This window comes from Liquorilactobacillus satsumensis DSM 16230 = JCM 12392 (assembly GCF_001435195.1).
GTDB lineage: Bacteria > Bacillota > Bacilli > Lactobacillales > Lactobacillaceae > Liquorilactobacillus > Liquorilactobacillus satsumensis.
Map to the genome: position 1 here is coordinate 95280 of NZ_AZFQ01000053.1, position 44887 is coordinate 140166.

Annotated in this window: 31 protein-coding genes; 10 read left to right on the forward strand and 21 right to left on the reverse strand. The window is 39.7% G+C overall.

Annotation, left to right across the window (positions count from 1 at the left end; genetic code table 11):
• Positions 1-107: 107 nt before the first annotated feature.
• On the reverse strand, positions 108-1223 hold the full coding sequence (locus FD50_RS10210) for an alpha/beta fold hydrolase (RefSeq protein ID WP_056961477.1): 1116 nt from the start codon (positions 1221-1223) through the stop codon (positions 108-110).
• Between the two features lie 140 nt (positions 1224-1363).
• Between FD50_RS10210 and FD50_RS10215 the strand changes: the two genes are divergently transcribed.
• Positions 1364-1924, forward strand: coding sequence for a TetR/AcrR family transcriptional regulator (locus FD50_RS10215; protein ID WP_054757690.1), 561 nt, complete (start codon positions 1364-1366; stop codon positions 1922-1924).
• A gap of 7 nt (positions 1925-1931) precedes the next feature.
• On the opposite strand, the gene FD50_RS10220 is transcribed toward FD50_RS10215, so the two are convergent.
• The 3 genes from FD50_RS10220 to FD50_RS10230 form a co-directional block, all read right to left on the reverse strand.
• A complete protein-coding gene (locus tag FD50_RS10220) occupies positions 1932-3044 on the reverse strand; it encodes a family 8 glycosyl hydrolase (protein WP_054757689.1) in 1113 nt (370 codons plus the stop codon).
• An 11-nt stretch (positions 3045-3055) separates the two neighbouring features.
• Positions 3056-4366, reverse strand: a complete 1311-nt coding sequence (locus FD50_RS10225) for a glycosyltransferase family 2 protein (RefSeq protein WP_056961479.1) — start codon at positions 4364-4366, stop codon at positions 3056-3058.
• Positions 4367-4512: 146 nt separating this feature from the next.
• A complete protein-coding gene (locus FD50_RS10230) occupies positions 4513-5373 on the reverse strand; it encodes a hypothetical protein (RefSeq protein WP_056961481.1) in 861 nt (286 codons plus the stop codon).
• 629 nt (positions 5374-6002) lie between these two features.
• Between FD50_RS10230 and trpB the strand changes: the two genes are divergently transcribed.
• The gene (gene trpB / locus FD50_RS10235) at positions 6003-7187 is read left to right on the forward strand and encodes a tryptophan synthase subunit beta (protein WP_054757686.1); all 1185 of its coding nucleotides are present in this window, start codon (positions 6003-6005) and stop codon (positions 7185-7187) included.
• 407 nt (positions 7188-7594) lie between these two features.
• Here trpB and FD50_RS10240 read toward each other — a convergent pair whose 3' ends face one another.
• The gene (locus FD50_RS10240) at positions 7595-9313 is read right to left on the reverse strand and encodes an MFS transporter (protein ID WP_156653538.1); all 1719 of its coding nucleotides are present in this window, start codon (positions 9311-9313) and stop codon (positions 7595-7597) included.
• A gap of 161 nt (positions 9314-9474) precedes the next feature.
• On the opposite strand from FD50_RS10240, the gene FD50_RS10245 reads away from it, so the two are divergent.
• The gene (locus FD50_RS10245) at positions 9475-10014 is read left to right on the forward strand and encodes a TetR/AcrR family transcriptional regulator (protein WP_056961483.1); all 540 of its coding nucleotides are present in this window, start codon (positions 9475-9477) and stop codon (positions 10012-10014) included.
• A gap of 414 nt (positions 10015-10428) precedes the next feature.
• On the opposite strand, the gene FD50_RS10250 is transcribed toward FD50_RS10245, so the two are convergent.
• Genes FD50_RS10250 through FD50_RS10260 form a run of 3 tightly spaced genes read right to left on the reverse strand, consistent with a single transcriptional unit; the run spans position 10429 to position 13644 of the window.
• Positions 10429-11223 carry a transporter substrate-binding domain-containing protein gene (locus FD50_RS10250; protein WP_056961486.1) on the reverse strand — a complete coding sequence of 265 codons (795 nt, stop codon included), beginning with the start codon at positions 11221-11223 and terminating at the stop codon, positions 10429-10431.
• Positions 11220-12578, reverse strand: coding sequence for an MmgE/PrpD family protein (locus FD50_RS10255; protein ID WP_056961488.1), 1359 nt, complete (start codon positions 12576-12578; stop codon positions 11220-11222). Before FD50_RS10255 ends, FD50_RS10250 begins: the two co-directional genes overlap by 4 nt.
• Complete coding sequence (locus tag FD50_RS10260) at positions 12556-13644, reverse strand: glutathione S-transferase C-terminal domain-containing protein (protein ID WP_056961490.1); 1089 nt, start codon at positions 13642-13644, stop codon at positions 12556-12558. The genes FD50_RS10255 and FD50_RS10260 overlap by 23 nt, the downstream gene beginning before the upstream one ends.
• A gap of 1028 nt (positions 13645-14672) precedes the next feature.
• On the opposite strand from FD50_RS10260, the gene FD50_RS10265 reads away from it, so the two are divergent.
• Entirely contained in the window at positions 14673-15791 is a 1119-nt protein-coding gene (locus FD50_RS10265; RefSeq protein ID WP_056961492.1) for an iron-containing alcohol dehydrogenase, read from the forward strand.
• Between the two features lie 229 nt (positions 15792-16020).
• Here the strand turns inward: FD50_RS10265 and FD50_RS10270 are convergent, their stop codons facing one another.
• From FD50_RS10270 to FD50_RS10285, 4 genes are all read right to left on the reverse strand, one after another.
• The gene (locus FD50_RS10270) at positions 16021-17577 is read right to left on the reverse strand and encodes an MFS transporter (protein WP_056961494.1); all 1557 of its coding nucleotides are present in this window, start codon (positions 17575-17577) and stop codon (positions 16021-16023) included.
• Positions 17561-18103 carry a PadR family transcriptional regulator gene (locus tag FD50_RS10275; RefSeq protein WP_056961496.1) on the reverse strand — a complete coding sequence of 181 codons (543 nt, stop codon included), beginning with the start codon at positions 18101-18103 and terminating at the stop codon, positions 17561-17563. Before FD50_RS10275 ends, FD50_RS10270 begins: the two co-directional genes overlap by 17 nt.
• Before the next feature lie 220 nt (positions 18104-18323).
• Positions 18324-19994, reverse strand: a complete 1671-nt coding sequence (locus FD50_RS10280) for a glycoside hydrolase family 13 protein (protein ID WP_056961498.1) — start codon at positions 19992-19994, stop codon at positions 18324-18326.
• Positions 19995-20018: 24 nt separating this feature from the next.
• On the reverse strand, positions 20019-21344 hold the full coding sequence (locus FD50_RS10285) for an SLC45 family MFS transporter (protein ID WP_228890017.1): 1326 nt from the start codon (positions 21342-21344) through the stop codon (positions 20019-20021).
• Positions 21345-21651: 307 nt separating this feature from the next.
• Here FD50_RS10285 and FD50_RS10290 point away from each other — a divergent pair, with 307 nt between their 5' ends.
• Entirely contained in the window at positions 21652-22653 is a 1002-nt protein-coding gene (locus FD50_RS10290; RefSeq protein WP_056961502.1) for a LacI family DNA-binding transcriptional regulator, read from the forward strand.
• A 261-nt stretch (positions 22654-22914) separates the two neighbouring features.
• Here the strand turns inward: FD50_RS10290 and FD50_RS10295 are convergent, their stop codons facing one another.
• From FD50_RS10295 to FD50_RS10305, 3 genes are all read right to left on the reverse strand, one after another.
• A complete protein-coding gene (locus FD50_RS10295) occupies positions 22915-24465 on the reverse strand; it encodes a hypothetical protein (protein WP_156653539.1) in 1551 nt (516 codons plus the stop codon).
• Between the two features lie 125 nt (positions 24466-24590).
• Complete coding sequence (locus FD50_RS10300; RefSeq protein WP_056961506.1) at positions 24591-26345, reverse strand: hypothetical protein; 1755 nt, start codon at positions 26343-26345, stop codon at positions 24591-24593.
• A 36-nt stretch (positions 26346-26381) separates the two neighbouring features.
• Positions 26382-28052 (reverse strand): glycosyltransferase family protein, encoded by a 1671-nt coding sequence (locus tag FD50_RS10305; protein ID WP_056961508.1) that lies wholly within the window; start codon positions 28050-28052, stop codon positions 26382-26384.
• 446 nt (positions 28053-28498) lie between these two features.
• Between FD50_RS10305 and yidA the strand changes: the two genes are divergently transcribed.
• On the forward strand, positions 28499-29305 hold the full coding sequence (yidA, locus tag FD50_RS10310) for a sugar-phosphatase (RefSeq protein WP_056961511.1): 807 nt from the start codon (positions 28499-28501) through the stop codon (positions 29303-29305).
• A 479-nt stretch (positions 29306-29784) separates the two neighbouring features.
• Here yidA and FD50_RS10315 read toward each other — a convergent pair whose 3' ends face one another.
• The 3 genes from FD50_RS10315 to FD50_RS10325 form a co-directional block, all read right to left on the reverse strand.
• A complete protein-coding gene (locus FD50_RS10315; RefSeq protein WP_056961678.1) occupies positions 29785-30483 on the reverse strand; it encodes a fructose-6-phosphate aldolase in 699 nt (232 codons plus the stop codon).
• A gap of 22 nt (positions 30484-30505) precedes the next feature.
• Positions 30506-32962 (reverse strand): glycyl radical protein, encoded by a 2457-nt coding sequence (locus tag FD50_RS10320; RefSeq protein ID WP_082610520.1) that lies wholly within the window; start codon positions 32960-32962, stop codon positions 30506-30508.
• 133 nt (positions 32963-33095) lie between these two features.
• A complete protein-coding gene (locus tag FD50_RS10325) occupies positions 33096-33845 on the reverse strand; it encodes a DeoR/GlpR family DNA-binding transcription regulator (RefSeq protein ID WP_056961513.1) in 750 nt (249 codons plus the stop codon).
• 157 nt (positions 33846-34002) lie between these two features.
• On the opposite strand from FD50_RS10325, the gene FD50_RS10330 reads away from it, so the two are divergent.
• A complete protein-coding gene (locus FD50_RS10330) occupies positions 34003-34827 on the forward strand; it encodes a glycyl-radical enzyme activating protein (RefSeq protein ID WP_054757597.1) in 825 nt (274 codons plus the stop codon).
• A gap of 158 nt (positions 34828-34985) precedes the next feature.
• Here the strand turns inward: FD50_RS10330 and FD50_RS10335 are convergent, their stop codons facing one another.
• From FD50_RS10335 to FD50_RS10345, 3 genes are all read right to left on the reverse strand, one after another.
• Entirely contained in the window at positions 34986-37415 is a 2430-nt protein-coding gene (locus FD50_RS10335) for an NAD(P)H-dependent oxidoreductase (protein ID WP_056961515.1), read from the reverse strand.
• 106 nt (positions 37416-37521) lie between these two features.
• A complete protein-coding gene (locus tag FD50_RS10340) occupies positions 37522-38448 on the reverse strand; it encodes an FAD:protein FMN transferase (RefSeq protein WP_056961517.1) in 927 nt (308 codons plus the stop codon).
• A gap of 477 nt (positions 38449-38925) precedes the next feature.
• Positions 38926-40890 (reverse strand): sucrose-specific PTS transporter subunit IIBC, encoded by a 1965-nt coding sequence (locus FD50_RS10345; RefSeq protein WP_056961519.1) that lies wholly within the window; start codon positions 40888-40890, stop codon positions 38926-38928.
• Between the two features lie 217 nt (positions 40891-41107).
• Between FD50_RS10345 and FD50_RS10350 the strand changes: the two genes are divergently transcribed.
• From FD50_RS10350 to FD50_RS10360, 3 genes are all read left to right on the forward strand, one after another.
• Positions 41108-42598 (forward strand): sucrose-6-phosphate hydrolase, encoded by a 1491-nt coding sequence (locus FD50_RS10350; RefSeq protein ID WP_056961521.1) that lies wholly within the window; start codon positions 41108-41110, stop codon positions 42596-42598.
• Positions 42599-42611: 13 nt separating this feature from the next.
• A complete protein-coding gene (locus FD50_RS10355; protein WP_056961523.1) occupies positions 42612-43610 on the forward strand; it encodes a LacI family DNA-binding transcriptional regulator in 999 nt (332 codons plus the stop codon).
• Positions 43611-43685: 75 nt separating this feature from the next.
• Positions 43686-44588, forward strand: a complete 903-nt coding sequence (locus tag FD50_RS10360; protein WP_056961525.1) for an ROK family protein — start codon at positions 43686-43688, stop codon at positions 44586-44588.
• Positions 44589-44887: the final 299 nt, after the last annotated feature.

Consider the following 44887-nt stretch of genomic DNA (forward strand, 5'->3'; position numbering starts at 1 on the left):
CGACTTATGCCACACTCTCACTCTATTCATTACAATTAAACACAGCATTCTTGCCCTTTGGCGAAATTTGTAATTTCAAAGAGCTTCAATCCATAGCCTTTTTCTGCTTATGCCAAGAATTCTTTGATTGCATTGAACCCTAATTCGCGGTGACCAGCTTGACAGTGCTGCTCTCCTCCAGTTTCCTTTGTAAAAATTACCGTTTTGACTTTACCTGCATTGATAAGACCTTCCTCGATTTCAGGCAAGCGTGTACTTGGTACATATTGATCATCTTCCCCAACCAACAGCAAGACATCTTGATTAATAAACGGCAAAATCGACTTCACATTATATTTTTGAAATTCTTTTAAGAGCGTAAAAGGATCACGGACTCCTGTATTTTCAATTCCCTTATTAATTTTCCAATTTAAATCCAAGTTCACTGACATCATTTTCTGAAATAGTGCATTTAACTTCTCACGTTCATTTTTTTTAAGCATTTGTTCAATTTTAGTCATTGTCTGATAAGGCAATCGTAGCCGCAACGCATCCATAAAACTATAAAAAATATCAAAAGCTGCAATTTTGGTAATTCGTTTATCAAAAGCTGCGGCTCTCATGACTAAGTAGCCCCCTAATGACATTCCAATTACACTAACATTTTTCATCTCAAAATAATCAATTATAGTCGAAATCGGTTTTTCCCAATTATGAATCAACTTGAGTCCGTTTCTAAGCGCCGTTCCTTGGCCAGGGCCATCTAAAACATAAATATTATAATCAATTCCTTTTAGATATTTGGACATTTTGACCATTTCTTCCATATAGGAATCATAACCGGCAAAAAGCAGCAGATCTTTTTTGGCCCCCGGATTAATTAACTTAGTCACTGGAAGATAACTCTGTTCGTATGGCACTTTGAATTGTTCATACTTAAAATCATGATAACCTTTATAAAAAGTCTCACGATACTTGTCATAGATAGTTTTAGATCGTGGATCATCCAATCCCAGATAAAATTCGGCAGCTTGATAATAAGTGGATGCAATCTCCCAGTCACCTTTTTCCTCGCGTTCCTGGGCCTTTTCAAGCCAAGCCTGATACCAGGTTTCAGTATCTTTCAGTTGACCGACAATCTCTGCCACATCGTCTTGGACACTCTGTTCATCTTCATATTCATCATTAATGAAACGATTGATCTGCAAATTAAATTGTTCATTATCACTATAATGTTTAAACATTTAGCTCATCCTCCTTCATCTAACTACATTTAATTTTAATGAAGAAAACAAACGTTACAATAAACAATCTGCAGCAAAGTAAAGGATATGCTACCCTTTAAAGTAAAGTGTCCGTTAAGCTACCTTAAGGAGGAATTCAAATGCCCGAAGATAAACGTATTCTCAAAACCCGTAAAGTGATTATCAGTGCTTTTTTTACCCTACTGCAGAAAAAGGACTTTAGTAAAATCACAATCAAAGAAATTAGCACAGTTGCACTAATTAGTAAGTCAACTTTTTACGATCATTACCTCGATAAATATGACTTAGTTGAAAAAATAGTTGCGAGATACTCAGAAAATTTTACCCGCTTAATTGAGCAGCGCTTTGCATCAATTGCAGCACACACTACTCCAAAAATCATGGAGCAAATTATTGCAACTATCAGTCATGATCAAGACAGAATTAATGCACTTTTTAAGGTCCATCTTTCCAATGCAGACTTGGCAGCGAATTATTCTGCAATTTTATATCAGGCAGCGCTGAACTATTTTAAGACCTCACCTAAAAAGTATCGTTTTACTAACGAATTCATGGCACAACTATATGCAGAATTCGCATTAGCATCTATGCGTTTTTCTCTGCACAGCCCAGATTCATCGCGCGCCCAGCAAGTCGAAATAATTTCCCTATTGCAAAAGCAATTATTACAAGTACTGTAATCAGATGCTATAACCCGGCAATGGCAGTTAGCGTCACTATCGTCGCCTGATAATAATTAGTAGGATCAACTTTTTGCATAAAAATATACTTCTCTTGCTGCACCAACTTGTAAAACTGTGAATTCTGCATTGCAGCATACAAAATTGGGGCTGCAAAACTAGCAGATTGATAGTCGTTTAATTTCTTACCATTTAACTGATATCCACCTGTAATGTATTCTTGTTTCATAAAAAATTTCATCATCTTTCGAAGAACAAGCTGTGCGTGCTTATCTTTGCTTTGTGCAAGATTATAGGGCAAGCGACAGGCATTATAGGAATAATAACCATCATCCCGATACTTAACTGACACACTCTGTGCCTTTGCAGCCACAACCTTGCCATCATGTTTAATCCAAGCAAAATCTGGGAGCAGTCCGGTTGCATGTTGTGCACTTAAGCGCTGAAGTTGCTGCAGCATCGACTTTTTAATCGTTAACCAAGTAGGATCATCTGTGAAACGATAGAATTCATCAAATTGTGCAGGCAAAGTATCTGAAGTCCTTAATAAATTGCTATACTTATCACTTCCAGTTGCCCAATTACCGACTGTCAAGCAGCCGGTAGCAGTATTATAATCATATTTCAAGATATCACTAAGTAATTTGTTAGCTTGTTTGCGGTAAAGAGCCGCACTTTGCGGCCAAATTTTAGCTGCCTGCAATAAAGAATATGCAATGTATAAATCACCATCGGTAGCATTATTTTTAAATTTGACTGTCCTCTTTTTTGAAATTACCTGTTTCCATGACATTAGCTGTGTTCCTTCATCTCTATTTTTAAGATAGTAGTTAAAGAGACGGTTAAAGTCTGGTTGCGAAGCATATCCATTCTTTGCTGCTTTTACGGTTAACAAAAGGCCATAGCCCTGTCCTTCTGAAAGAACCGTTACTTTATGTTGACTGTTATTGGTCTGTATATAAGCTTGGTTCTTATTCGTCACCAAGAAAGCTGTCCGCCATTGTTCATAAATATTTTTTTTAAGATATTTTGCACTATTTGTTCTCACAAAAACGACAGTCCAGATAAAAGCTATCAAAATAGAAATAAATGAAAAATAGATTATCAGCGTTTTTTTCACAAGATCTCCTCTTAGTCGTCAAACCGTTTTGTTTTAACCCATACATTCCCATCACGCCGTAACAGACGATCTAGTGTGACAGAAACGACTGCAGAAATTGAAACAATAATAAAAAGCTGCGAATAACTGAAATAAGAAGCTAAGCCCAGCCAGATTTGTTCAGAAGTTGCCTGCCCAAATTGTGTGACCAAGGCAATACTGATTTGCAGCAAGTACAGCAAAATCATCAATGCCCAATTAAAGAACAAAATTTGCGTAATATAAATATTACTTGCCGAAAACATAAAGGGCAACTGTAGATTTGGTATGAAGATCCCAGCTGCTAGAATTGCGGCGTTGGAAAAGAAAATAATGTCTGACAAAATAATTGCACAATTGAACCACAGAAAAGTACAAACATAATAAAATGTTTCCAACTTAACTCTCCAATTACTGCTGTCAAAAAGATGTTTAAAATTTGAAAGGACGACTTCGTAATTTCCTTTCGCCCAGCGTTTGCGCTGCAGGTAATAAGTTTTAAGTGTCTCTGGTTCCTGTTGAAATGCTTCAGAGTTGTATGCCAAAGCAATCAATTTCCCACTTTGCATAATTTTGAAAGAAATATCTGTATCTTCTGTCAGAGCCCCGTTACGCCAACCGCCAATTTTTTTGACAAATTCAGTTTTAATGATAAAATTTGTCCCCGGAATACGTCCAATTTTGAACAAGTGCCAGAGTCCGATATGCTGGATTCTTTGGGTAACAACAATTTCTTGATTAATACAACGTGTTAAAAAATTCTGAGTGGCATTTCGTGTTTTGTTGCGTCCAAAAGCTGCAACATACCGTTCAGGATCTTCGAGTGCCTTAGCCACCAAAAAATACAATGCATTTTTCTCAGGCATTGCATCTGCATCATAAACCGCAATGTATTCACCATGTGCAATTTTCAAGGCATCATTTAAAACTCCTGCTTTCCCCCCACTTCCGCTACGTTTGATAATTTTAATATTTCTTTTTCGATACTGTGCAAGCTGTGCAGTCGCCTGCATTACTTGATAGGTCTGATCTTCACAGTTATCCGCAAACAATAGCAGTTCCACTGCTGCTTGCGGATAATTCATATTAAGAATTGCTTGCACTGTCTGCGAAATCACGACTTCTTCATTATGCGCTGGCACCACAATTGAGATCAGCGGCGCTTGTGGCAGCTGTGTAACCGTAGCTCTCACATGGCTATTTTTTAACCAAAAATGAGTTGCTCCTGTGAGAATTACCAAAGACAGCCCTAGTGACAGCCAAATAGAAATTAACGTAATAATCATTACCATTTGATTAATCATCTTTTTTTACCGCCTTAAAATTTTTGCTGACTCTATGAAAAATTACCAGATGACAGATGAAAAGTGCAATCGTGCATACTCCAAAAAACACACTGATAATTAGCGCCAATATAAAGAAAAAACCTGTTAGATTCATATGAGCTCCTTTATTGATATTCCACCACGATATCCGTTTCAAATTGTCTTTTTAAATTGTTATCCAATTCTTTGAATGTATTAAATTTATCGATATTCTGTGCATTTACACTTTGATAGGCATACTTATATTGCAAATCATGGCTTACACCCTGATCAGCATATTTAATTTTATCCAAATCGCCCTTCATCTTACGATCAAGATGGTTCTTCAGATTTACATGTTGTTGTGTTGAAAAAATTAAAAATGTCCCAGGATCTGTATAATAAAGAACTTCATCTGGTAATCGATCTTTTTTTAAACTGTCAGCGATCTTCTTCAAAACTCGGTTGTATTCACTGGAATTAAGTTGCATATACTGTCTGTTATGTGCCCAGTTAATACAAATCACCTCAATTGTTAATTTCTCATTTTGAGCATCTCTAATAAAAGAAAGATAATGTGCATAAAAACGTGCTGCATTCTTCTTATTTTTTAGTTTAGTAACCGAGTTTACATGATTAGTATACGTAATAATATTATTTTGATCGGACAAGGCTGATCCTCGAATCCCTCCCAACGATTTAACATAAGCTCCCAACATACTGAAAACTGGAATTGTAAAGATCAACACCAACCGTTCAATAAAGGGCAGGTAAACAATGCCCACCATCATAATCACGCTGCCAATAATCGTCACAAAAATAATAAGCCACGTTAATAAAACATTAGGCAGCACAAATGCGCTCACTAAACCCAAAAGGCTCAAAATCGAAACTGGTAAAAGAATGTCTACCAACATGTTCTGTGTTAGATCTAATACTAAAATCAACGTAAATACCAATAAAACTATTGCATATTCCAATTTAAACGAATTCAATAATTTCCGCATATTCTCTCCTCGTATTTTTTCCCTTTCTTTTCAGCAACAAAGCTTAAAAACAAGTTTAAAAATGTAAACACCTTGCAAATTCGCATAGCATTTTCAAAGATTGCGCATTTATTATGTTCATTATTTAATGAAACATATTTAAATAACATATCCATCTTTACTTTAAATCTCTAAAAATTCCGCTAAAAAGTCTTATATATCAATCATTTTTTTAAAGAAACTCATTTTGTAATTAAAAGTATAACCGAAACGTCTCTATGAAAACAAGAATGAAAACCAATTGTGATAAAGCACTTGATTTGTCATGTTTTTCTTTTCTCCACGAATAATCTTGACGCCTTTCATTTTTTGTATGATAATGATAACAATCTTTGGAGAAGGGACGGATCATACTATGAAGTTTACTTTTGGTACCTGGCAATGGCATAGGTAAAAGGTAAGTTTGCTAAAACAGCGTAGACTTACTTTAATTCTTTGGTGTTAAAGAGAGTCTATGCCGGTATGATGATCCCAGTACAACGGATAATTACTCAACCGCGTAGTCTATACACTATGCGGTTTTTTGTTTCTTCATTATTCCCCCTAAACTCTCTTTCAAAAATAATTTAAATTAAAAGGAGCGTACAATTATGAATACAACAAAAAAAGGCTACTTCGGTGAATTTGGTGGGCAATATGTTCCTGATAAAGTTAAGCTGGCTTTGAATGAACTTGAAAAAACCTACTTTACGTACAAAGACGACCCCGCTTTTAGAGAGGAATTAGCTTATTATTTACGTGACTATTCTGGACGTGAGACCCCACTTTATTACGCTGAAAGTCTGACCAAATATCTAGGTGGTGCTAAGGTCTACCTAAAACGAGAAGACTTAAACCATCTAGGAGCTCACAAGTTAAATAACGTCTTGGGTCAGGTTTTACTTGCAAAACGACAAGGTAAGAAAAGAGTTGTCGCTGAAACTGGAGCTGGTCAACATGGAGTTGCAACAGCCGCTGCGGCAGCTAAATTCGGGATGCATTGTGATATCTTTATGGGCGCTGAAGATACTGCTCGTCAAAAATTGAATGTTTTCCGCATGGAACTGATGGGAGCAACCGTTCATCCTGTCACAGCAGGCACTGCAACTTTAAAAAATGCTGTTGACGCTGCCTTAGGCTATTTTGCTGAACATTTAGCAGACACTTTCTATGTTCTCGGCTCTGCAGTCGGACCATACCCTTACCCAATGATTGTCAAAGATTTCCAAAGTATCATCAGTAAGGAAGCTCGTAAACAAATTCTAGCTAAGGAAGGCCGTTTACCTGATGCAGTGATTGCCTGTGTTGGTGGAGGATCAAATGCGATCGGTGCTTTTGCAGAATTTATTGCCGATCAGGATGTACGGCTAATTGGAGCCGAGGCTGCTGGCAAAGGAGTCGACACACCTGAAAATGCAGCTACCATGACTAACGGTACGATTGGAATTTCAGATGGTATGAAGACTTACGTTTTACAAGATGAAAAGGGCAATGTCTTGCCAGCTTATTCTATCTCAGCTGGCCTGGATTACCCGGGGGTCGGTCCGGAACATTCCTTCCTCAAGGACACTAAACGTGCAGAATATGTGCCGATTACTGATCAAGAGGCTGTGGATGCTTTTGAACTGCTGTCTAAAACCGAGGGAATTATTCCAGCACTAGAAAGTTCCCATGCTCTGGCGGAAGCAACCAAGCTGGTGCCCACAATGAACAAAGATCAGATTGTGATTGTTAATGTTTCTGGTCGTGGTGATAAAGATGTTGAACAGGTTGCACGCTTTATGAAGAAAATTTAGCAGAAGTGCTGACACCCAGCGTTCAGCCACCGGGGCCTAAGTCTTAAATACAAGATAAAAACTAAGGGGGCTATGACAAAAGTTAAATTTTGTCATAGCCCCTCTTTTATTCCAGATAAACGTGTTCCATAAGTCAAAATTCTCCGTCTAACTTCGAATTACTCATCGCAAAGTACTCGCTATGTTCGTAATTTCGAGTTAGTACTCAAATTTTCCCGACTTATGTCACACTCTCTCTTTTATTCCGGATAAACGTGTTCCATAAGTCAAAATTCTCCGTCTAACTTCGAATTACTCATCGCAAAGTACTCGCTATGTTCGTAATTTCGAGTTAGTACTCAAATTTTCCCGACTTATGTCACACTCTCTCCTTTTGTATAGTTGATTAGCGGCATACTTCTTTAAAGCTACGCCTGCTTTGCTTTCTTTTTACGATCAAACAATAAGCTTGAAAAACTAGCCAGTACTATCCATGGCAAGGCTTGGCGAAAAGGTTTTATAAATGCATTCTGCAATTTATTCTGAGTGTCTGCTTGGATTTTAGTCGTCGTAGTATTAATAATTCGTTGCTGTCTATTAAGTTCCTGTTTTACCTTAAGTGCAACTGCAGCTCGAATCTGTGTTTGTTTTCCCTGCGGAAGTGCACTTCCATTTGGAATCTTCTGGATGGTCTTTTGATAAGCTGCCGCAACAAGCTGTTGCTCAGTCGTTTTAGAGATTGTATTCTTGCTGGTTTGCTCAGTCGCCGTGGTCTTAGAAGTACCCTCTTTAGCAAACTCTTCTTGCACGCGTGCTTTGAAAGTTTTCTTGCTTTTTTGCGGTAAAGATGTCGCAGCAATCCGTGCATTGGCAGCCGTTAATGCGGCTGTCTTAGCACTCTTTAAATTAGTGGTCAATGCTGAAACAAAAATTGCAACTGCCAAAAGTGTGCCAACTTGTCTAAATAACCCCAAAACACTTTGAGAAGCTGACAGCATTTCACCTGTAAATTCCGCAGCCCCTAAGAAAATCACCGGACCTGCAATAATTCCAAAGCCTCCACCAATCAAAAGCAGACTAATCACAATCTGCGTGTACTGACGCGGGTCAATCAAAGAAAGAACTAGGTAACCACAAACCATCAAGCAAAAACCAGTCGCAATCATCAAACGTGGGCCGATCTTTTCTAAGAATTGTCCTCCAATCGGCGATAAGAAAAAGATCATCAAAGATGTTGGTGTAATCATAAAAGCTGCAGCTAATTCACTTTTACCAAGAATTTTAGTTAAAAATGTGGGCATGATCACCATGATCGCCACTAAAAACACACCTGTTAGAATCACTGCTAAGGCTGCTCCGGTAAATTGACGTTCTCTGAATAAAGCTAATGGAATCATGGGAGATTTACTGAAATGTTCCACAATTACAAACAGTATAAAAGAACTAATAAAGACAGCTCCCAGCAAAAGAACACGTCCACTTTGCCAGCCCCAGTCATTACCCTTTACCAACGCAAGTGTTAACGAAAATAACAAACTCATTGATAATAACATACCCAGAAAGTCAATCTTCGCAGCAAGCGTTCTTTCTTTACGCAGCGGTAACAGACAAAAGCTTAAAATTCCTGCCAGTAGTACTAGCGGAAGATTGCAAAAAAAGATGTACCGCCAACCTAAATACTGCGTCACAATTCCACCAAGCGTGGGTCCAAATGCTGCCGCGAGCCCTTGAGTAATCCCTAAAACCGATAGGGCAATTTTGCGTTGCTTCATACCCACCATGGAAATTCCAATTGTCATACTTGCAGGAAAAACAACCGCAGCTCCTAAACTCTGAACTGCACGACCTGCAATCAGCAACATTGCATTTGAAGCTAAACCAGAAATAAGTGAACCCCCGCCAAATGCAACTAATCCAAATAAATAGACTTTATTCCTGCCTAAAATATCTGCCAATCTGCCAAAAGGAATTGTAAAAACAGCAAAGACGATCGTATAGATATTCAGTGCCCATGAAAGTTGTTCAAGATCAACATTTAAGCCTGTTTGAATAGAAGGTAACGCAATATTCATAATGGTGGTGTCGAGCATACATAAAAAAATCCCAGTTGCCATTGAAAAAATCAGCAATTTTTGTTTTTTGTTCACAATAATTTCCTCCCAAATTAGAAAGAGCTCAGGGAGCGATCAACAAGAACTTTCCGCTCTTCGAAGACCTGTTAAATTGATCCCCTTGCTTGCTTAGTAAGATAGCATGCGGTATTCTCATATTAAATGTTTAGTTTACAAAAAAGGAGTTTTTGTTAACTATGTCACCGCAAGAAACGAAGGATCAAAAATTAACTGCTATTTTTAATGCTTTAATCTCACTTCTAAAAGAAAAGGAATTTACTGCTATCAAAATCACTGAATTAACTCAGCGGGCACATGTTTCACGTACCTATTACTATCATAATTTCTCTTCACTTGCAGAAATTATTGAGAAATATGAATTATTAAGTGTTACTACCTATCTACGCAAATTGCCCCATCAATCGCGTTTTACAATGGAAACTTTAATGGAACACTATTTTCAACTAGCATTCCAATCGCGTGATGCTCAACTGACACTGATTGCAGCTGGGAAAGAACAGGAGATCATCAAATCCTTCATGACTGCCTATTTGTATCTGTTAAAAAACGACCTGATCGTTAAAAAAAATCAAAGCAGCCTGACTACTGACACTTATTGGCAATCCTTTATTGCAGGAGCAATTGTCAACATGTCTATCAGTTGGCTACATCGCGGTGCTCCTGAATCACCACAATATATGGGACAAAAGATTGTTCATTTTTTAAAAATAGACTGAAGTATTTTCCCCGAAAGTTAGTTATATTCGTCATTCAACTTTTTAGGTCAGCGATTTAATTAATTGAATTTCGCAATTTTTACAGATATAACCAAAAAGTTCCGCTTATAAATATCCCTTAATATGTGCATTAAAAAATAAAGGATTGAATCAACATGTGAATTTTGACCCGATCCTTTATTTTTGAAACCGTCTTTTGCGCCTAACCACAAATTGCGCATAGTCACAACCCGACTATCTCGCAATTTGATGTTAGTGCTCAAAGGCTAAACGGTGCTTGTCAGCACTTCTTTATTAACGTGCTCCAAACACCAGCCTTTTGCGCCTAACCACAAATTGCGCATAGTCACAACCCGACTATCTCGCAATTTGATGTTAGTGCTCAAAGGCTAAACGGTGCTTGTCAGCACTTCTTTATTTAAGATTTTGACTGACATCATAACCAAAATATTTTTGCGATAGTTTAGACAACGTTCCATTTTTTTCCAACTTTGTTAACTCAGCATTAAATTGTTTTTGTAATTTCTTTCCAGCTGCATCCTTAGGAAAAGGAAAAGCAATTTCTACACTAGCTGCATTTCCACGCAAAATTTTCCACTTATACCCTTTTGCCTTAATCAAAGCAGCCAAATTATTCCGTGTATTGATCACACCATCGACATGTCCCACTAATAGTGCTTGATAGATGTCATCCCGGCCTTCAAAAGTCTTGACATTTATCTTAGCATCATAGGCCTTCAAATTTGCGGTATTATTAGATCCAACTGCTCCAGCCACAGTCTTTCCTTCCAAATCTTTCAATGTTTTGTACGCTGAATTTTGTGCAACTGCTACGGTAGTCGCTTCCGTATTATACGTCTTAGTAAAAAGATACTTTTTAGCTCTTTCCGGCGTTACAGCAACATCATTTGCAATCGTATTAATCTTCCCATTATCCAACTGCCCAAAAAGCCCATCAAATTCGCTTGTGATCCACTGCGTTTTATATCCTAACCCCTTAGCAACTGCATTTGCCAATTCAACATCAAAACCAACCAACTTGCCGTCTTTCTTGTAGGCTGTCGGGAAACTTGTGCCGGTGGCTGCAAACGTGAGTGTCTTCTGTTTTTCATTGGTTGTGCTTTGAGTTCTTCCAACTTGGGTAGCAGCAAAGAACAGCAATCCAATCAGCACCAATCCGCCTAATCCAAATGTTAAAATTTTCTTCATTTATTTACACCTACTCTGTCTTTTAATAGCTGCAGGATTTGTGCAACTGTACAATTTTTTCTTGTCAGCAATAACTTAAACTGCTGCCAGTTATGATCGGACATCAGGACCTGCTGCCGCAGTTTCCATAACAGTTCAGTCCGCTTAAATGCTTGCTGCGCAGAGCCAAGCGGGAAAGAAACCATTGCCGTTTCAGTTTGCCCGTTTTTAAGCTCAACCGTAATTTTAGTAGGTCGGGCTGTTATCTCCGCTAAAGGCAAATCATTTGTCCGGACTATGCGCTTTTGCCATTTGCTAAACTCAGCTTTCACTTTAGCTACCGCAAAATATTGATCATGTACATCCCCGTCATTAAGCACTTGCCACACGATATACTCCAGTGAAAATTTACCTTCTTTTCCAGTACGTGGTTGCTTGAAGCGTAAGGCATGATCACCACCTGCAGGAAAATGCAGTATTACGCGCGTGCACTCCCTTGCCCGAATTCCTCTTTGATAAAGTTCTTTGGCAGCATCATAACCCGACATTGCTGCTGAACAAAACGGATGCTGCTTAATCCACAATCCGGGATCCTCAATTTCCGCTGGTTTAAGCCAGTTTTCAGCGATTACTGCGCCCTGAAAGTCAATTCCAGCAACCGTCTTAAACCAACCATGCTTAGCACTGAAAGGATCAAGATCGGCTTGTAATCCAGTTTGACAAAATAAATATGCATTCACGGCATCCCGTGCAGCCATCCCTGCATTAAAGGGTTTACCATTGCTGCCTGCTTCTATCTGCAACCCGCTTGCTTGCGTCGCTGCTAACGACAGCAGGCTTTTCAATTGCTGACCCGGCAGCTTTTTATAGATCCCAAGCGCTGCTGCAGCTGCAATGGTCCCAATCATTCCAGTTGTATGCCATCCCTGCAGCGCCATTGCTGGGTTTAGTACCCATCCAAATTTACCTGCCAGTTCTACACCTTGGATAAAGGCCCACAAAAAATCTTCTAATTTATCCTCAGGGGTAGTTACAGCAAACAAAGTTGACATAATGACTGCGCTGGGATGTCCACGAAAATGTGCTTGTGCATCATCCAGATCCAGAAAATGCGCAGTAAATCCATTCAAAAAAGCAGCTCTTTCCGGTGTTAAGTTTTCAGCGCCTTTTAATGGAAATCCAGCTCGCTTTATTCCATAAGAAGACACCAAATCTTGAACTTCAGGCAAGTCTTTAGTTTGCCACACCACCGTGAGGTAATTAAGGAACGCTTTTTCAGCATCTTCTAGGAGTCGCCCTTCAACTTTCCTGTACAGCAAATCCACCAAGATTTCAGTATTAGTTTTTTCACTATTATTCAAAACGTTTACGGTCATTGGGTTCCTCCCAAATACTCAAATCCGGTCCCTTAGGAATAATTCTGGTCAAATCACTGACAGGAGTATGATCAACTTGATAAAATCGTTTTTTGATTGCATCAAAATCGGTATTATTCTTGAACGCCGGCACTGTGTAAAGATCCTTCGCATAATTCCATAAATTTGGATAGTCGACTAAGCGTTTCTTATTCACATAATATTTTTGATAAAAGACTGTGTCAAACCGCACGAGTGTCACAAATAACCGAATATCTGTGTCGGTGATTTGCTTGCCAAACAGATAGCGCTGCTTGGACAAGCGCTGTTCTAGCCAATCAAGTCGGTTAAAAACTCTTTCATAATATTTTTCGTAATCTGCTTGCGAGCGTGCAAGTCCTGCCTCATTAACTGCTGCATTCACGTCCGTATAAATAATTTGATTAAGAGCATCTATGTCAGCACGCAGTTGCACGGGATAAATATCCGGCGCTGTTGCACTTTGATACTTTTTCCAGGCCAATGCCAACTCAGTATTCAAAGTATTGTAATTATTATTGACAACCTTGCCCGTTTCAATTTCGACTAAAGCTGGGACAGTTGTTCTTAACTTATACGTGGGGTCCGCTCGCAAATAGCTCTCGGATAAAGCATGCGTGTGCAAAACCGGATCTTCATTATTTGCATCCAGCGTAAAGAACCAATCACCTACCACCCCAGCGGGACGCAACGGATCGACTACCCCTTTGGAAATCACTGTGTTCAATCCAAGTAAATCAATTGCAATCGCAATTCGAGTGGCCCATGGGCAATGCTTCGACCAAATTAAGCGATATTTTCCGGGTTTAACTGGCAATGTTCCGTCTGTAAATAATTGATTAAATTGTGGTTCTTGGTTTGCCTCATATTTTTTGCGTTCATTGAAATTAGACTTGCTGAGGCCATTGTTATATTCTTTTTGCTTTTGTCCTGCACGCGGATTGGCTACCTGACTTTTAGAAAAATCGATGGGACAAGCTGCTAACTCCTCTGTTACATCAATTTTAGTTAATTCACTTTCCAAAGCCGCTTCTTTTATTTTTGTCATGTATTTTCCCTCGCATTTTTTAAGAAATTAAATTATCAACATCCTACTTAAAAAGCATTCGGGTATTTCTCCGCCCTGCACCACGCCACAGTGCTAACCACTTATTAACTTTATGTCGCCTCATTCTGCACATTTTATGCTCCTCCAAATAAAAAACCCCGCAGTTGTTCCCAACCCGAGGCGAAATTTCGCGTTACCACTCGTTCTTCTAAATACCAAGTCACCTTGATACTCCTTACTGGATCACTAGTTTCCTAATGATCACGCCACTATAACGGGTGAGCCCGCTAGCTGCTTGCATCTAAACTCACAGTTAGTTGCTTTTAAAAGACCATCTTCAAGCATATTTCAGTGACTATTTTCAGCGACCTAGCCTCTCTGTTTCATGAAATAAATGCTTTACTCATCTTCTCCAAATTTGTGATTTTTAATTTTTTAAAATCTTTTTGTTTACCTAGCTGCCGCACTTACGGGACACAAAAAGCCCCTTACAAGTCAGACGACCAGTAAGGGGCGAAGCTTCGCGTTACCACCCTTAATTTATGCCAATGTGCGGCACCTCAACAGTACATTTATTATACTAGGGAATTTAACGGTTCCTACCGGGCAGTTGGCTTAGCACAAACTACCTCTATCTCAAAGCTCATTTTCACTGCTGCACTCATTATCCAATTTCAGCAAGGATGGACTCTCTAGCAAAGATTGCACACAGTTACTCTACTTCTCATAAGATTATTAATTTTTAATTAATAACGTTAGCAGAATTCTAATCCCTAATTTATTTTTTGTCAACATTTATTGAAAAAAACTCTAACAGTGTGGGCGAGCTCTAAAGACTCACGGTCAAATTATGGAAGCAATCTTGAACACAACAAACTGTTACTAACAATTTCGCAGTTCAAAGCAGATTTTCGTTTTATTCAGCAATTTTTTTACGTTTGTATTTCCTAATAAAGTCTCTTATGATTAAAGAAGGGGTGTACTCCCTGCAACATTTTTCAGTAAATTCTAATTACGAGGTGTTTTAAATGGGATCATTCACAATCAAGCCCGTCATCAAGACGGCAGCGAATTTAACTGCTTTTTTTGCGCAAATCAAAGTTACGCCGCAAGATGTAATTCTGACCAACAAATATATCTTAGAACCGCATATTTCCCTTGCTGACCTTCCAGTTGACACTATTTTTCTAGAAGAATATTTAACTGGTGAGCCGACAGATGCTGCTGCGGATCGACTACTGGAACGTTTGAATCAAAAAGATTATCAACGTGTCATTGCCATCGGTGGCGGTTCTGTAATTGATAATTCAAAACTCTTGGTCTACGGTTCAGGCTTGAAAATTGCTGAAATCGCCGAAAAGGGAAGTCGTCTGCCTAAAAAAAGACAGCTCATCATTGTCCCAACTACTACAGGAACTGGTAGCGAAGTTACTAATGTTGCTGTTTTTAATTTCCTTCAGAAAAAAACAAAGATGGGCTTAGCATTTGATCAAATGTATGCTGATCAAGTTTATTTAATTAGCCAATTAGCTGCAACCATGCCTTACAAGGTCTTTGCTACTAGTTCGATTGATGCATTAGTCCATTCCATCGAATCTTACATCTCACCCAAAGCTACCGCTTTTAGCAAAAGCTTTTCTGTCACTGCACTAAAACTAATTTTAACTGGTTATACTAAGATGATTTTTGCTAATACAACTGGTAAAACACCTCAAGGTCAAGCATTGCAGTCTTTCTTAGAGGCTAGTACGTTAGCCGGAGTTGCTTTTGGTAATGCTGGCTGCGGTGCCGTGCATGCATTAGCTTATCCGATCGGTTCCGAATATCATATTGCTCACGGACAGTCGAATTACCTTGTTTTTGGTGGTACATTTAAAAAATACACAGAGCTTGGGGCTGATCTGAGTGAAATTGAAGCTCTTCTTGCAGTTGAATTAAACGTTGCCCCTCAGGAAGTCTGGACTCGGCTTGAGCAAACCATTGATCAGATTCTTCCTAATCAGCCGCTTAGTCAGATTGGCATGAATCAGGACAAATGTCGTGAATTTGCCAAATCTGTAATCACCAATCAGCAGCGTCTGCTTGTAAATGCTCCTCTCAAATTAAGTGAAGATGACATTTCTGCAATTTATGAAAGTTTACTGTAACACGCCTAGTAAGGTGTGGAGAGCATGTTTCTAGTTAAAAATGTTCCCGTAATCGATTGTCTACGAGTATGAAAATGCATCAATTCGTGTATCTAAAATAAAAACTAAAGGAGCTAGACTAAAATTTAACTTTTGGCCCAGCTCCTTTAGTTTGTGTGACTAAATGTGTTCCACGTGTTCTATAAGTCAAAAATTTACGTTTAACTTCCCTTTTCTCTTTTATTGCAGCTCACTTTTTCCGCTTCGTCAGGATCAAAGAACCGGCTGCTCCAATAACTGCCATACTAATACATAACAACAGCACGTTTCGATAACCGTGATTATATGCTGCAAAAATTCCCTTAGTTAGTTGTTGAAAAACATGCGGATCTACTTGATATTTCTCAAAATAACTCTTTACGCCCTTTAAGACTGAGTTTCCAGCTAAGGGGCCCGCTTCAGAAAAACCAGTACTAAGTTTAGTCTTGATCTGTGTCGGTAAGTTCAAAGAGAAAATCGAACGTGTCAATTGATATTTATAACCTTCATTTAATCCTAAGCCTAAGATGACTACTCCAAAACTAATTCCCAACTGTCGGAAAACATTAACCGTTCCACTTGCCATTCCAATATATTGAGGTTTAACACTTTCCATCGCCGCAGTTGATAATGGTGGATTAATAACTGCATTTCCGATCCCTAAAAGCATAAATCCAATTACAAAATCACCAAAAACAACATGGATAGAAACCACATTAAGGATCACACCCATTCCTAAAGCAATTAACAGCAATCCAGCACTGATTAACCATTTCTTAGGAACCCGATTTGAAAAAATTCCGATGAGCGGTCCTAAAAATAAAGAAAATAAACTAATTGCTAATTGCCTAATTCCAGTTTGAATAGCTGTGTATCCCAAATAATCTTGCATCCAAACGGTTAAATAAACAAAAAAACCATACAAGCTCGCACCCAGACAAAATCCTGCGACCGCAGTTCCAACAAACGCGCTGGACTTAAAGATTGCAAGCTCTAACATTGGAAATTCTAGGCGACTTTCCAACACAATAAAAGCTACAAGTAATATTAAGCTGCTTAATAGGTAGCCGAGGACATGTGGATTACTCCATGTCCACTCAAGATGATTTTCTTTTTGAACCAAGCCAAAAATCAAACAAAAGACCATTGCGATGCTAATAACCATCCCGGCCCAGTCTATCTTCCCAGCCTGCTCTACCTGACTTTCACCAACAGTTACTGCAGAAATTATTAGCGCTAATACCCCAATCGGTAAATTGATCATAAAAATTGCGCGCCATGAGATCTGCTGCACCAAAAAACCGCCGACTAATGGCCCAATCGCAGTCGCAAAGCCGACCACGGAACTCCAAATTCCAAAGGCAATCCCACGTTTTTGCGGTGGAAAAAGAGTTGCAATAATTGTCATTGAAAGGCTCATCACACCGGCACCACCGATGCCCTGAATCACACGGAAAAAATTTAATTGCCAAGCAGTCTGAGACAGCGCCGAACTGAGCGAACCCAGCGTAAAAATCAGTAATTCAAGCATAAAAATTTTTTTGCGGCCAAACAAATCCCCAATTTTTGAGGCAAACAGTAAAATCGAAGCATATGCCAATGTATAACCACTGATAATCCACTGTGCATCCGAAAAAGAATCATGTAAATCTTTCTGGATAGTTGGCAAAGCAACATTCACAATTGTAACGTCTAAAAGGGACATAAAGACCCCAATACATAGAGCTGCTAGTGCTAACCAACTCCGCGTATCATTTTGTTTCTGCATTTTTTTTCTCCCTTAATTGCTGCTCAGTCCACGATAATCCGGCTAATAAGTGAAGTTCACGCAATTCAAAAACCCGTTGCGTATCCTTCAGATCTCCCGGCTGCATCCCTTGTTTACTCAATTCTTGCTTATTTTGCCGCAATGTTCGCAAATCATTTGTTAGATATTGCTGATACTGATACAAGATTGTTAAAGTCAGTGCTTGCGATACATGATGAAATGATCCAAATTTGATTTTGTACATAAAATCCGTATTTTGGTTAATTTCAATCGGCTCTTGCATCAATTCTAGAAACCGTTGCTTTCCTTGCGGAGTAATCGACGCAATCTTTTTCTTACGTTTTAACTGAGTGTCAGCTAAGCGTACCTTAATTAATCCGCCCTTGGCTAATTTATCTAATAATGGGTAAATGACCCCGAAGCTAATTTTACGTGAGTTACCTACAATTTTTTGCAGTACAAATTGTAATTTATAGCCACTCAAGGGTTCATCCATCAGTTCTGATAACACAAAAAATTCATACATGCTTTGCCCCCTTCCAATGCATCTCAAAGATATATCGTAATGATACATTGAGTGAGACCAGCTGTCAATTCCTTTACACTTAAATACATCGCCGACCAACTAAAAAAAGACACCGAAATAGAACTTTCGACGTCTTTTTTATAATTTATCAGTTTGCTTTTAACGCACTCTAAACAACAATTTTTCTTAGCTGTGCACTAAATTTTTGTTCTTAGTCATTTTAATACACATAGGCCTTGGCTTCATAGGGTCGCAAAACATCTTCATGATCATCTTGATAATTAGAAAGCAGCAATTTTTTTGCACTAGGAGTCGCATAGGAACGCGTCACTTTATGACTAGTAAAGTTGCTGATAACTAATAAAGTTTTGCCTTCATATTGCCGCTTATAAGCAAAAACCTCAGCGTCTGCTGGATCCAGCTCAGTATAATTACCGTAAACTATTAAATCACTCTGATGCCGCAGTGCTATCAATTTTTGATAGAAGTAAAAGACCGAATTTTTATCCTCCAGTTCGCGCTCAACATTAATTTCAGAATAATTTTGATTTAACTCAAGCCAAGGCTTCCCGCTGGTAAAGCCACTGTTTTGACTATTATCCCACTGCATTGGTGTTCGTGCATTATCTCTAGATTCTGTAGCTAGATAGCGCATCATGGTTTCATGATCAACCAACTTTTCAGTGTCCACTAAATCATGGTAGGCCTCTAGTGATTCAATATCTTGATACTGTTTGATACTAGTAAAGTGCGCGTTTGTCATTCCAAGTTCTTCTCCTTGATAGACATACGGAGTACCTTGCATCATATGCAGTGTCAACCCCAGCATCTTTGCAGAAAGTTCTCTGAACTCAGGACTGTCATTGCCAAAACGAGAAACTGCACGGGCACGATCATGATTATTCCAATAAAGGCTATTCCATCCTTTTCCATCCAAAGCTGTTTGCCATTTTGATAAAGCCTGCTTCAATGCAACCAATTTCACAGGTGCGTCGTTCCACTTTCCAATGCGCGGATCTTTGTTCATTGCAAGCGTTACATGATCAAATTGAAAGACCATATTTAATTCACCTGCATCCAAACCTGTATACTGAACAGCATCCTCAGGTTTGACACTTGGCATCTCTCCAACACTCATCACATCATACTTAGATAGTACCTTTTGATTCATTTCTTTTAGATATGCATTTAACTTTGGCCCGTCTGCCACTACTGGCTCAACATTTCCATACGCTGCATTTTCAGGATTAGGTGCATCTGGTAATCCAGCAGGCTTTGAAATTAAGTTAATAACGTCCATGCGGAATCCATCCACGCCCTTGTCTAACCAAAAACGCATCAATTCCCAGACTTGCTCTCTTACTTCTGGATTTTCCCAATTAAGATCTGGTTGTTCTTTAGCAAATAAGTGCAGATAATACTCCTTCGTTTTTTCATCAAATTCCCACGTAGACCCACCGAAGTATGAACCCCAATTGTTTGGAGCCTGCTTCGGATCACCTGCACGCCACACATAAAAATCACGATAGGGATTATCTTTGCTCTTTTTGCTTTCCTTAAACCATTTGTGCTGGTCAGAAGTATGATTAACAACCAAATCCATCACAAGCCGTAAACCAAGTTGATGTGCCTTTGCCAGCAACTCATCAAAGATTTTCAGATTGCCAAAACGTGGTTGGATCGCACGATAATCACTAATATCATAACCGTTATCTTTATCAGGAGACTTGTAGACCGGGTTAAGCCAAATCACATCTGCTCCTAATTTCTTAATGTACGGCAGTCTTTTAATGATTCCGGCCAAATCCCCGACGCCATCACCGTCACTGTCCTGAAAACTGCGCGGATAAACCTGATAAATAACTGCTTTTTGCCACCATTCTTTTTTCATTTCTATTCTCTCCTCAAATTTAAGTTATTTGTCTTTATTTGCCAAATTGCGCTGTGGTGTATCTTCTTTGATAACTGCCACCGCAAACACTCCTAACAACATTGCAATTCCAGCTACGAGAATCATTCCTGGCATTGATTTCCCAATTAACGGGAAAATTGCAAAGCTTGCAACTGAGGCGATGATCTGTGGAAGACAGATGCCACAATTGAACAACCCCATATAAGCGCCTTCATTTTTACCATCCAATGAAGAAGTAAAGATTGAAAAAGCTTCAGTCTGCATCGTCAAATATGAAATACCGATCAGACAAAATGGCAGTATTAACAAATACTGATCATGTGTGAAGAAGACGCCAATGAATCCTGCAGCTCCGGCAAGTAAACCTACTCGGAACCAGAATTTACGCTTATAAGGGCTCGTTTTAGAAAGAACCACAAATCCCCAGATAACTGCCGCTAATGATTGGACACAGGTCAAAATACCATACCAATTGCCAGCTGCCTGATAACCTGCAGATGCCGTATCAGATGTATTCCAAACATTCTGCGCAATTGCACCAGTTGCATAAGTCCATAAATATTGAAATGCGAACCAGTCAAACAACTGTACCACCGAGACTTCCCAAAAAGAACGCGGAGCTTTTTTCAACAAGGTCCACAAAGATGGTTTATGTTCATGTTTTTTAGTGTCAATTTGATGATAGCGTGCATAGGTTTCCGGATCATATTCCTTAACGGACATAATCGTGTAGATTGATGTCACCAGCAAAATTGCAGCTCCAATATAAAATGACAGTTTAACCGAAAGAGGCACCTCACCTTGTTTTGCAACGTTGGCGACTCCAATCATGGTTAAAAAGAAAGGAAAGACCGTTGCCACGACACCACCGAGATTACTGAAAGATTGTTGCCACGACCATGCCAAATCTTTTTGGTCCTCGTTTACCATGTCGCCAATAATCATTTTGAAAGGCTGCATACAAACATTACTGGAAAGATCCATAAAAAGAATTGCAATTGCACCAAATAACAATGCTGCCAGCGATGCATAGCCAAACCCAAATGAACCAGCATTGGGTAAAAGAATCATCACAAGTGCTGCAATAGGAGCTCCAATAATCAAATATGGCATCCTCCGCCCGTAACGCTGCGACCATGTTAAATCAGAGTACTTTCCTACCAGTGGTTGTACAATCATTCCCGCCAATGGAGGCAAAATAAAGAAGAAACCCAGCTTGGTCGGATTAGCACCGATGGTTTGAAAAATTCTTCCCATTTGCGATGATTGCAGCGAAAAAGCCATGTTAACCCCAAAAAATCCAAAGGTCATTGCAAAAATTGTCTTCATCGATAAAGACGGTAGCGAATTTGCAATTTGATGCTTACCGGTTGCGGATTTAGGTTTTTGCTGCTTGCCAGAAACAACATGCAACTTATCATCCATAATTAACACTCCTTTACATTTAAATGTCTTAAGTAACTGCTTTCACTCATGATTATAGCTCTTTGGGTAAACGTTTACAATAGCTTTTTATCAACAAAACAAACGTTTACAAAACTAAAAAGAAATCATCCTTATTTCTAGTGCTTTCTGACGCTGTTAGCTGTAGAATAAACAATATAAATACTCTGATAACTAATGAGGTCTAATAATTATGCAAGCAACAATTAAAGATATCGCAAAAGCAACTGGCTTTTCAGTTGCCACTGTCTCACGGGTGCTCTCTAATAAAAAAGGCTTCTTTAGTGAAAAAACAGCCGCTAAAGTTAATCAGGTTGCCAAAGAACTGGGTTATAAGAAAAATATGTCCGCAACCGAACTGGTTACCAAAAAAAGCAATGTCATCGCCGCACTTATTAATTCAACCAAAACTAATTTTTCTGATTCGATTATCAAGGGAATTCAAGATAAAGCTGATGAACTTGGAAAAACTGTTATTATCCTCTATGCTGGTGATCGTGACGCACGCGCCCAGAAAAAAGCACTTACGACCGCACTTGAACGTTCAGTAGCTGGAATTTTACTATTATCTGTCGATCTTTCACCAGAAAACCTTACACTTCTAAAATCAGCACGCACTCCCTTTTATTTTATTTCGATCACTTTTCAAGATACAGCTTTGCCCTGCATTACTTCAAACGATCATGGAATTGGTTATCTTGCAACCAGCTACCTTATTCGCCAGGGGCATCGCCGGATTGGATTAGCTGGTTTGGACTTCAGCGACTCATATACTGGGAAGCTGCGTCTAGCTGGCTATCAAGCAGCACTTGCAGAAAATCAGCTTTCAGCTCATTCGGAATGGGTTCAAGCAGGCGACTACAGTTACGAAGCAGGTATCGCCGCGCTGGATGCCTATGCCCAAAATTCGGAATTACCAATAACTGCCGTGATTGCTGGCAGCGACATGGTTGGAATTGGTATTTTGAACCGTGCATCTGCTTTAAAAATTCCCGTTCCCCAAAAACTTTCAATTGTCACAATTGACGGTACAGATCTTTGCCGAATCGTGCAACCGCCACTCACAAGCGTTACCCAGGACTTTTACAAGATGGGCTATGTTGGGCTTGAACGCCTATTAGAAAATGCCGCTGGAATTACATACACTCAAAGCGAACTTACAGAAAGAAAAAGTGTGCTTGCAGTCAAAAAATAAGAGACCACAGTCTGTTTTTGAAAAGAACATTTTTGTGACTATCTCTTAACGGTTAGCATCCCTCCTCCTCTGACTTGCTTAAACCAAAAATAAGGGGGACCGGATCAAAAATTAACTTGACCCCATCCCTCTTTTTTAGTGCACCTCAACGGCTTCTATCGGTTGGATTTTCCCGTTTAGATATGCGTTAAATAGCAACGCTTGTAATCAAGCACACATCTGAATACCCATGTACTTAGTTAATCTTCAGCGATTACATACTCACTTTCTTTTTTTAAAAAGTAACCATATCGTTCCTAATGCTGCCAGAAGTGAAAGGTATTTGCTCCAAACCAATAATGCAGTTGGCTGATACGTGACTTTGATCTGATTTTTTCCATGCTGTAACTTAACTTTGATTGTATTTCGCTTCGAATTAGTGTAGCTGACAACTTTTCCATTTATCGTCACAGTGTAAGTATGATAGTTTAACATTGGTAAATCGACCGCTTTTCCCTTTTTAGCAACAAAGACTTCAAAGGTTGCACCATTAGGTTGCAGCGAACGCTCAATTTGGACCTTTTTATTATCAATTAATGCTGTGCCGGCAAATAATTCAGCGGCATAATTCGAGCTGCCTTGTGGCCAATAGTCTGTAGATCCGACCCCTGCGTTGTACCCCAACAAATTATTAAAGTCTTTTGAACCAACCTGAAAGTTAATTAGGGGCATTTTTCGGCTTGCATTGGGCTGATAATTAATTAGCGGTTGATTCTTTGTACTGTTAAAGAAAAGATACGTGTTGCCGCTAAACAGTAGCAGCGGTAATAAAAATACTGGAATTAGCTTTTTCTTTGCTGAAATCTGCAAAACTGCAAACACATTAACCATTGTTACCGCTAAAAATAAACTGGCAACAACTAACAAGCGGGTTGGAAACTGAATAAAAGCAAAGGGGGTGTTTTGTAGCATCCCCCATGGAAAGGCTGGAGTAACCAACAAACAGGTTCCTAAGCCGATACCTGCAATTACCTTAGCTTCAGTCTTCAGCCTCCGCCAAACAAGTGGCAATAAAAATATAAAAAATAAAGGCAAGATTCCAAGTTGTTCGTTGTTCAAACTGTTAACAAGTAAAGTTCCCAAGCCGTCTGTATGATCTTCTAACACAAACACTTGTGTAATTGCAAGATGTGTTTTTAAAATGGTAGTCACAAAACCTACGATAAAAAAGGCAGTTAAACAGCTGGTTAAAAGCACGGCATAAAGTAAAGACTGCAACCGTTGTCTAACCTTAGCTCTAGCTGCAACAAGTGCAATTACAAGAATGATTAGTGCATAAAAGACATAGATTACCGTACTAAGAACATGTGAATAGATCACCCCAGACATTCCCAGCGCCAGCAATACCCACTCAGCTTTGTCTCTGAAGAAGAGGCTGTAGGTACCATAAATAACAAGTGGTAAAAAGATCATTGCAAAAGCTTCTCCAAGATCAAAGCTTTGAAAAATAACCTCAAAGTAACTAGCAGATAATCCATAAAAAAGAGCACACAGAAGGCTCTTGCGCCGCTGTTTATCCCAGTACTTCATCCCCGTAAAATACGTCACGCTCAAGGCTGCAAAAATAATAAGACTAATTCCAGCATACGTCGCAGTCACAGGATTACTAATCACAAAACGCAACGCTGCAAAAACAAACAAGAACGGAGCTGGATAGAGCAAATTCAGGGGAGTCCCCATATGATTAAAAGAATAAGTCGAAAGATAGGGAAAAAATCCGCCATTCCTCATATTTTGATAGATCTCATTAATCCGGTTTAAATGGAACTGCATATCACTGCCAGCATTCAAAAGATTATGTTTATAAAAAGGCAGCATCAGTACCGTGCTGAGAAGCGCAAAAAAGAAATAGACTGCTAAATCATTTCTAAAAAAATTAATACTTTTCTTGATGTTCCTCACTCCTTAAAATTAATGAAACCAGCGTTCACTGACTTTGCGCTGCGCTTTAGCCATTGCAAGCTTAGAAACAGGCACAGTCCAATCCAGCCACAGATACTAATGATTTTAAAAACAGTTACTAGCGGATTTGTTTTGATCTTCAAACTAATTTTATTCTGTCCTGCGTGAATCTCCTTTAGCTGCAAGGTTCCCTGCTTGCTTGCAGTATATGCAACCACCTTGCCATTTAGGCTTATCTCATACTGCTGTCCGTAGTACAACACTGGCAGTGCACCGCTGCCACTTACTTTGCTGGTAAAGGATCCCGTTACTACATCATTCTCAAAAGAAGTCCATGTAAGTTTACCAATGACTGTTCCCCTCCGCGTGACTTCTTTTTGCGCTAAACTGCGTGCTTGAGTAATACTTTCTTGCGGCCAGTAATCAACGTAAATAAAATTAAGATTATTTTTTAATAATAATTTGTAATTGTCAGCATTAAAAATATGATATGCAGGCCACCCATGACTAATATTTTGGGGATTGGCAACCACTTGATTACTACTCTCAAGCTGTTTAAAATTCCGCAGACTCGTAACTCCAAGGATGACAATCAATAACAAGCACAGCGGATAACCTAACTTGGCAAAGCGGCGTATCTTAGTGTGTTCCCAGAAAGCTTCCAGTAGTTGTGAACCAATCAAAGCATTTAGGAATGTAAAATACAGCAGAAAACGCCACGGAAATTGGATCACTGTTAGTGGGGTGTTCTTAAATAAGAACCACGGAAAAAGCTTGGAAGATACTATTAACGAAAGCAACAACAAACCATAACACAGCTTGTAAAATAATTTTGCTCTTCTAATACACAGCAAGAACAGCAACGGAATCAGCAAGGAGAGGATTCCCATGTAATTAGCAATATTGTTAGCCCATGGCAACTCAAAAACTTCATGTAATCCTAGGGCTGAACTCCAAAAGCCTGCCTTGTTATTTGGTGTATACAAAACATTGCCGTGGTAGACAATTATGATCTGATAAAGTTCAACCGCACTGAGTAACAACGTTGCCGCTCCAGCTCCAAGCAGCGCTCCACTTCTTGGTAAAAGTTCTTTTTTTCGCCATCCCAAACTCACACATGCCAGCAGCACAATTAGACCAGCTGTCAGAACAAAGGTCAAAATATGCGAATAAATAATTAGTGTCATTCCCAAAACAAGGTAGTACCACTTGTGATAATCACGAAATAAGACTTCATATACTCCCAAAAAGACAAGTGGCAAAAATGTGAGTGCTAACCATTCTCCTAGATCAAAGCGGGTAAAGATGTCTACCAGACGATAATGCGAAAAGCCATATAAGAGTGCAAAGGTAATGGCTTGTCTTGTTTTGCCGTTGAAGCGTTTTAGGGAAAAATAGCCACATGCAAAAGTTAAATATGTGTAGAAAATAACCCCACAGTAATATGCCGTAATCGGATTTTTAAGCAGCAAACGAAAAAGTACGAACGGCAACAACGTTAAATTCGGATAACAAAGCTGATTTGCACTCCCGACTGCGTTAAAAGTGGTAAAACTGAACAACGTTAAGAATGAATTGTGATTTTTAACTGCATTGACCAGTTCTTCAATCCGATTGATATGGAAAGTCAGATCTCCTCCACCATAGATTGTGCCGCCTTTGAAAAAAACAAACACACTGATAACTGCTAATAAGATAAATAAAAGATTGAGCATTACCGAATTACGAGCTCTTTGCCAACTAACTGTCACGCGTAAACTCCCCCTTTAGCTTCCGAACAATTACTATCATTTTTTTGCAAACTTTTGCTTTAAAAACCAGCTGAGCTCTTTAGGTCTTACTATTATTCCCATGGTCAATAAAAATGCCAACACTGAGACCATCAAACTCAAATAGTCCGTTCCTGCCGCTGTGCTTGAAAGCGTCAGCGTATTATTCCCCTTTTTCAAAAAGACCGTTAATGATTTTTCCGTCAAACGCTTAATTTTCTTTCCGTTAATTACAAGTTGATAGTGCACCCCGTTATACCGAGCAAGCGGTAACTGATAATACCGTTCGCTTTTGGTAGTCAACCGCAACTGCATTTTGTTATATGTCTGCTTTTTTGCCTGCAGGGTAACCCCTTGGCTAAGTACTAAGGCTGACTGCCGGTTGGTTTTACTAATGGTTGGTGCATAGTCTGAACTTAGAAAACTATGAAAGATACTTTCTTTGATTTGAGCAGAGTTCGCCCAGATCTTGTACCCGTCATTAGTCTGTGTACTATGATAAGTATGAACTGCACTAACACCTGTGATTAGTAGGAGAGCAACTGTACAGTAACTTAATATTTGATGATTGAATCTTTCTTCTTCAAAATAACTTGCAACTGCCATTGTCAGAAAAAGAGAAGTGAAACTTAGCACGCGTCCCATAAATTGAATGGAAAAGAAGTGAATCTGGGAACCAACCAATTGCCACGGAAACCAGCTAAAGGTCATTATAAAAGTTGTGAATGCCAAACCAGCCCAAATTCGCCAATGACCACGTTTATTCAAAAACAGCATGATCGTCAAAATCAGTACAAGCGCTGTGGGCAGCGGTCCCATGTTAAAACTAAGCGGATCTTCGTTAATCGTGTTGTTCAAGAGTGCCGTCCATAGTGCCTCCGGTTTAATTGTCAGCCATGGTCCACTGGGATTAATCATGCTATTGGCAGCAGACAAACGAAAAATATTGGTTAGTGAATAAAATGCGACTAAAATTGCAGCAATTCCTGCTTTTAGCAAGGCACTCAACTCAACAAGCTTCAGCTCACGCTTAAATGCGCGCACAATTTCAAACAAACACAGCATGATTACAGCCAAGAGCAACGATAAGACATGCGTGTTGGCAATCAGTCCCATTCCTAATCCAAGATAAGCCCAACCAAAAGGAGCATTCTTCCAAATTTTGAGACAGCCGAGCAATACAATTGGTAAAAAGGCATATGCGAGCGCCTCACCTAAAGAAACGCGCGAATACATTAGACTGAGATGGTATGCATTAAATTGATATAACGCTACACCTAAGAAGCGCACCCATTTTTTGGAAATGATTGCTTTTAACAAAAAGTAGCAGCTTGCCATGGTTACCAAATTTAATAAAATAAATCCTAGAAAAAGAGCATGTAAATAATTGCTGGTTAGGAACTTGGGAATCACAAAGATTAATCCCGTCAGCCAAGGGTACATCCCGTTAACTGCAAGTCCATGCTGACTCAAACCAATTAAATTCACCAGCGGTGGCAGTTGTCCATGTGCAAGCGCCTCATAGATTGATTGAAAACGAGCCAAATGAAATTGGCCATCATAATTCAACTTGAACATTCCCTTTGTAAAAGCGGGAATAGTTGTCATCAAAGCAAAAAAAAGCATGTAAAAAGCTGGGACTACTTTCACCAATGACAGATGATTACTTACATTTTTAATAAATTTCACACCAACTAAATCTCCTTGTACGTTCAAAAATAGCTTTCAAAATTGTGCTTATCAGCAACTCAAAGCATGTTATGCTACGCTAAAGAGGCCGGTTCACTTTTTTACTCCAGCCCTCGCAAAACGTATGATTGAAACTAATGAAAACCCATTTAACTTTTTTCATAATAACGATATTTTATGAAGAAACTCTGAAGTTTTACAGACTAAATAGTTAATATTTTCACAGCATTAACTTGAGCTTCATACGATAGCACACAAAATAGTGCTCTCTTTTTAATCCCGGCTATTCAAACTTTTTATGGTAAGATTGAAGAAAAATGAGCTTAAGGATTTAACCTACTATTAAAATAGGGATATACTACAGCGAAACTGAGTTCTTAAAGTTTAGCTGTACTGTCTTAAAATCCTTAGAGATCTTTTGAGGAGGAATTACTATCGCTATTAAAATGATTGCAATTGACATTGATGACACCTTGGTTAATTCAGAAAAGAAGTTGACTCCCGCAGTTAAGCAAGCCATCGCCCAAGCTAAAAAGAGCGGAATTAAGGTTGTGATCTGTACCGGGCGTCCTTTGTCAGGAGTTGTGTCTTTATTACACCAGCTAGGATTGGAAGAACAAGATGATCAATATGTTGTGGGCTTTGGAGGTGCTTTGGTTCAAACTACAAGTGGCAAAGTTCTTTCTGCTGCTCCGCTAAGCTATTCTGATTATGTTGACCTGGAATACTTAGCACGCAAAAAAGGACTGCATTTTCATGCAATCAGCAAAGATCGAATCTATACAGCTGATCGCGATCTGGGCAAATATACTGTTTATGAGTCAAGGCTAGTATCACTTGGAATCTCATACCGAACACCTGCGGAAATGCAGCATATCAAACTGATTAAGGCAATGTTCATTGACGAACCCGCAGTCCTCGATGCTGCCCTCAAAAACTATAGTGACTTTGCACAATTGACCGACCGTGTAACTTTCACCCGCAGCACCCCATTTTATTATGAAGCCAACGCTAAAGGTGTCACCAAAGGAAGTGCCCTCAAGAAACTCTGCACCTTGCTCGATATGACTGCTGCGAACCTAATGGCAATTGGAGACGGGGGAAATGATTTAAGTATGCTAGAATTTGCTGGTTTGGGTGTGGCCATGGGCAATGCCATTCCAGAATTAAAAGAGGTCGCACAAGCGATCACGACAGACTGCGATCACGACGGTGTGGCTGTTGCAATTAAAAAGTATGCCTTGCATGCTTAAACACCACGCACAAGTACGCAAAACAAGCGACAACTCTGCTTACAAAGCAGTGCATTCCAAGGATCCTTTTTAATTATTTAAATTCAGACGACTACACGTGCCCTTGATGTTCACCTTCCAACTTGTGGAGACATGAAAAAGGGGCTGTGACAAAAGTTAAATTTTGTCACAGCCCCGCTTTTATTCCGTATAAACGTGTTCCATAAGTCAAAATTCTCCGTCTAACTTCGAATTACTCCTAGCAAATTACTCGCTATGTTCGTAATTTCGCGTTAGTACTCAAATTTTCCCGACTTATGTCACACTCTCCACTTTTTTGTACGCGGATGTGCATTTTACTATAACTACGCCGTCAATATTTGAAGGGTGTCTGACACTAGTTGCTACACTTTATGTCATAATGCGAAATTATGAATATCACGCGTGCTTTACTAAGTTAGATGGAAAACTTTGACCTCAGAATACATCCGTGTCAGGCCCTATTTCACAGTGGAATGTAGCAAACCTGCGACCGTTTGGCCTTTTCCAAAGAGGCTTTCCCAATCAGCAGTAAAATTCGTCACTGCTTGGTGAATTGCAGGATGATCCAACCCCGCTGCAATGATCTCTGGTCCCAGTGTAACGGCCTGGGCTCCATGTGCCAATGCAGTTACAACTTGATCTACATTATGAAAACTGGCTGCTAGAATCTTTGTATCAGCATGTTCTTTTTCAATTGCTTGTGCTAACTCAGTGATTACCTGAGCTGCAGCAAGATCCATATTTTGCATCCGATTATAATAAGGGGCAATATAATCCGCTCCAGCAGCAATAGCCAATAATCCTTGAAATTTAGTATAGATCGCAGTCGCAGTTACATTATGCCCCGCGGCCTTTAACTGTTTGATCACCTTCAAGCCAGTCAATGTCGTCGGCACTTTGACATAAGTCTCAGGTCCGACTTGTTCAAAAATAGCGGCCGCATCAGCCAACATAGTCTCGACAGTTTGTCCAACTAGCTGAATATGCAAGGTGGCATCTTCATCCAATAATTTTTTGACCTTTTTCATATGTGCAAAAAAATCAATCTTCCCTTGTTTCTTAACAATTGTTGGATTTGAAGTTACTCCTGTAATTGGTAGCGCTGCAGTGTATTTCTTGATAGCAGCTAAATCAATTGTATCTAATAGAAATTCCATTTTTTTACCCTGCTTTCTTGCATTAAAGATTTTGTTCAGTCCGTGCAATAATATCATCCTGTGTTTCTTTAGAAAGTCCTACAAAAAAGGCTGAATACCCCGCCACGCGTACAATTAAATCGCGATGCTTTTCAGGGTACTTTTGTGCATCAATCAAAGTTGCACGTGAAACAATGTTGTATTGGACATGATATCCATGCAGGCGGTTAAAAAACGCGCGTAGTAAAGCCACCAGTTTCATGCAATTTTCTTCGCTGCGCAGAATTTGAGGAGACATTTTTTGATTTAATAACACTCCTCCTGTAATTTCCTTAGTATGCAGTTTAGCTACGCTCTTAAAGACTGCTGTTGGTCCATTAATATCAAGTGCATGTTCAGGTGAACATCCCTCTGCCAGTGGCGTACGCGCATGCCGTCCGTCTGGAGTTGCAAGCGTACTATGACCTTGACCCACGTTAGCTGAGATTGATGAGGTTCCTGCATAGCGTCCTCCTCCAATTGGCCCACGCCCATAACGTGTATTGTGATATTTAGAAATCTCATCAATATAGGGCTGATATGCTTGAACTAACAATTGGTCAACGCGGTCATCATCGTTTCCATACTTGGGTGCCTCATTAATCAATAATTGACGAATCTGCTCTCCTTTTTCACCTGCAAAATCATTTTGCAAAGCAGTCCAGAGCTGTTTAGGTGTCAATTGATGTTTCTCAAAAACTAACAGTTTAATAGCTGCAAGCGAATCAGCCAAGTTTGCAATTCCAACCTGCAAACCGCTAATAAAATCATAGATTGCACCACCTTCCTTGATAGTCTTCCCACGTCCGAGACAATCAGCGGTCAGTGTCGAACACAAAATGTCTGGATAGCCTTGCTCCAACACCATGTCACATGTATTTTCAATGATTACGCTTTGACGTGTAATTTCACGCAAAGATTTATCCCAAGCAGTCAATAATTGTTCATATGATGTCATCTGAACAAAGTGTCCATAGTCTGGTAATAATTTTTTACCTGATTCAGGATCAATGCCCCCATTCATAACAATCAACAACGTCCTTGGAAAGTTGACAAAACTCATACCAGTGCAACGATACCCCCACTTTCCAGGAACCGCAGTTTCTACACACCCAATTGCACTATAATTATATGCATCTTCCTTTTTTACACCGCGAGCAATAAAAGAAGGAATAATAACTTCATCGTTGTTAAAGGCTGGCATTCCGATTCCTTGTTTGACAACCTCCACGCATTCTCGCATGAATTGGTCACTCAAGCCATGAAAATAGCGCACTGTCAAATTCGGTTGTGGTAAATGTGCTTGCACAATTGCACGTAGAATCAGATATGAGACTTTGTTTGTTGCATCTTTCCCCGCAGCATTTTGCCCACCAATAGTAATGTTTTGATACAAAGGACTTCCTGCCGAAAATTCCGTATGTGCCCAAGAACGAATTTTATTAATTGTGAGAGTCTTCAAACATAAATTTGTAAGCAGCTCTGTTGCTTGCTCTGGTGTAATTTTTTCTGCTTTCAAGTCTTTTTCGTAGTAAGGGTCCAGATATTGATCCATCCGACCATAGGACACGGAATGTCCATTTGATTCAATCTGAAGAATATTATGGATAAACCAAACAGATTGAACAGCCTCTCTAAAATTACGTGCAGGTGCATAAGGAACTCGTTCTAATGCAGCAGCAATCTGTTCTAATTCTTTCTTTCGCATCTTGTTAGTCATCTGATGTGCTTCTTGTCTTGCAAGTTTTACGTAACGTTGCGCAAATTCTTTTACAGCATCAAGCGTGATCAGACTTGCTTCGTAAAAATATGACTTCTTTTGCTGTTCATAATCTGTCAGATCAAGTTTTTCCAGTTCGGTTTGAGCACGTTCTTCATACCACTCTAAACCATGTTGCAATATTGCTTGATAATCAACGGCAATATGCCCATCCCCAGAAGTAATGTTGCCATCTGCTCCAATAATACCCAAGTCATAAAAGACCCGGCTTTTAGAAGGAAAAGCCGCTAATCCTCGATCCTCAAGCGTATTATTTTTCCAAAAAGGAGCAATTTCTCGTAACTCCTTTTTTGTCTGTTCCGTAATATAAAAAACATCACCTGGTCTCTTTTCAAAAGTCTCCAGTTCATCAATTACCCAGTTCATTGAATACTCAGGAAAAACTGGAGCCCAACGATTTGCCCGCGCCTGATTTCCTGCCAAAAAAGTGTCAGGTTCAATATAAATAGTCATATGCTCAAGAATGTGTTTCAAAACATTGGCACGTAAAATATCAAGTTGTTCATGCCGATGTGCCTTGTAGGCTTCAGTTGCAAGGACTGCTCGTTGTGCATCAACATAAGGTTTTGCATCCAAAATAGCGTTACGATATCGCTTCATTTTTGCTGTTAACTTACCAAAATGTTCCTCAGTGTGCGTTCCGGTTTTTGCTTGTAACCCCGTCATCGTTTTCGCCTGCATCCGCGTCCTCTTCTTTCATTTGAAATTAAAAATAGTTCCTTACGAAATCATAATAACAATTTCACAATAAAATGCAAGGGTTTTCATTTAAAAATTCTTAAAGCACATCTATCTTTAAATTGATCATTTTAGTTTAAACTTCAGATACTTGAATTTTATGACTACTCAGGCTGTCTTTTGCCAGTTGATTAATCCCTTTATCCGTCACTACAAGGTCAACTTCATCTAACGAAAATTGCTGCACTAAACTCGCTTTAATAAATTTACTGGCATCTGTTAAAATCACTAGTTGTTGTGCCCTTTGAGCCATTGCTTTAACCGTCTCTGTGCGCATAATGTCATTACCAAAGAAGCCTTGATGAGCGTCAAAACCGTCCGTGCCAGCAAACAACCGTTGAACTCGTAATCCTTGAAGCGTTTGTTTGACAAGCGGACCAACAACTACTTGCGAGTCAGGTTGATAATTTCCGCCCAACATAATGACATGTAAATTGTTATATTGAGAAATATAATTTGCAATAAAGTATGAAATTGTGATAATTGTAACGTTTTTCCCTTGCTTACCCAATTGTTCAGCTAAGAGTGCACACGTTGACCCCGACTCGATCATGATGGTTTCTTGTTCTGATACAAGTTCTGCAGCAGCTTTTGCAATGCGTAGTTTGATCTCATATCGCTGTGCCAATCTATAGCTGAGATCATCACTATTGTTGATAATGGCGTATCCATGTTGCCTTCGTAACAAACCTCTCCTTTCCAATTCACTTAGATCCTTACGCATTGTTACCTTAGAAACGCCTAGTAGCCCTGCGAGTTTACTAACCTCTATTTTTTTTTGCTCATTCACAATTTTTAATAAGTAATCCATTCGCGATTGATTCATAGTTTCCCTCCAAAACAATTTTCTCACTTTGTATTCTACCCTTTTCTCAGCACCAATTCCATTTCCTAAAGAAACCATAATAAGTTGCGTTAGAAATAAAAGGTGCTATAATCAACTAGTGAAAAAATAAACAAAAAGAAATGGGGGAACATTTATAATGGCTAAAACTGTCCAAACACTACATCTTGATCAAAAGAAAGCGCTTCATAAAGGACTAATCTTTAATATCCAAAAATTCAGTTTAAATGATGGTCCAGGAATTAGAACCGTTATTTTTTTCAAAGGTTGTCCCTTACGTTGCAAGTGGTGTTCAAATCCAGAATCACAAGCACGACATCCAGAATCTATGTATGATGAAAGTAAGCAGCAAAATATTACTGTCGGTAAATACTGGACAGTGGATGACCTCATGAAGATCATTTTGCAGGATAAAGCATTTTATGCAGAATCTCACGGTGGTGTAACTCTTTCAGGAGGAGAAGTCCTTTTTCAAGCACCATTTGCGATTGAACTTTCAAAAGCTATTAAGGCTGCACATTTGCACCTTGCCTGTGAAACAACTGGTGATGCACGTCCGCAAATATTTAAAGAGTTTATGCAGTACATCGACTTTATGTATTACGATTGTAAGCAATGGGATCCTACAAAACACCGTGCTGGAACCGGTGGTACAAACAAAGTAATTTTAAATAATTTGGCAACCGCCGTCGCTGCCGGAATAAATGTCCATGTCCGCATCCCTGTTATTCCTGGCTTCAATTACACCTTAAAGGATGCTGCCCAATTTGGCAGATTATTCAATAAGATTGGCGTTAATGCCGTTGAACTTTTACCCTTCCATCAATTTGGATTAAAAAAATATGCAGATCTTCACCGTCAGTATGCACTGAAAAAGCAACCTCAGCTTCAGGCTAGTGACCTAACAGATTATAAGACTGTTTTGGAAGATGCTGGCATCCAAACCACGATTAACAGCTGGTAAAAATGTGAACATCCATGTCCAACTTCTAAGGACTAAACAATAGCTTTACGCGAAAAACCTGATTTAAGTTGAACACAATTTTGTAACCAAAAAGCGTGCCTCGGGCTGACTCATCCCCCGCTGCACGCGCATCGCATTACTCGTTAAAATATAACTAATTAGTGTGTCTTAATTTGTGTGTGTTCTGCTTTTTTGGCTTTGTCAATTGCTTGTTTGACCGCAGCTTTTAACGCACTGCTTGACAAGGAAGCCCCTGAAAGGCTGTCGACTGCATAGGAATTTTCCCTAATCATTGTTCGCGGTAATTCTTGGAGTGCTTTTGCTCCGACATCACCACTTTCACTTTGCTTAAGGATCTCGATTTCTTCGATTTTTCCAGCATCATAAGTGACTCGCACAACTACTTCATTTCCCATTCCGGCGTCACTTTTACCAAGATATTGGTGTGCCCCCACAACATAATGTTCCTCCTGTTGCGTCACATCAGACATGTCTTCCAAGCTTGAAACAGACGAATTTGTCAGTGAAACCTCATCCTCCTTGGTTGCTGGAGTAGACCTACTTATTTCTTTAGGACGTGCGGCATTTTCACCTGCAATCTTGCCAAAGATTAAACACTCTGCCAGATTGTTCCCCCCTTGATACTGATTAGTATTAATGCCACCAAGTTCACCCGCAGCATACAGATGCGGCACAGGTTTCCCCCAGGGATCAAGGACTTCACATCTAGAGTTGTGCCGCGGTCCGCCTTGCGTATTTAACATAGTTTGCGTAAGCGGCAATGCATAGTATGGACCTTCTCCAAAAGGTTGCATTGTTTTAATTTCGCGGTGATTAGCAAAATCATACCCAATTGTTACTAAGTGATCAAAGTCTGCACGTGTCTGTTTCAATTTAGCCGCATCAACTTTTATTAACTTAGCTAACTCTGCCAATGAATCACCCTTAATAATCATTTCATAAAAATTAGCAACTGGCAGCTTTTTCATTTTTTTGAAAATCTCCAGCTGTGATTGATCAAAGATTGCATAAGGATGCGCATTGGCTGCAGGTACTCGCCAAGTCCCATGATCATAAATATGCCCGTGTCGATTAGCCTCTGCCTCATTGAAATAACGCGTGCCATCGTCACCAATTACAAAAATACTTCCGGTAAAAAGCTCCTTCCAAGGGGCTAGTAAAAGCTGACCTCGTTCGCCTTTGGGAACACTAACGCACATTCCATGATAGATTCCTAAGGACTCATAGTTGTGCATGTGCCATAAATCAGCGCCTGCCTCTAAGCCCATTTTGATGCCGTCACCCTTGTTATACATTGAGCCTAATGGTGTTAACCGCGGTGCTCCTAGATAATCCTGAACCATCTGCTGATTATTTTCAAATCCGCCGACAGCCATGACTACTCCATTTTTAGCCTGAATATTTACTAAAACATGGTCACGTTCAATTTGGACGCCTAGAACAGTTTTAGTTTTCTCAGCTTGAATCAGATGTTTGCCTGGTGAACTGAACCAAACTGTAATCCTATCTGCGCGCGCAATAACTTGTTGGCGCAAGTTTTTCCATAATGCACTATCAAGCAGCCCATCATGCACCAACAACATGTCATAAGCTTGATTTCCAGGATATTCTGGGAATTCATGAACCATTTCCGACAGATCAAGTTTATTATGATCCCAATCATGAGCAACACTGAAGGGTTCCACCCCTAAATACTTTCTAAAATACGCTCGCATGTTAACCATACCTTCAACATAAGTGTTGACCAGTTCTTCATCCAAAGCAAATGGCGCCGTTAAATTCTGGTAGTAACGCTTTAAAGCATCAAAATCATCGCCAGCGCCTACTAATTGGCCAGCATACCGTGTATTTCCACCTTCATGACCCTCAGGCGCCGAATCGACCAACAAAACATTCGCCCCTGCATCTGCAGCAAAACGGGCCGCAGTCGCTCCCGCTCCACCAAAGCCCAGCACAATCACATCGTAAGTGGCATCCCACCTAATATTTTTGGCAACAGGCATTGTCTTAGCCTCCTCTTTAGTACTGTTAACTAACTGCACGTATTTGACAAAGTTGTGAAAACATTTTTCTAAAAATTCAATCGTCTTTTGTTCCTTGAGATTCTGGTTACTATCAAAAGCGGTTTTACAATTAGGCAGCATAAACTCATTTCCGGGAAGGACATATGCATCAACTCCAGGAGAATCTAGTACATGTCGCAAATCCATCTGCGCACGCACAGTACCTTGTGCCCCATAAGATGCGCCCACAATCATTACCGGTTTTCCTCTCAAAGTATGATAACTAGCTGAAAGCCATTCAAGCACACTTTTTAATGCAGCTGTCATCGAGTGATCATATTCCGGAGTTGCAATAATTAACCCATCCGCAGTTTCAACTTTAGTGATTAATTTTTTGATATCTTGAGGAAAAGCTTGCAGTAAATCCTCATTAAACAACGGCAAATCTCTAATTTCCTGCAATTCAAAATCCGCTTGATCCGCAAAGTGACGTTGCAGATACTTCAATAAGAGTCGGTTATACGAAACACTAGCATTGCTACCAACAATTGTCAGCAATTTCATCAACTATTCCTCCATTCTAAATACACCGCAGCAACCGCTTACATGCTCATAGTATCACATATATTGAAATACTCAACTCAAAGACAGGTATTCATTTTATAAAAATTCAGTAATTAAATGCGCGGTAGCTTTCTTTCAATCCGCTTGTCAGCGTAACTTCTCCGTTTTGCTGTATAAAAACACCTTCTAACTCAGGTTGATCCTCAATTAAACGTCTACCGCGTGTAGCACCTTGACAAAATGCTAAGGTAGTCCATAAGTCTCCATCTACCGAATGTGGACTAACAAGGGTTACACTTGAAAGACCATTTGTGACCGGATATCCTGTTTGGGCGTTAAAAATATGATGATATTCTTTCCCGTGTGCTTTTAAAACACGTTCGTATATTCCAGCGGTAACCACCGCTCCCGCATGTACTGTAAGTCTTCCTATTGGGATATTCCTTTTTCTGAGCGGATCTTGAATTCCAATGTGCCAGCGACCTAGATGCGGTCCCTCACCAACTAATAAAAGATTTCCACCCAGATCGATGATCCCCTGTTGAACGCCGCGAAGCCGCCATAAGATCCCAACAGCATCCGCAATATAGCCCTTCGCAATTCCCCCAAGATCAAGCTGCATCTGGGGTTCCAACAAGAAAACGCTCTGGGTCGCATCATCCAACTTGATCTTAGTCGGCGACAAGACATGCAGGAGCTTTTTAATATCCGCCGCTTCAGGTAGCTGGGCGTCATTAAAACCAATTCCCCATAATTTAACAAGTGGTCCAAGCGCAACATTGAACCCCATTTGCAATTGGCTAGCATGCACAGCTAGCTTGATTAATTCATAGGTGCTTTTAGAGACCATCACGGCATGTTTCCCGGCCGCATTATTAATCGCGACCACTTCTGAGTACTCACGATTTACTGTCAACTTTTTTTCAAATTTTCTAATCAGCTCATATCCCGCTTCAATATCAGTTTCATTTGCAGGTGCCGCAACACTTAAGTTAATTACGGTCCCCAATCCATAATAGGTATGTGTTAACATCCAAACTCCCCCCAGCTACTCCTAGTCCCTCATTAAAGCCCTTACAATAATTAATATAATCCAGGATTCAAAAATAAGCTCTTAAAATGATCGCCTCTTCTGACACCTTAGCATCTTAAAAGTTACTCAGGGATCTCCATTGCATACTTAGCTATGCATAATTTAAAGTTAGCTGAAAATTATGCTTTGGGCAGTCAAGTTCTTCGGAATAAATTAGCAAAAGAGTGTGACATAAGTCGGGAAAATTTGAGTACTAACTCGAAATTACGAACATAGCGAGTACTTTGCTATGAGTAATTGGAAAGTCAGACGGAAAATTTTGACTTATGGAACACGTTTATTCGGAATAAAAGAGGGGCTGGATCAAAAGTTAATTTTTGACCCAGCCCTATCATTATTTCATGCTTTATTCAGACGTCTAAATTAAAATTATTTTAACTCAAAGTAAATTAGTGAGTCGCATGCATGCTTGATTCCTTAGTTGCGAACTGTTACAGAAACCAATTGATCCCCCTGCGTGACTTCCTGCGTTTTAATTCTTTCGACACTTGCATAATCATTAGTGTTAGTAACAACTATCATGACAGTTGGATCAAACCCAGCCTGCTTAATCCCTTCAAGATCAAAACTCCCTAGTTTTTGATTCTTAGTCACTTTTTGCCCTTGAGTTACTTCTGTTTCGAAGAACTTTCCTTTAAGTTCAACAGTATCAATTCCAATATGCAACAAGACTTCTGCACCATTATCAGATTTAATTCCATAGGCGTGCTTAGTTTCATAGGCAACAGTAATCGTACCAGCGACGGGCGCAAAGATCTCACCGCTTGCAGGCACAATTGCTGCGCCACTTCCCATTAGTTTTGCTGAAAAGACCTTGTCATTAACCTCTGTCAGAGATTCTGCCTTCCCAGTGAGCGGAGCGCCAATTACTTCATCATTTAGTTTTAATTCCTTGGTTGCTAGCGTGGCTGCTTTTTGCTCCACCTTCGTTTGATCAGAAGCACTTGCTACAGGAACCGGATCAACTAAGTGTGCATTTTTCTTTCCGTAAAGATACGTTAAAACAAATGCCACGACAAAACTAAGTAATTCTGCCACGATATACATTGGAATCGACTTCACATCGACCGATAAGAAACCAATAAAACCAGCCGATCCTAAAGAACGTGCCAATACTTGGAAGAAGCCCGCAAAAGCTGAGGCAACTCCCGCTGCGATAATTGCACAAAAGAATGGGAATTTTAGTTTAAGGTTAACCCCGAACATCGCTGGTTCCGTAATCCCCAGTAATGCTGAAGCACTAGCTGAAGAGGCTAACCCCCGCATTTTCTGATTTTTTGACAATCGATAAACAGCCAGACAAGCGGCACCTTGAGCAACATTTGCCATTGAAGCAATTACAAAAATAAAATCTCCACCTGTTTTTCCAATATTCGAAATCAGCTGCGTTTCAATTGCTGGAAAACTTTGATGCAGTCCTGTTAGTACAATTGGCGAATAGAGCAATCCAAAAATACCAGTTCCAACAAAACCGCCAATATTATAAAGCCATACAATTCCATTAGTAATCCCATCACTCACACTACGCATCACGGGTCCAACAAGGATAAAAGTCAACAAACCGGCAATAATAATTGCAAGTAATGGTGTGAAAGTAAAGTCCAATGCACTTGGTAGTTTTTTATGGAAGAATTTCTCTAAATTAGCTAAGAGATAAACAGCTGCCAAAGTCGGAATCACAGAATTTTGATACCCGATTTGAGCAATATTCAACCCAAAGATATGCCAATATGCCATCTTCCCAGCTGCCATTGTCGCAGCTGCATCACCGGAAGTAATTAGCGATGGTGCACACATAATCATTCCCATTGCCGCACCCAGATACTGATTTCCACCGAAACGTTTGGCAGCAGAAACCCCTACCAAAATTGGCATAAAGGTAAAGGGAGCTCCTGACATCATATTGATAATATCCGCCAAGCCTTTAAATTGCGGATACATCTGAATCACAGATTTTGCACCAAAAAGTCCTTGCGCAGTCAGAATATTATTTAAAGCCATTAATAAACCACCAGCCACTAACGCTGGAATAATCGGCACAAAAATATCAGATAAGAGTTTAATAAAAGCCATTACAGGATTAAAGCGTTTCCCGTTTTCTGCGACCTTCTTCAAATCCTCCGTTGAAACTTCACTTAATCCAGTCAACTTAATTAATTCATCATAAACAAAGTTAACGTCGCCAGGTCCAATAATTACTTGATACTGCCCGTTAGTCTTGAAGGTTCCTTTGACTCCCGGGTTATTATCCAAAGCCGCCTGGTCAATCTTAGTATCATCTTTTAAGACCAACCGTAGACGGGTAGCACAATGGGCTGCAGCAATGATATTATCTTGATCAATTGCTTTAATAATGTCGATTGCTACCTTTTTGTAATCCATAGTTAACAGCTCCTTTTGAAAACGTTTTATATAATTACTGTTTATATCATACCTAATATTTCACACATGTCAATCGTTTATCACATATTTTTATCTCAGCCAAAAATAATTCAACAGTAAAAGATTATTTGATGATATTCGTTTGACACAAAAAAACAGGCAGAGTACAATTATAAAAGAAAAAAAGACAACGTTTTCAATTTAGGGAGTTGTTATTATGGAATGGACACGCAGTAAACGTTATTTGCCGTATAACAAGTGGGACGCCGAGTATCTGCTGAAATTGCAGGCTCAAACTGCCGCTTCGGCATATCGTCCGAGTTATCACATTGCCCCAACTTCTGGCCTTTTAAATGATCCCAACGGTTTTTCATTTTTTAACGGTCAATGGCACCTCTTTTACCAATCTTTTCCTTTTGGACCGGTCCATGGGCTTAAATCATGGGTTCATCTGGTCTCCACTGACTTAGTTCATTGGCAAAATTTGGGAACCGCACTGAAACCGAGTACGCAATTCGATAGTCACGGGGTCTACTCTGGTTCAGCAAGCGTGATTGGTGACAAGTTATTCTTAATGTACACTGGAAACGTGCGCGATTCTGACTGGATTCGCTCACCATATCAAAACGGAGCTTGGCTCAATCAGAATAATCAACTGACCAAATTAGAAAAGCCCTTAATTACCCAGCCCCAACATACAACTGATCATTTCCGGGATCCGCAATTACTCCAAAAGGATGACAAATATTATGCACTGATTGGTGCTCAAGATGCGGCAACTCAGAGTGGTCAGATTGCAGTTTTTTCTTCAACCAATTTACACGATTGGAAAGATCTTGGTTATCTCAACTTCGCGCAAAAAAGTTTAGGCTATATGATTGAATGTCCTAACCTTGTATTTGTTGCACAACAGCCTGTCTTGATCTTTTGTCCGCAAGGTCTGGATCCAGAAATTGCGGCTTACCAAAATATTTATCCTAACATGTATTTGATCGGCAGCAACTGTAATCTTGAAAAAGGTGAATTTACACCCGCAGCGCCGTTATCTCAGCTAGATTATGGTTTTGACGTTTATGCCAGCCAAGCATTTACAGCTCCTGATGGACAAAGTTACTTGATCAGTTGGCTTGGATTGCCTGAAATTGAATATCCAACTGATTCTGAAAACTGGGCACATTGCTTAACACAGGTTAAACAGCTTTCTTTGGAAAATGGGCAACTTTATCAACAACCTGTTCCTGCAATTCGAGCTTTACGCCAACAACCGCAGCCATTAACGGGACGCACGGCTGCGTCTGAAACAATTCTTACCAGTGCACCAGGAAAACACTATGAATTAGAACTCACATTTTCAGCTGATCAAACAGGTACTTTATACCTCTTTAGAGATATACAGAAAAAGCATGGCTTAAAAATTGATTTTTCAAGCGGTGAAAATGCTTCTTTAACAGTTGATCGCAGTCAAGCAGGTCTTGCCTTCGCGCAAAAATATGGTACAACTCGGCGCGTGCCACTTGAAGCGCACCAAAAGCTTGTACTGGATGTTTTTGTAGATTATTCAGTCTGTGAGATTTTTATCAACAATGGTCAAAGGGTCTTGAGCATGCGGGTCTTTCCCACCAAAGATGAGACCGCAATCACTCTGGCAGGACAAGCGCAAATCACCTATAATGGTTCTTGGTGGAACTTAACCAAAACTAACAGCTAAAGGAGACTTGCAAGTGCGTCCAAAACTGAATGATGTTGCTGCAAAAGCAGGTGTTTCAGTGACGACAGTTTCCCGCGTGATCAATAATTACGGGTACTTAAGCCAAGGAACTAAGGATAAGGTCTTTCGTGCAATGAAAGAGCTGAACTACCAGCCCAATTCGCTGGCGCGGTCCTTGCATGGAAAGAAAACTCATTTGATCGGAGTGATTTTTCCTTCAATCGTTAATCCTTTTTTTGCAGAATTAGTAGAACAAATTGAAAATCGCTTATTTAATTCAGGATATAAGATCATCTTATGTAATAGTGCTGATAATCGGGAAAAAGAACGCGACTATTTGCGCATGCTAATTGCTAATCAAGTTGACGGCATTATTGCAGGTGCGCATAACCTTGGAATTGATGAGTATAACCGTGTAGGTTTGCCAATTGTCTCATTCGATCGTTTGTTTTCAGATAAAATTCCCATCGTTAGCAGCGACAACTTTCGGGGAGCAGCTCTTGCCACCAAAGAACTTTATCAAGCAGGCGCACGCCATATTTATTTTCTCGGTGATCCGCATCAAACTGGTAATCCGACAGATTTGCGCCTGCAAGGTTATCAAAAAACCATCGCTAAGCTTCAGTTAACAACACACGTGCATACCATCAATTTTACAGAATCTCCAACACTTAAATCACTCTCGATCAAAAAATTGTTGGCCAAACGTTATGCCGATGGAATCGTCTGTACGGATGATTTAACTGCCATCTTAGTCTTAAGAGCAGCTCAAGAACTCAAAATCTCTGTTCCACAAGAACTAAAAGTAATCGGCTTTGATGGGACTTCGTTTGTTCAAGAATATAATCCAGAGTTGTCGACGATTGTTCAACCGATTCACGACATTGCATCATTACTGGTCAGCATTTTAGTGCAACGGATTGATCAACCCGATAAACCCCTTGAACAAATGCGCTATGTCCTACCAGTCAAGCTATTGCGTAACCGCTCAACTTTCCCTTTTGAAGAGTAGGTTATCAAAAAATATTTGCCTTCAAGCAATCTTTAACTTTAAATAAAATAATTCCAAAATATGGAGGACTTACAGATGTTACTAGGAAGCGTAGAAGCCGGAGGTACAAAATTTGTTTGTGCTGTAGGCAATGAAGATTTCAAGGTGCAAGAATCAGTCACCTTCCCTACCACTACCCCAGAAGAAACATTGCGTAAAACGCTCGCTTTCTTCAAAAAATTTGCGGATCTAAAGGCTATCGGAGTTTCATCTTTTGGACCAATTGAGATCCGCAAAAGTTCACCCAAATATGGCTACATTACAAATACGCCTAAACCTGGCTGGAAAGATACTGATTTTGTCAATAAACTCCAAGCTTCCTTTCCAGTTCCAATTGCCTGGACTACCGATGTTAACGGCTCGGCATATGGTGAATATATTGCTTATAAAAAAGCAGGACTGCAGCTTTCATCCCTCGCCTACTATACAGTTGGCACAGGAATCGGTGCTGGAATAGTCACTGATGGCAAACTTGTTGGAAGCGAAGGTCACCCAGAGCTTGGACATGTCTATCTAAAGCGGCATTCTGCTGATCTTAATTTTAAGGGAATCTGTCCTTATCATGGTGATTGTCTTGAAGGCTTAGCTTCCGGTCCGACCTTTAAAGCGCGTTTAGGCATTGCTGGTCAAGATGTTCCACTAACTGATCCTACTTGGAATATCATTGCTTATTATGTGGCTCAAGGAGTCATGCAGGCTACCCTCGCTTTACGTCCTAGCAAGATTGTAATCGGCGGTGGCGTCTCCAGTGAAGCCTTCTTAAAAAAGGTGCGGCTCCATTTCAAAAAACTCTTAAACGACTATGTAGCAGTGGGCGATCTTGAGCAATATATTGTAACTCCGAAAGTTCCCCATAACGGTTCTGCAATCATGGGATCCTTGGCGCTAGCATTGGCTGAATATCAGAAAAGTGCTCAGCCTAAAGCTACAAACGCTTAATTTATGTAGGTCAAGATTCTATAAATTTTAACGTTAACTCTAGTTAGAAGCATTGATTTTATACAGTTTCCTAACTGAAGTTTTTAATTATGCTAAAATCATGTTTTAAACCAGCCGGAGTTCTTATTTATAAGTTCAAACATGTCTCCATAAAACAAAGCCCGTATGAAACAAATAGAGGGAGAGTGCGACATAAGTCGGGAAAATTTGAGTGCTAACGCGAAATTACGAACATAGCGAGTTCTTTGCTATGAGTAATTCGAAGTTAGACGGGGAATTTTGACTTATGGAACACGTTT

Excerpts from the sequence above, each read along its gene's own strand:
- FD50_RS10215 (WP_054757690.1), top strand. The coding sequence starts at position 1,364 with ATGCCCGAAGATAAACGTATTCTCAAAACCCGTAAAGTGATTATCAGT.
- FD50_RS10250 (WP_056961486.1), bottom strand. The coding sequence starts at position 11,223 with ATGAAGAAAATTTTAACATTTGGATTAGGCGGATTGGTGCTGATTGGA.
- FD50_RS10325 (WP_056961513.1), bottom strand. The coding sequence starts at position 33,845 with ATGAATCAATCGCGAATGGATTACTTATTAAAAATTGTGAATGAGCAA.
- trpB (WP_054757686.1), top strand. The coding sequence starts at position 6,003 with ATGAATACAACAAAAAAAGGCTACTTCGGTGAATTTGGTGGGCAATAT.
- FD50_RS10290 (WP_056961502.1), top strand. The coding sequence starts at position 21,652 with ATGCAAGCAACAATTAAAGATATCGCAAAAGCAACTGGCTTTTCAGTT.
- FD50_RS10295 (WP_156653539.1), bottom strand. The coding sequence starts at position 24,465 with ATGCAGTTCCATTTAAACCGGATTAATGAGATCTATCAAAATATGAGG.
- FD50_RS10210 (WP_056961477.1), bottom strand. The coding sequence starts at position 1,223 with ATGTTTAAACATTATAGTGATAATGAACAATTTAATTTGCAGATCAAT.
- FD50_RS10230 (WP_056961481.1), bottom strand. The coding sequence starts at position 5,373 with ATGCGGAAATTATTGAATTCGTTTAAATTGGAATATGCAATAGTTTTA.
- FD50_RS10330 (WP_054757597.1), top strand. The coding sequence starts at position 34,003 with ATGGCTAAAACTGTCCAAACACTACATCTTGATCAAAAGAAAGCGCTT.
- FD50_RS10270 (WP_056961494.1), bottom strand. The coding sequence starts at position 17,577 with ATGCAGAAACAAAATGATACGCGGAGTTGGTTAGCACTAGCAGCTCTA.
- FD50_RS10340 (WP_056961517.1), bottom strand. The coding sequence starts at position 38,448 with ATGTTAACACATACCTATTATGGATTGGGGACCGTAATTAACTTAAGT.
- FD50_RS10350 (WP_056961521.1), top strand. The coding sequence starts at position 41,108 with ATGGAATGGACACGCAGTAAACGTTATTTGCCGTATAACAAGTGGGAC.
- FD50_RS10360 (WP_056961525.1), top strand. The coding sequence starts at position 43,686 with ATGTTACTAGGAAGCGTAGAAGCCGGAGGTACAAAATTTGTTTGTGCT.
- FD50_RS10335 (WP_056961515.1), bottom strand. The coding sequence starts at position 37,415 with ATGAAATTGCTGACAATTGTTGGTAGCAATGCTAGTGTTTCGTATAAC.
- FD50_RS10345 (WP_056961519.1), bottom strand. The coding sequence starts at position 40,890 with ATGGATTACAAAAAGGTAGCAATCGACATTATTAAAGCAATTGATCAA.
- FD50_RS10285 (WP_228890017.1), bottom strand. The coding sequence starts at position 21,344 with ATGAAGACAATTTTTGCAATGACCTTTGGATTTTTTGGGGTTAACATG.
- FD50_RS10245 (WP_056961483.1), top strand. The coding sequence starts at position 9,475 with ATGTCACCGCAAGAAACGAAGGATCAAAAATTAACTGCTATTTTTAAT.
- FD50_RS10265 (WP_056961492.1), top strand. The coding sequence starts at position 14,673 with ATGGGATCATTCACAATCAAGCCCGTCATCAAGACGGCAGCGAATTTA.
- FD50_RS10320 (WP_082610520.1), bottom strand. The coding sequence starts at position 32,962 with ATGCAGGCGAAAACGATGACGGGGTTACAAGCAAAAACCGGAACGCAC.
- FD50_RS10255 (WP_056961488.1), bottom strand. The coding sequence starts at position 12,578 with ATGACCGTAAACGTTTTGAATAATAGTGAAAAAACTAATACTGAAATC.
- FD50_RS10260 (WP_056961490.1), bottom strand. The coding sequence starts at position 13,644 with ATGACAAAAATAAAAGAAGCGGCTTTGGAAAGTGAATTAACTAAAATT.
- FD50_RS10275 (WP_056961496.1), bottom strand. The coding sequence starts at position 18,103 with ATGTATGAATTTTTTGTGTTATCAGAACTGATGGATGAACCCTTGAGT.
- yidA (WP_056961511.1), top strand. The coding sequence starts at position 28,499 with ATGATTGCAATTGACATTGATGACACCTTGGTTAATTCAGAAAAGAAG.
- FD50_RS10225 (WP_056961479.1), bottom strand. The coding sequence starts at position 4,366 with ATGATTAATCAAATGGTAATGATTATTACGTTAATTTCTATTTGGCTG.
- FD50_RS10315 (WP_056961678.1), bottom strand. The coding sequence starts at position 30,483 with ATGGAATTTCTATTAGATACAATTGATTTAGCTGCTATCAAGAAATAC.
- FD50_RS10280 (WP_056961498.1), bottom strand. The coding sequence starts at position 19,994 with ATGAAAAAAGAATGGTGGCAAAAAGCAGTTATTTATCAGGTTTATCCG.